49 protein-coding genes (1 of these 49 running past the window's edge) are annotated in these 51,935 nt (G+C 54.7%); 16 read left to right on the forward strand and 33 right to left on the reverse strand.

The features are described 5' to 3' along the window. Positions 1-191: the 5' end (the start) of a hypothetical protein gene (locus G403_RS0105285; protein ID WP_027853073.1), read on the reverse strand. It extends 985 nt beyond the left edge of the window; 191 of the gene's 1,176 nt are visible here — the first part of the coding sequence; it begins with the start codon at positions 189-191; its stop codon lies beyond the left edge, outside the window. 166 nt (positions 192-357) lie between these two features. Here G403_RS0105285 and G403_RS0105295 point away from each other — a divergent pair, with 166 nt between their 5' ends. From G403_RS0105295 to G403_RS22270, 6 genes are all read left to right on the forward strand, one after another. Further along, the gene (locus tag G403_RS0105295; protein ID WP_027853074.1) at positions 358-681 is read left to right on the forward strand and encodes a helix-turn-helix domain-containing protein; all 324 of its coding nucleotides are present in this window, start codon (positions 358-360) and stop codon (positions 679-681) included. Then, positions 663-1,589, forward strand: coding sequence for an ImmA/IrrE family metallo-endopeptidase (locus tag G403_RS0105300; protein ID WP_211232647.1), 927 nt, complete (start codon positions 663-665; stop codon positions 1,587-1,589). The genes G403_RS0105295 and G403_RS0105300 overlap by 19 nt, the downstream gene beginning before the upstream one ends. A 121-nt stretch (positions 1,590-1,710) precedes the next feature. Beyond that, on the forward strand, positions 1,711-1,935 hold the full coding sequence (locus G403_RS22265; protein ID WP_245578206.1) for a hypothetical protein: 225 nt from the start codon (positions 1,711-1,713) through the stop codon (positions 1,933-1,935). Then, positions 1,935-2,435 (forward strand): DUF2924 domain-containing protein, encoded by a 501-nt coding sequence (locus tag G403_RS0105310; protein ID WP_027853076.1) that lies wholly within the window; start codon positions 1,935-1,937, stop codon positions 2,433-2,435. The genes G403_RS22265 and G403_RS0105310 overlap by 1 nt, the downstream gene beginning before the upstream one ends. Next, the gene (locus tag G403_RS0105315; protein ID WP_027853077.1) at positions 2,432-3,781 is read left to right on the forward strand and encodes a recombinase family protein; all 1,350 of its coding nucleotides are present in this window, start codon (positions 2,432-2,434) and stop codon (positions 3,779-3,781) included. Before G403_RS0105310 ends, G403_RS0105315 begins: the two co-directional genes overlap by 4 nt. After that, positions 3,778-4,281: a hypothetical protein gene (locus G403_RS22270; RefSeq protein ID WP_051298569.1), complete on the forward strand. Its 504-nt coding sequence runs from the start codon at positions 3,778-3,780 to the stop codon at positions 4,279-4,281. The genes G403_RS0105315 and G403_RS22270 overlap by 4 nt, the downstream gene beginning before the upstream one ends. Here the strand turns inward: G403_RS22270 and G403_RS24850 are convergent. Then, a complete protein-coding gene (locus tag G403_RS24850) occupies positions 4,224-4,430 on the reverse strand; it encodes a helix-turn-helix transcriptional regulator (RefSeq protein ID WP_084403941.1) in 207 nt (68 codons plus the stop codon). The genes G403_RS22270 and G403_RS24850 overlap by 58 nt on opposite strands. Before the next feature lie 374 nt (positions 4,431-4,804). Between G403_RS24850 and G403_RS0105325 the strand changes: the two genes are divergently transcribed. After that, positions 4,805-6,025, forward strand: coding sequence for a tyrosine-type recombinase/integrase (locus G403_RS0105325; RefSeq protein ID WP_036232641.1), 1,221 nt, complete (start codon positions 4,805-4,807; stop codon positions 6,023-6,025). Between the two features lie 41 nt (positions 6,026-6,066). Here the strand turns inward: G403_RS0105325 and G403_RS22275 are convergent, their stop codons facing one another. From G403_RS22275 to G403_RS0105420, 19 genes are all read right to left on the reverse strand, one after another. Beyond that, entirely contained in the window at positions 6,067-7,752 is a 1,686-nt protein-coding gene (locus G403_RS22275) for a class I SAM-dependent methyltransferase (RefSeq protein ID WP_051298571.1), read from the reverse strand. A 514-nt stretch (positions 7,753-8,266) separates the two neighbouring features. After that, positions 8,267-8,629: a hypothetical protein gene (locus tag G403_RS0105335; protein ID WP_027853079.1), complete on the reverse strand. Its 363-nt coding sequence runs from the start codon at positions 8,627-8,629 to the stop codon at positions 8,267-8,269. A 38-nt stretch (positions 8,630-8,667) separates the two neighbouring features. Next, positions 8,668-9,198 carry a hypothetical protein gene (locus tag G403_RS0105340; protein WP_027853080.1) on the reverse strand — a complete coding sequence of 177 codons (531 nt, stop codon included), beginning with the start codon at positions 9,196-9,198 and terminating at the stop codon, positions 8,668-8,670. A gap of 32 nt (positions 9,199-9,230) precedes the next feature. Next, the gene (gene brxL / locus G403_RS0105345; RefSeq protein WP_027853081.1) at positions 9,231-11,279 is read right to left on the reverse strand and encodes a protease Lon-related BREX system protein BrxL; all 2,049 of its coding nucleotides are present in this window, start codon (positions 11,277-11,279) and stop codon (positions 9,231-9,233) included. A 17-nt stretch (positions 11,280-11,296) separates the two neighbouring features. After that, positions 11,297-13,618, reverse strand: coding sequence for a BREX-1 system phosphatase PglZ type B (pglZ, locus tag G403_RS0105350; RefSeq protein WP_027853082.1), 2,322 nt, complete (start codon positions 13,616-13,618; stop codon positions 11,297-11,299). Next, positions 13,615-14,211 carry an HNH endonuclease family protein gene (locus G403_RS0105355; RefSeq protein WP_027853083.1) on the reverse strand — a complete coding sequence of 199 codons (597 nt, stop codon included), beginning with the start codon at positions 14,209-14,211 and terminating at the stop codon, positions 13,615-13,617. The genes pglZ and G403_RS0105355 overlap by 4 nt, the downstream gene beginning before the upstream one ends. Then, positions 14,211-15,488: an AAA family ATPase gene (locus G403_RS0105360; protein WP_027853084.1), complete on the reverse strand. Its 1,278-nt coding sequence runs from the start codon at positions 15,486-15,488 to the stop codon at positions 14,211-14,213. The genes G403_RS0105355 and G403_RS0105360 overlap by 1 nt, the downstream gene beginning before the upstream one ends. 2 nt (positions 15,489-15,490) lie before the next feature. Beyond that, positions 15,491-16,168: a DUF4276 family protein gene (locus G403_RS0105365; protein ID WP_027853085.1), complete on the reverse strand. Its 678-nt coding sequence runs from the start codon at positions 16,166-16,168 to the stop codon at positions 15,491-15,493. Beyond that, positions 16,165-17,268, reverse strand: coding sequence for an AAA family ATPase (locus tag G403_RS0105370; protein ID WP_027853086.1), 1,104 nt, complete (start codon positions 17,266-17,268; stop codon positions 16,165-16,167). Before G403_RS0105370 ends, G403_RS0105365 begins: the two co-directional genes overlap by 4 nt. 18 nt (positions 17,269-17,286) lie before the next feature. Beyond that, entirely contained in the window at positions 17,287-19,119 is a 1,833-nt protein-coding gene (locus G403_RS0105375) for a DUF262 domain-containing protein (protein ID WP_027853087.1), read from the reverse strand. A gap of 2 nt (positions 19,120-19,121) precedes the next feature. Beyond that, complete coding sequence (locus tag G403_RS0105380) at positions 19,122-22,628, reverse strand: Eco57I restriction-modification methylase domain-containing protein (protein ID WP_211232648.1); 3,507 nt, start codon at positions 22,626-22,628, stop codon at positions 19,122-19,124. A gap of 13 nt (positions 22,629-22,641) precedes the next feature. After that, positions 22,642-26,106 (reverse strand): BREX system P-loop protein BrxC, encoded by a 3,465-nt coding sequence (gene brxC, locus G403_RS0105385; RefSeq protein WP_027853089.1) that lies wholly within the window; start codon positions 26,104-26,106, stop codon positions 22,642-22,644. Between the two features lie 105 nt (positions 26,107-26,211). Continuing rightward, positions 26,212-26,757, reverse strand: coding sequence for a BREX protein BrxB domain-containing protein (locus G403_RS0105390; protein ID WP_027853090.1), 546 nt, complete (start codon positions 26,755-26,757; stop codon positions 26,212-26,214). Between the two features lie 6 nt (positions 26,758-26,763). Continuing rightward, positions 26,764-27,543, reverse strand: coding sequence for a hypothetical protein (locus G403_RS0105395; RefSeq protein WP_027853091.1), 780 nt, complete (start codon positions 27,541-27,543; stop codon positions 26,764-26,766). Continuing rightward, the gene (locus G403_RS22280; RefSeq protein ID WP_051298573.1) at positions 27,540-28,436 is read right to left on the reverse strand and encodes a helix-turn-helix transcriptional regulator; all 897 of its coding nucleotides are present in this window, start codon (positions 28,434-28,436) and stop codon (positions 27,540-27,542) included. The genes G403_RS0105395 and G403_RS22280 overlap by 4 nt, the downstream gene beginning before the upstream one ends. Positions 28,437-28,549: 113 nt before the next feature. Next, positions 28,550-29,443: a TIR domain-containing protein gene (locus G403_RS0105405; protein WP_027853092.1), complete on the reverse strand. Its 894-nt coding sequence runs from the start codon at positions 29,441-29,443 to the stop codon at positions 28,550-28,552. Beyond that, on the reverse strand, positions 29,443-29,805 hold the full coding sequence (locus G403_RS0105410; RefSeq protein WP_245578207.1) for a hypothetical protein: 363 nt from the start codon (positions 29,803-29,805) through the stop codon (positions 29,443-29,445). The genes G403_RS0105405 and G403_RS0105410 overlap by 1 nt, the downstream gene beginning before the upstream one ends. 34 nt (positions 29,806-29,839) lie before the next feature. Beyond that, positions 29,840-30,310 carry an SHOCT domain-containing protein gene (locus G403_RS0105415; protein WP_027853094.1) on the reverse strand — a complete coding sequence of 157 codons (471 nt, stop codon included), beginning with the start codon at positions 30,308-30,310 and terminating at the stop codon, positions 29,840-29,842. 68 nt (positions 30,311-30,378) lie between these two features. Further along, positions 30,379-31,383, reverse strand: a complete 1,005-nt coding sequence (locus G403_RS0105420) for a helix-turn-helix transcriptional regulator (protein WP_027853095.1) — start codon at positions 31,381-31,383, stop codon at positions 30,379-30,381. Between the two features lie 480 nt (positions 31,384-31,863). Between G403_RS0105420 and G403_RS0105425 the strand changes: the two genes are divergently transcribed. From G403_RS0105425 to radC, 5 genes are all read left to right on the forward strand, one after another. Beyond that, on the forward strand, positions 31,864-32,196 hold the full coding sequence (locus G403_RS0105425) for a hypothetical protein (RefSeq protein ID WP_027853096.1): 333 nt from the start codon (positions 31,864-31,866) through the stop codon (positions 32,194-32,196). Between the two features lie 164 nt (positions 32,197-32,360). Further along, on the forward strand, positions 32,361-33,440 hold the full coding sequence (locus tag G403_RS0105430) for a YqaJ viral recombinase family nuclease (RefSeq protein WP_084403942.1): 1,080 nt from the start codon (positions 32,361-32,363) through the stop codon (positions 33,438-33,440). Positions 33,441-33,531: 91 nt separating this feature from the next. After that, positions 33,532-34,500, forward strand: a complete 969-nt coding sequence (locus tag G403_RS22285; RefSeq protein WP_051298574.1) for a recombination directionality factor — start codon at positions 33,532-33,534, stop codon at positions 34,498-34,500. Positions 34,501-34,601: 101 nt separating this feature from the next. Further along, on the forward strand, positions 34,602-35,414 hold the full coding sequence (locus tag G403_RS22290; protein ID WP_051298576.1) for a DUF932 domain-containing protein: 813 nt from the start codon (positions 34,602-34,604) through the stop codon (positions 35,412-35,414). A gap of 11 nt (positions 35,415-35,425) precedes the next feature. Beyond that, complete coding sequence (radC, locus tag G403_RS0105445; RefSeq protein ID WP_027853098.1) at positions 35,426-35,923, forward strand: RadC family protein; 498 nt, start codon at positions 35,426-35,428, stop codon at positions 35,921-35,923. A 96-nt stretch (positions 35,924-36,019) separates the two neighbouring features. On the opposite strand, the gene G403_RS0105450 is transcribed toward radC, so the two are convergent. Both G403_RS0105450 and G403_RS25625 read right to left on the reverse strand, forming a co-directional pair. After that, positions 36,020-37,495, reverse strand: coding sequence for an ATP-dependent DNA helicase (locus G403_RS0105450; protein ID WP_027853099.1), 1,476 nt, complete (start codon positions 37,493-37,495; stop codon positions 36,020-36,022). Between the two features lie 275 nt (positions 37,496-37,770). Beyond that, positions 37,771-38,142: a helix-turn-helix domain-containing protein gene (locus tag G403_RS25625; RefSeq protein WP_036232646.1), complete on the reverse strand. Its 372-nt coding sequence runs from the start codon at positions 38,140-38,142 to the stop codon at positions 37,771-37,773. A gap of 133 nt (positions 38,143-38,275) precedes the next feature. On the opposite strand from G403_RS25625, the gene G403_RS0105460 reads away from it, so the two are divergent. Beyond that, the gene (locus tag G403_RS0105460) at positions 38,276-38,518 is read left to right on the forward strand and encodes a GAT domain-containing protein (protein ID WP_027853100.1); all 243 of its coding nucleotides are present in this window, start codon (positions 38,276-38,278) and stop codon (positions 38,516-38,518) included. 16 nt (positions 38,519-38,534) lie between these two features. On the opposite strand, the gene G403_RS0105465 is transcribed toward G403_RS0105460, so the two are convergent. The 3 genes from G403_RS0105465 to G403_RS0105475 all read right to left on the reverse strand — a co-directional run bounded on the left by G403_RS0105465 (position 38,535) and on the right by G403_RS0105475 (position 41,118). Further along, a complete protein-coding gene (locus tag G403_RS0105465) occupies positions 38,535-39,197 on the reverse strand; it encodes an inovirus Gp2 family protein (RefSeq protein ID WP_036232648.1) in 663 nt (220 codons plus the stop codon). Between the two features lie 328 nt (positions 39,198-39,525). Next, entirely contained in the window at positions 39,526-39,726 is a 201-nt protein-coding gene (locus G403_RS0105470) for a helix-turn-helix transcriptional regulator (protein WP_027853102.1), read from the reverse strand. 54 nt (positions 39,727-39,780) lie between these two features. Further along, on the reverse strand, positions 39,781-41,118 hold the full coding sequence (locus G403_RS0105475) for a hypothetical protein (protein ID WP_156899645.1): 1,338 nt from the start codon (positions 41,116-41,118) through the stop codon (positions 39,781-39,783). 351 nt (positions 41,119-41,469) lie between these two features. Between G403_RS0105475 and G403_RS0105480 the strand changes: the two genes are divergently transcribed. Both G403_RS0105480 and G403_RS22300 read left to right on the forward strand, forming a co-directional pair. Continuing rightward, the gene (locus G403_RS0105480; RefSeq protein WP_027853104.1) at positions 41,470-42,189 is read left to right on the forward strand and encodes a hypothetical protein; all 720 of its coding nucleotides are present in this window, start codon (positions 41,470-41,472) and stop codon (positions 42,187-42,189) included. 44 nt (positions 42,190-42,233) lie between these two features. Next, the gene (locus G403_RS22300) at positions 42,234-42,785 is read left to right on the forward strand and encodes a transposase (RefSeq protein WP_084403944.1); all 552 of its coding nucleotides are present in this window, start codon (positions 42,234-42,236) and stop codon (positions 42,783-42,785) included. Positions 42,786-43,229: 444 nt separating this feature from the next. Here the strand turns inward: G403_RS22300 and G403_RS24860 are convergent, their stop codons facing one another. From G403_RS24860 to G403_RS24370, 3 genes are all read right to left on the reverse strand, one after another. Continuing rightward, positions 43,230-43,556: a type II toxin-antitoxin system RelE/ParE family toxin gene (locus tag G403_RS24860; RefSeq protein WP_084403945.1), complete on the reverse strand. Its 327-nt coding sequence runs from the start codon at positions 43,554-43,556 to the stop codon at positions 43,230-43,232. Next, the gene (locus G403_RS0105500; RefSeq protein WP_211232649.1) at positions 43,553-43,777 is read right to left on the reverse strand and encodes a type II toxin-antitoxin system ParD family antitoxin; all 225 of its coding nucleotides are present in this window, start codon (positions 43,775-43,777) and stop codon (positions 43,553-43,555) included. The genes G403_RS24860 and G403_RS0105500 overlap by 4 nt, the downstream gene beginning before the upstream one ends. Before the next feature lie 132 nt (positions 43,778-43,909). After that, on the reverse strand, positions 43,910-45,718 hold the full coding sequence (locus G403_RS24370; protein ID WP_051298578.1) for a DUF4214 domain-containing protein: 1,809 nt from the start codon (positions 45,716-45,718) through the stop codon (positions 43,910-43,912). Between the two features lie 167 nt (positions 45,719-45,885). Between G403_RS24370 and G403_RS0105510 the strand changes: the two genes are divergently transcribed. After that, a complete protein-coding gene (locus G403_RS0105510; RefSeq protein WP_027853107.1) occupies positions 45,886-47,073 on the forward strand; it encodes a M24 family metallopeptidase in 1,188 nt (395 codons plus the stop codon). 26 nt (positions 47,074-47,099) lie between these two features. Here the strand turns inward: G403_RS0105510 and G403_RS0105515 are convergent, their stop codons facing one another. The 4 genes from G403_RS0105515 to G403_RS0105530 all read right to left on the reverse strand — a co-directional run bounded on the left by G403_RS0105515 (position 47,100) and on the right by G403_RS0105530 (position 51,696). Continuing rightward, positions 47,100-47,339 (reverse strand): hypothetical protein, encoded by a 240-nt coding sequence (locus tag G403_RS0105515; protein WP_027853108.1) that lies wholly within the window; start codon positions 47,337-47,339, stop codon positions 47,100-47,102. A gap of 65 nt (positions 47,340-47,404) precedes the next feature. After that, positions 47,405-48,394 (reverse strand): GGDEF domain-containing protein, encoded by a 990-nt coding sequence (locus G403_RS24375; RefSeq protein WP_051298581.1) that lies wholly within the window; start codon positions 48,392-48,394, stop codon positions 47,405-47,407. Between the two features lie 70 nt (positions 48,395-48,464). Further along, entirely contained in the window at positions 48,465-50,441 is a 1,977-nt protein-coding gene (locus G403_RS0105525) for a hypothetical protein (RefSeq protein WP_036232651.1), read from the reverse strand. Between the two features lie 28 nt (positions 50,442-50,469). Next, positions 50,470-51,696, reverse strand: a complete 1,227-nt coding sequence (locus G403_RS0105530; RefSeq protein ID WP_027853110.1) for an ATP-grasp domain-containing protein — start codon at positions 51,694-51,696, stop codon at positions 50,470-50,472. Positions 51,697-51,935: the final 239 nt, after the last annotated feature.

Consider the following 51,935-nt stretch of genomic DNA (forward strand, 5'->3'; position numbering starts at 1 on the left):
CGTTCGGCATCGATCGTGAGCCGGGCCTTTTGATTCGGGTCGAGGTGATCCAGCAACTGGATGACGTTGCTGACCACCGTCGGATGGTCCTGCGACCAGTCGACCCCGTTCACGGGGATCTGCTTGCGGCTAAAGTACTCCCGCAGGCCGGCGGCTGAGGTGTGGCGGATGAAGTTTCGAACGATCGGCATGGGTATCAACCCTCATCGGTTAGTAGTAAACGGCGAACTCATGGTAGACAGATACCAAAAGTTCATGGTAGCGAACTTCCAAGATAATGCCGTTTATAATCATTTTCAAGTACCTCCTGTATGTCTATAATGAACTTTTAGGATCCAACCGAGAGGAGATACCACCGTGGCCAATCTGCTGGGAGCCAAGATCAAAGAGCTCCGCAAGAAAAAAGGCCTTACTTTAGAACAACTTGCGGAGAAAATAGGGTCAGGGAAGAGCTACATCTGGGAACTGGAGAACCGGGGGGTCAAGCGCCCGTCGGCCGAGAAGCTGACACTCATCGCCAAAGCGCTGGACGTCACTGCCGAGTACCTGATCAACAACGAGCAGACCGAACCGAGCCAGGACATGGAGCGCGAGGTGTTCTTCAGAAAGTTCAACAGCCTGGACAAAGAGGACCAGGACAAGATCAAAGACATCGTCGACATGTGGAGCAAGAAGTCGTGACGGAGAGGAAGCGGCCCCTCAAGGAGGCCAACCGCATCACCAAGTTTCTGGACCTTGGGCTGGCCGTGGAGGACCGCTTCCCCGTGGATGTCCGCAAAGTCGCCCTGGAGCTTACGCCTTCGTTCAATCCGGACCCCATTACGATGGTCCGGGAAATGGATCTTAAGTCGGTCGAGGGAGCACTGATCCCCAATGAGACCAAATCGGAGTGGGGAATCCTGTACAACCGCAATGTCGAACACGTCGGCCGCGTCAACTTCACGCTGGCCCACGAACTCGGCCACTATATGATCCACCGCCAGGATTCGGGTGCGGACGGCATCCGCTGTGGCGAGGAAGACATGCTCGACCGGGATTCGGGCATGGCGCAGATCGAACAGGAAGCGAACGCCTTCGCCGCCAATCTGATGATGCCGAACCACGATTTCCGTCAGCAGGCCGATGGTCAGCCGTTCAGTTTCGATCTGATGAGCCATTGCGCCGACCGGTACGGCGTCTCTCTGACGGCCGCCATCCTCAAGTGGCTGGACTTCACCAAGCGACGGGCCATCGCCATCCTGTCGGAGGAAGGCTGCATGCACTGGTCGAAATCCAGCCCGAGTGCTTTCCGTTCCGGCCGGTATTACGCGACCCGCCAGTCCTTCAACGAAGTGCCTGCCGCATCCATGGCGGCACAGGAGAACTTTTCCTTCGCGGCACGTAACGGCGTTCGCCACGGCCCGGGTGTCTGGTTCGACGAGGAGGTCACCGAATACAGCATCTACTCCACCGAGCAGGAAAAGACACTGACCGTCCTGGTGCTGGACGATATCGGCGGCTACGACTTGCCAGACCCGGAAACCGAACAAGACGAACTGCTCACGGACACCTACACCAACTTCATCCGCAACGGCCAGAATCCCTACTGACCCGTGGCCGGCACTGGCCAGCCACGCCTTTCCGCAACGGCCCGAAACGCCCTGATGGCCGTACCACCGCTCGGCTCCGACAATGTTTCAACACTGTTTTGCTGAATCGGAGCGGTTACCAATGCAGAAATCTCACCCTTTATCTCCCGAACGGATGTCATCCGAGCAACGCCTCGACGAGGTGGCAAAAATCCTGGCCAACGGTCTGTTCCGGCTCCGCGACGCCGATAAATACCCACCCCCGGCCTCGGACTCAGATAGCGATGTTTCACTTGCTATCACTGCCTACCGAAGCGTTCATGGTCACCCCGAAACCGCAGAGAAAACACTGCCCAAGGAGGCCTGATGAACGACTTCTCGCTACCCAAGACCTCACCCTCGGTGCTGGCCCAGGTCGCGCGGCTGCCCGACATGTCGATGGAAGAGATCCGGGCGCTATGGCGCCAGCTGTTTAAGCAGGAGGCGCCCACCCACATCCGCAGTTTTCTGGAGCGGCGGCTCGCCTACCGCCTCCAGGAAGTGGAGTTCAAGCGGACCCCGGCCCACAAGAACCTCGTGGAACAGAATCAACGGCGGATCCAGGCCATCGTCAAGACCGGCCAGAAGCCGCTGCGCGATCGCTACCCAAAGCCGGTCCCCGGCACGGTCCTGACGCGAATCTACCAGGAGAAGGAATACCGAGTCACGGTGACCCACGACAACCAGTTCGAGTTCGAGGGCCGCATCTACCGCAGCCTGTCGGTCATCGCCCGGGAGATCACCGGCACCCGCTGGTCGGGGCCACTGTTTTTCGGCCTGCGCAAGGCAACGGACAAGAAAAACGATAAGCGTGGAGGCAAACGATGACGGACCAGGTGAAGAAGCGCCTGCGCTGCGCGGTCTATACCCGCAAATCGACTGAGGAAGGGCTGGAGCAGGATTACAACTCCATCGACGCCCAACGGGATGCCGGCCATGCCTATATCGCGAGCCAGCGCGCCGAGGGCTGGATCCCGGTGGAGGACGACTACGACGACCCCGCCTTCTCCGGCGGCAACATGGAGCGCCCGGCCCTGAAGCGCCTGATGGCCGATATCGAGAAGGGAAAGATTGATGTGGTGGTCGTCTACAAGATCGACCGGCTCACCCGCAGCCTGACGGACTTCTCCAAGATGATCGAGGTGTTCGAACGCCACGGCGTCTCCTTCGTCTCGGTCACCCAGCAGTTCAATACCACCAACTCCATGGGGCGGCTGATGCTGAACATCCTGCTCTCCTTTGCCCAGTTCGAGCGCGAGGTGACCGGCGAGCGGATCCGCGACAAGATCACGGCGAGCAAGAAGAAAGGGCTTTGGATGGGCGGCATTCCGCCCCTGGGATACGACGTGAAGGACCGCTGCCTGGTGGTGAACCCCGCCGAAGCCAAGCTCATCCGCCATATCTTCAAACGGTTCACCGAGGTCGGCTCCACCACCCTGATGGTGAAGGAACTGCGCCTGGAGGGGGTGACCAGCAAGTCATGGACCACCCAGGACGGACGCTTCCGGCCCGGCAAGCCCATCGACAAGGGCATGATCTACAAGCTGCTGCACAACCGCACCTACCTTGGGGAGCTGCGGCACAAGGACAAGTGGTATCGCGGCAAGCACGAAGCCATCATCGACCAGGCGTTGTGGGATGACGTCCACTCGATCCTGGCCACCAACAGTCGCACCCGCGGCAACATGACCCGGGCCAAGGTCCCCTTCCTGCTCAAGGGCATCGTGTTTGGCGAGGACGGCCGTGCACTGACGGCCTCAAGCTCGGTGAAGAAAAAGAGCGGCAGGCGCTACCGCTACTACCTCAGCACCCGCGACACCAAGGAGTTCGCCGGCGCCTCGGGGCTTCCGCGCATTCCGGCCGCTGAACTGGAAGCCGCCGTGGTGGGACAGATCCGGTCACTGCTGCAATCGCCCCCGGTGATGCAGAAGACCGCAGCGGTCACGAACCAGCTCGGCGACCCAGTTGACGAAGCCCAAGTGACGGTGGCGATGACCCGGCTCGACAAGGTCTGGGATCAGCTGTTTCCGGACGAGCAGAGCCGGATCATCCGCTTGCTGGTCGAGAAGGTTATCGTCACCCCCAACAGCATCGACGTGCGCCTGCGGAACAACGGCATTGAAAGGTTGGCGCTGGAGATCACCGATTCTGCCCGGGAGGAGATAATCGCATGAGCAACGGTCGTGGCATCCAGATAGAACTCACCCAGACCGGCGACCCCAAGGTCCTCGAGGCCAGCGACGGGCGCCTGAGCATCTCGGTGCCCATCAAGCTGAAACGGCGCAGTGGCCGCAGGCTCATCACCTTGCCGGATGGCGAGGTGCAGGAACCCCGCCCCTGGGACACGGAGCCCACGCCGCTGCAACTGGCCCTGGCGCGGGGCCACCGCTGGCTGGCCATGCTCGAGGACGGCGAGGTCCGGTCGCTCCGTGAGATCGCCGAGAAAGAAGGAGTGGACAACAGCTATGTGAGCCGGATGGTCAACCTGACCATCCTGGCCCCGGACATCGTGGCGGCCATCCTGGACGACCAGGTACCGCCACACCTGTCCCTGTTCGACCTGGCCGTGGACCCGCCCAGGCTGTGGGAGGACCAGCGCCAGCGCACCGGAATCAACTACGACCGATCCGTCACCGGCGTTGACGTGGACTCCCGCAAACACTGCTCCTCGTAGGCTTCTATATCCTGCAACCGGTACAATACGCGGCCCTGGATCTTCATGAATCTGGGTCCGATCCCCTCGCTGCGCCAGCGCTCCAGGGTCGCCTCACTGACACTCCAACGGTCCGCCACCTGGCGTTGATTCATGTGTTTGACTTCCATCGTTCACCTCTTGGTCTGGGTTAGTGGAAGCCCATGAACGCTCTAACCGGCCTGCTATGCAAGGCGGTTCGGAACACTGAGGGGCGCTATCTCGCTGATTGTATTGGTGGCTTTTAACGGACTTCGACGGTAGCGATACTGGGAATCGAACCCGGGTCCCACCCCACCACCACTTTCCCATCCCATCAAGTCCCAAACAATCCCACAGCACTAGTAAACACGGGCCTTCGGGCCTATAGTGTTTCTCATACAGTCCCACACATACCCAACAAATCCGGGGTACATCGGGGGTACTCCTGGGGGGACTTCGGATAGTCATAAAGGCGATACCCCCAAACCGATACCCCCAACCCTAATTGACCAGGGGATACGCCATGCCACTGACTGACCGACAAGTTAAGGCTGCCAAGCCACAGGAAAAGAAATACAAGCTTGCAGACGGGAAAGGCCTGTATCTTGAGGTAAGGGCCAACGGCTCGAAGTACTGGCGTATGAAGTACCGTTTTCAAGGCAAGGAGAAACTGGCAGCCTTCGGGGTTTATCCAGACGTAAGCCTTGCGGCCGCTCGAGAACAGCGCGATGCGGCGCGGACACAGCTCACTCAAGGCATCGATCCAAACGCGACGAAACGAGCTAAGAAACAGGCTGGTCGTGAAGCTGCCGAAAACAGCTTTGAGCTAATCGCTCGCGAATGGTTCTCCATACAGATGACCGATATGTCTGAAGGGCACCAGAAGCGGACCATACGCGCCCTTGAGAAACACCTCTTCGGATCCATCGGCAAACGCCCCATATCTGAAATCACTGCATTGGATCTCCTGCCGGTTCTTCGCAAGATCGAAGACAAAGGACACGTAGAAACAGCCCACCGGGTCAAGCAGGTTGCCGGACAGGTCTTCCGCTATGGCATTGTTACTGGCCGCTGTGACCGTAACCCATGCACCGACCTCAAAGATGCATTGCGACCAGCGAAGAAAAGCCACTTCGCAGCTATTACGAACCCCAAAGAGCTCGGCCGCTTGCTTGTCTCAATTGATGAATACCCAGGTACCCCAGCCGTCATCGCGGCGCTTAAGTGCTCTGCCCTCTGGTTTTGCCGCCCTGGCGAGCTTAGACAAGTCCGCTGGGATCAGATCAACTGGGAAGAAAAACGCATTGAGATCACGGCTGAGAAAACCCACCAGCCACACATCATCCCCCTCGCCCGACAAAGTCTTGAAATTCTCGAGAGTCTCAAACCCATTACCGGGCGCAGCCAGTATGTATTTCCAAGCGCAAGAGGCGCCAGCCGTCCAATGTCAGATGGTGCCGTTCGCATCGCTTTGAGAGGAATGGGATACGATAGGGAAACACACACTGCACATGGTTTTAGAGCCACCGCACGTACGCTTCTGGATGAGGTGTTGGATTACCGGATTGAGTGGATAGAGCAGCAGCTTGCTCACGAGGTTAAAGATGCCAACGGCAGAAGCTATAACCGGACCCGGCACTTGGAGCAGCGCCGAAAGATGATGCAGCACTGGGCTGATTATCTGGATCAACTTAAGGCCGCTGCCAACTCTAGCAATGTTATTAACGGCAATTTCGGCGGGTAAACCAAACCGAAAGAGAGGTATCTCACCTTTGTTACAAATGCTTACGCGTCTTGATAGACCCAAGGTCGAGCCCCTCGCGTGTAGATCAGGCGTTCTGCTTGAGTTTTGATATGGGCAAACAGATCCACTTCCCAACTCTTAGAGCGATAACCCCCCAATGCTTCAGATAACTCATTGCTGAACGTGCGAGGCTCGCCTTCTGCCAGGAGCTGCCAGCTCGAAATCAACGCATCACGCCGCTCAACCAAAAAAGACGGGGATGGAACTCTATCTCGTTTAGCATTGTTAACCGCTTTGTGAGCAGGTAATAAATTCCAAAGATCATTGTTATGCAAAAGGGCGTATGGAAGCGCGTGATCCACGTCGAGCTGCGCTTTCGTTAAAGGACGATCACTCCAAACACAATTAATGACCTCTTTCTGCAGAAATACCTCCCGTGCAATCCGCTGCTCCCGTTCTGGCTCTGCTCTGGTCAGTAATAGATTCAAGGTTACCCCTGCGTTGACCGCCGGATGATATTTCCTCGAAAACTGAGCCGTAAGCTCGGCCCACCTCAATAACAGAGAGTCACGAACCCAGTATCCGGTCAATGCAAACTCACGCCATAGATCACCATCCAAGGCGACACTTCGGGTTGAGCTGTCGTAATCAAACATCTGCCCTTGGTCCGAAAACTTAATAGGGCCTACTTTGATCGTCGACCCAATGCTTTTCAATGTTTTACCGAGTACCGCTTCTATTTGAGCAGGTAGCCTCTGACGCTTCCAGTCGATCATAAAAAGCGTAAATACGGAGGCTGTATCGCCATAATACTCAGAACAGAGCCGATGCAGCTCTGTCAGTAGTTTCCGAAAAGCAAGAGGTTTTCCACCACGACCTTCTGAATTGTTTTGAGGGATAAAAACGGGGGATGTAATCAGCGGCCAATAGTATATTAGCCACAACCGTGCTATCGCCTCGATCGGCACATAAGCTTTACGATCTATACCCCAAGTAACAACTTTGTCTCCCTGTTCCGCCAGATCACAAAAAGCTCTGAGCAGCGCCAACTTGTACGTCGCCGTTTTACGATCGTTACGAAGTACTGACTCGATCCGATCCAGCGTTCGCACCAAACCGGTCGAGCGTTGAAATAGCAGAGATGCCCATTGAATCCCACCGCGCCCGAGAGAGTCCGAGTTATCAAAGCGGCTCACGTACTCCAACCCCAGACGCGCACCCAGTAGTATCAAGTGATCTGGAGCGATGGAGTGGAATAGCCGTCCATCCCCATCTCGGTTGTCACTGCCAATATCTGGCCTCTGCGTTGGTATGGAAACCAACAGCCGCCCCCCTGGGCGTAATAAATCACGCAGATTTATCAGCGCTTCCACATGGTCCATTTCAGGGAGGTGCATAAAGACAGCCGAGCAGAGAATCCCGTCATACTGATCAGGCAGAACAATCTGAGGCAACTGCCCTGAGAACAAACGTGATTGAAGGTGCGGATGATGATCGATCGCAAGCTTTCGTAAGGACTCGCTTGGCTCAACGCCATAGGCATCGTAACCTTGAGTAAGAAGTTCACGTAGATCTCGCCCGGAACCGGCTCCTACATCGAGCACCTTTGCACCGGCAGGAAAGCTCACCGAAAAATAGCGCTGTACTTCACTGACCACAGACTCATAGCGTTGAAATACACTTGCTGCTTGGTTTTCATAGAATTTGAGCGTTTCCTGATCGGCCATTCGGTTTCTGCTCTTAATAGGTTTCTATTTCACGCACTTAATTTTTGAATAGATATATCTAGCCATCCAATCTTTTATAATTGTTCGTTTCGACGCATTAATAGCAATTCTTTGCCCCAGAAAAAACTTTTTGGCGTTTATATACCCAGTCCAATAAAATAAAAGTCCAATCTATTAAACTCATAAAAATATAATAAATACTCGCTTTAACCAGACAGGACCCACATAGAAAAACGATAATTTTTCACTCACATAAATTTACAGCGTTCACTTAATTTGAAGGAGCAAAAATATCGATACAGTTCATAAGAAATCATCTAATATCATTGCAAAAATATAGATTATAAATTACAAAACAAGCATTTATACTCGCACCATATGTTTGGAATACCGATTATCTAGGAACCTTCTTCAGCTATACGTCGCTGCCATAACTTTTTGGTTCGACGGTATTCCCCCGAAAAATATGTCGTGATCCGTAGGCATTTCGACTCACTGAGTACCGTCTGTGCAGTCATGAGTCCCTGTATATTTTCAAAGCTTTCAGAACACTTAACGACTTTGTCAGATCATTGAGCGACGATGACGCCTTATTGGCCTCCGCCGTATAAGTTTCCGCGTTCTTTTTAATGTCGACCAATGCATCTCTGAGCTCTATGAGCTCATCCAAGAACTGTTCGTTCATTTCAGCGGTAAGGAAGGTATGCCCACAGGAAAGACATTCGCGCCCCCTTCGGAACCAGTGAACATCTTGATGATCAGTCCGGTACCAACGCTGACCAGATTCTTCACCAAGATCTCTCAATCCGATCGCACGACAGGTTTCGATTTCCCCGCAACTAGGGCAGTACATTTGTGTTCCACCGTTTCTACCCATACCCTCTCCTTGAAAAGACAGAATGACACAACGTGTCGCTACCTCTTTCTGTTACCGCTGGCACCTCCACCTTGGACCGAAAAATCAAGGAGATCCTGTCGACCATGGATATAATCAAGTAACCTCCCCCTGCAGTAACGGCAGTAATTGCGAACCCCACCATCAATCAAAAAATACTGCCAAGTCTCATAGTGGGTGGCATTACAGCCACCTTCACATTTCACGGGACCCAACAATTTTCGCGGCCTTCGTGTCAGATCGACCGACTTGAATTGAGTTGGCAACTGTTGACGCTTTCTCTTCTTTCTTTTGCGCTTCAGAGGTGGAGCTGTATGTTCACCGTCGTCTCGGGCTTCTTTTTTGCGTAGACTCCGTTCACTTCGAATCTTCTCGCTCTCGACAGTATCGTTCAGGAATTGGTTTATCTGATCGACAATAGAATCGACCGCTTCCTCGGCATCAATACCACGCCTACGTAACCAAACCCGCAGCGACTCCAAGCTAGTCAGGTGCGGGGTGACTTCGTCACGCAGCTCTTGAAGTATCGTTTTTTCTTTGTCACTCGCCATTTCCCTATGCCACCTGTTCTCATATTGCAGCTCTACTCTGCCAGGGCTTTTAATAGCGCATCTCTCGCATCTTGATAAAACTGAATATCGACCTTTGTTGCCATGTCATCTGACAAATCATAAAGCTGACGGCGGGCAGCTACTGGCATCAGTAGAGCGCTAGCTCCTTTTTCCACAGCCAACTCAGCGATATTTACAGCGCTATTTACAGGTTCGATTGAACCACCCAGGTTAATCTCACCAATAACGATCAGGCCCCCCTTTACAGACTTCTTTAGCATACTACTGCACATAGCAACCAAAGCAGCCACACCAAGCTTCGAGCCCTTCTTGGCTGCATCAAACGCCCTAAGCTGAACACTGAACTCATGGGAGCGCGGGTCACGATCGCCAATTAGCTGAGCAGCCCTGGCGTATAGATTCTGCTCTGCATAACGCATCGATTCTTTGAAGGCGGGCGGAGCGGGGTTATTGAGTATTTTGACTCCGGAGCCCGGTCCTTCATTCACTTCTATTCGGTAAAGACCAGCGTTGTCATCAATATCTGAACCACCTTCGCTGATGGTCCATATCTGACCCGGTTCCAATGGATCGTCACCGATCTCGTTATCCGCCCGGAGCTCCGGCGTCGCGACAAACTTCTCGACTCCGTCATCACCGATAAAGTAGCTAAAGTGGGTATTACGAAACTCGGCAGCCCCCACTCGCTTCTGCTGTTCTTTCACACGGCGACGAACTTCTAACGACAAACGCGTAGCCCACTCCAGATCATCATCTGATATATCCATTTCAGAATCTGGATACATAAGCTTGAGCAGCCCGGAGACAGTCTTGTTCACGGCGTTGGTATCACGACCGCTCAATGCTCCCCCCAAATGGACACGGTTCTGCATAGCAGCAACTCGGCTCTGAAAACGCAGGCGGCTCATGCACTCCGAAAAGAAGTCGCTGACTAGGCCAAAGTGATCGGTGGTCAGTTCCTTACTCATCTTGGGTACGTCCCAGCCTGGCAGATAACAATGGATACGATCCATCCAGGCGGTATCATCACGCATCTCCTGGGGGAGAGGGCCGAACAGATGCCCCACGCGCTGTTGGTGCTCCACATCCACATCGAAGTTACCCACAAAAACCATGGAGCCATCAGCGCGGATACTCTCCTTACCGCGACTGAACTCACCGGACTCCATGTAGCCTTTCATGATGTTGATCCCCTCTTTTGTATCAAAGGAGATACCACTGACTTCATCGAAACAGACAACATCGTACTGACAGACAAGACCTCGCTGCCCAGAGGCATTGTTGACGAACATCTTGGCAATCGTGGCCTTCCCCCCTGATATCAGGTGGGCATAGGGGGAAACCTGCTGAAAAAGGTGACTTTTACCAGTACCACGAGGACCCAGTTCTACCAGGTTATAGTTGCGCTCGACGAAGGGCACCATACGCAACAGAATGGAATCCTTAGCCCGATCAGATAAAGCTTGGGGCTCCAAACCAATTGAGCGAACTAGAAAGTCACGCCACTCTTCGCTACTGAATCGTCCACGTGCTTCGGACATCACATCCAGCACATTTCTCTTGGACATTTGGATCGGACGTAAATCAGCAATCCCGAATGCATTACCCTTTTCTTCTGCAATGACCGGGTCATATTCGAGCGTCACTTCGGCATAGAAGCCTCCCGTCAGGAGGCGTTCGTTGTCATCAACAATCTTGTCTGCAATGCGCACACGATTAAGGTTAAGGCTGGGCAAGGATGCAAGGTAACCGCCCTCTTTCTCAACAAAACGGACGCTGACAATATCGATCAGCTTGGCGCGTCCATCCTTGTACGCTCGAGCCTTGAACAACTCTTCTTCGCCAGCGCGTACCGTGCGGGATGCCAGCTGGCGCTGAACGATCTCCAGTCCCTCATCGATTTCGTCAGGATCGGTGGATGCGCAGTACCTTCCCAACATAAACTCGACCACATAGGTTGGTACCGGAAACTGGCGTGCGAAGGTCCGTACCAGATCCTTGCGTACGATATAGCCTTCAAAAACATCAGCGGCCTTGTTATCCAGCATATCCAGTTCCACGTATTTCTCTCCTAACCTTATTCGTCACCAACCAGAGTCGGCTTTTTCGCTAGCACATTGCCACTTTCATCCAACAGCACCAGTACCGCTGTCATGCCTTCAAAGTCATCATCCACCATCAGGCTGCACTTACCGCCCTTGAGGGGTTTGCGCTTGCAGATTTCAGAGTCCGCCTCCGCTGCATGCGTTCTCAGCACCGCCACCACGCCATCAGCATCCGTTTCTGCCTGGACCTTGCAGGTTAACCCCAACCAACGCAGATCAGACAGGGTCGCATTCACACTCGGCCCAGACTGAGCTTGCTGCTGGTTACTACTGATTTCGATAATGGGAGTTAAGCACTCCTGCAAACTCAAACCGCCATGGTCATAATGCTGGCCCGCCTTGAAGCTGCTGATGCCCGGTGCCATGGCAATGCTGACATTCTTGTTCCAGTACCAACCCAGCTGCAGATACCCTGTATCCAACGCATCCTTGATCACTGCACAACGGCCCCAGCGGGTATCGGTCAGGTGTTTGGTAAGATCCACCTTGGACATGGCGCCCGGTGTGAGTATCCAGCCATGATCGGTCACAATCCTGATCTTGCGCCAACCAGTGGCCAGGAGCTCATCCACACGCTCGACTACTTCTTCCAGGAGGGTATCAATGCGAGCTGCCAGCTTCAGGCCCTTGACGTGGCCCTCCTTGTCGATATCGCCACTCTGTACCCAGGCATTGCCGGATGGATCACCGGATTCACCCTCTTCCAAATACATCCAGCCTTTTTCCTTCAAATACTTCTTCAGGTAATAGGCCGAAAAATCCTTATCTTCATCCAACAAGCTGGGTTCAAAATCCCGGTCGGACACCCGTCCTGTCAGCTTGTCATGGACAGGGGTCACAGCGGCCTTGGCGGTAGCTGTGACCGATGGTAAGGCCGCCCAATTGAACGACAGCTTTACATCGGCTTTAGATGCCAGCATCTGCTGTAGTCGCTGAGCGATGTCATAGCGCAGGCCATCCACAAAGAAGACCACTTCACCACCCACGGAATAATCAGCAGTTGCCTCGTTTACCTGATCACTCCCTGGGTACCCTTTTGATTTCACAAGGGCCTGGAAATTGCGGGTGATTTCATCCAGCCAGGGGGTGTAGATCAGCGCCAGCAGTTGTTGCACCAGCGCCTGCTGACCATTAGACAGTGGATAAGCCAAGGCTCTGAGCGCCAGATCATCCACCCGCCAATACTGCTGGCGATAAAGCTCTGCCATCTCTTCAGCATCAATTCCGGAAAACACCTGCTGGGTGTGCTCGGCAACTTGGCTAAGAAACTCCATCACGCACGCCAGAGGCGCGCGTCCCAACTGTGACCAGATCCAGGTACGACGTTCGGCATGACGCCGCTCAAGTTGCAGCAACTGTTGGCGTGCTTGAACAGGGTCCAGTGACAACAGCTGGTTCAAATCCTGCTCAAGACGCTGTTCATCATCGGCATTAATCACCGGGTAGCTAGCACCATCAGCAGCCAGATCGGGCTGCACCTTCAACAGCAGGTCTGGCAAATTGGGGTAGTGATGACAGGACTCAACATAACGCTGCCAAACGCTCTCCCAGACACCCTGGCGCTGACACAACAACTCCGCCGCCGTCAGATCGCCGTCACGTTCCGGGCTGAAGTGATATTCAGTCTCGCAGATGCCCACCAGGGCCTGCCAACGGGGCGCATCCCAGCGTTCACGGCATACTTTACTGTCATTCATCCAGCTAAGCAGGTCACGCACCGGATCACTGGACACCAGCTTATTGAAGTCCGGCGCTTCCAGGCGGCGGTTGGCCAGCTCGTCTCGTTCGCTTTCCAGTATTTCGGTGAGCACCCGCAACATTGACTGTTGTGACTTTTCATCCTTAGCCACATCCAGACCGGCACCGCCATTGGCCGATATCAGGAATGCATTGACCGTCCAGTCACGGCCGGTGTTGTTGTAGATCCACCAACAGCCGCGATACTGCAGCTCTGCCAAGGGCTTGAGCACATCGGGGCAATCGGCAATGGCACGCAAGTCGCGGCGCTCTACACCCGGCAAATACAGAATCGGGGTACGATCCTGTGGCAGCTGCACCTCTGGCAACACGCCTTCGATCACACACTTGATCCAGATGGCCGGTCCGCGCTTCTGCTCAGGGGCATAGCCGCCCAGCACCACCAACTCCGGCATGGCGGCTTGCAGCAGCGGCAAGGCGGATTCCCACTGACGTTGTTTATCCGTCCAGAGAATAACGCTCGGTGCCATCTGGATATTGGAGTTATAGGCGGCGCTGGCACGGACTTCCTCGGCCAGAAGGTCAATCAGTTTCATAGCAGTCCCTGGCGGTTCGCTTCGTACCAAACGAAGGGTGATAGCTCTTTCAGACTTTCTTCATCTTTTCTGCGAAGGTAACGGGTAAAAGCCCTACTTCTCATTTTTCGGTGCTGTTCACTATCGAGATTCAAACGCGAGATTGTCGTCGCAGCGACCTCTGCCACGGCATTATCCAGTTCCGGATTAGGCTTTATAGCACCACTTGCCAGGTTCAAAACAAATGTATCTGGCTGTATCTCAAAAGGATCAAGTAGATCGGTGAATGCGTTCTTGGAGCGATTTGGCCCCAAACAGGACAAACGATAGTTGGACCACTCGTAAGCATCACCCGCGAGGGCCGACTTGGGTATGAAATGGTCCGTGGATGATGCGCCTGATACCCACTCGAAATAGATAGCCAGGTAGGCACAGACGCCTGAGTAGGCTTCCCACAGCTGCTCGTTGGTCTTTTGCCAGTACGCCGGAAGTTTACTCGGTTCGGGTGGAGCGCTCTGTAAATCGATCCCTTTTTTATCCAACCAGGCAAGCCCAGGCTGACGTACCTCCTCGTCAAAGCTCTCTGGCTCTGGCTGTAATTTAACTGGAATCATCACATCAGTCCTTTGGACTTACAGATGTAGCGCCAGTTGAACAAGAAATCATCAGCCGGATTCAATGCCCTAACAAGCCTGGTATTCATCTCCTGAAATTCGGTTTTGGGGATCGTATCTTTTTCAAGTAGCTCGGATGCTTCCTTAATCAGTCGCTCATTAGCAAGCGAGCCGGAACTTTCCAAATCAAAGGCTTCACTGGTAAGCCAGTTTGAAGCATCTCCCATCGGCTCAAAGTCACGCTGTCGCAGTTTCACCTCTCCCTGCTCAAGGTCCAGATCAAACCAGGCATCCTGTGCAGGATCGAAAACCGGCTCGACGGATGCCATGATCAACGGCGAATGGGTAGCGGTAATCAACTGCACATCGGGACGTCGAGTAAGTTGCTCCATGACAGACAACAGCGCCGGAATGATGCTGCGCTGCCAGCTTGGGTGCAGGTGCGACTCCACTTCATCGATCAGAAATACCACCTGATGCGTGGGATCTTCCTGCAACAAATCGGCAGCCTTACGGTGCTCTTCCCAGGCCCAAACCAGGAAATAAGCCAGCGCGATAATACGGCGGATACCGGATGACGCATGGATCACCGGAACGTCCTGACCATAGGGCATACGGATCGTCGGAATATCACGGGCTTCATCCAGGCTGATGCGTGTCAGGTCACCCGGCTGCAACTCCTCTTTATCAGAGGGCGACAGCACTTTCAGCACCTTGACCAGATGCTCGAACGCAGCCCCTTTCTCTTTTTGCCAGGTTGCCCAATCCTGAACCAGTCCATTACATAAAACGGTGCCATCCTCAGCTTTAAGACCATGCCATACCTCATCGGGGGCAAAGACATAGGCCGGTCGCCGCTCCTGCACATCCATGCCGTTACGGGTCTGCCAATAGTTGCGCGACGGGTCCCATACGGCAAAGCTGCCATCGGTCATGGCATAGAGCACCAACCCTGGGTTCGCCGGACGACCGGCATTGCCTGTCCAGGCTTCTTCCCGTCGCTGATACGTGCTTTCGTAGCTAACCTCTTTAACCTTGCCCGAGAACGAGAAGCTGATAGACGAATCACCCTTGCGCTGGGGCTGAACCTTTTTCCCCACTGTCATCTTGGGGTTGATTTCAGACGGCCACTTGCGGGTCATCGACCACCAGGCAATATCCAGCAGGAAGCTTTTTCCCAGGCCGTTATCCCCTGTGATCAGGTTAAGGCGCTGGCCCAACTCCAATGTCATGGATGGGGCCGGGCCGACATTCGTTAATTTCAGTTCTTTAAACACCGTTAACCTCCGGCACTCGGGATAGCTTCCAGCTCTTTCAACCACCCATCGAACAGAACGCATTTTTCCCGCATCGCGTTCAGCCCCACCTCCATTGCAGCCAGACTACCCATCAAGGGTTTTTCATAGCCGAAGATCAGCTGTTCAATACGTTTGCTGGGTGCTGTATGTGGGCTGTTATTGATGTGTTCAGGACTGGGAAAGTCTTCACTAATGGCGGTGAGCTGCTGGCTAATCTGGGGCATGTCTACGCCTCTTGCCAACGCATCAGTATCACTGAACAGCAGCGCTTCAAACTCATACATCTGCACATACGGGATAAAACGGCGCATGGCATCCTGACCTAATAGCCGGGTCAGCTCTTCTGTCATCCTGAGTTTCAATACAGCGGATTTCTCCGTTACATCTGCATTGTCGTCCACATCGTTTTTTCCTGGAAAGCTCTGCGGAAGGCCATAGAAATCAAAGAATGTGGTGCAGTAGGCACTCCTCTCCTGAAGCAAGCGGTTTTCCACATCGGACTTGAGACGCTCAAACTTGAAGTTGCCGCCCTTATGGCCGGGCTTGCCTACCAGAGCAGGAACCAACCAAATGCCTTTGCTCATAAAGGTAGGTTGTAGCAGCTCATTTACGAACATTTCCTCGGTTTGCCCCTCACAAATCACGTGAACCCGAATCATCGTGAGGGCCTCCCGCCAAGTACGTTCTTCTCCCACAGCTCGCCAACCGTGTAATCTTCAAGCCAACGCTCAAAATCAGATTCATCCAGACGCTTAAATACCGAAGCACCCTGTTCACGCTCCACCACGACCAAATCGTCTATTTCAAACTCGTTCAGTAGCGGTACTGACTGCGTCGAAATGATGACCTGTGTGCGTTTGGCCGCCGACCGAACCAATGCGCCCAGAAGTGTGATTGCATAAGGATGAAGACCCAGTTCTGGTTCATCGATAATGATGGTGGACGGAGGACGTGGCTGCATAAGTGCAGTAACCAGACAGATAAAGCGAATAGAGCCGTCCGACAACTGACTAGGCCAGAGTGCATAGTCACTGTCCTGCTGTTTCCAAAGCAAACGAACCTGTTGCTCATCAGTGGGCAAAGTAATGGGTTTCAGAACAAAGTCATCGAAAAAAGGGACCGCAAGGCGCACCGTTTTCCGGATTTGACTGTAAACGTCCGGCTCTTCACTTTGGAGTCGGTAAAGAAATGCCGCCAGATTAGAGGCATCCATACGAAGGAAATCGTTATCATGCACGGCACAAAGGCGTTTAACACCGGCTGTGTCACTGGTGTCGTGGAAGTGATAGACCTTCCAGCCGGAGATGGCGTCGTAGCAGAATTGTGCAACTGATGCCCCCACGCCAGATTTTGAGCGTTCTTTCAGCTTTGCCTCTGAGTGCCCCGTTCCAATGATCTTGTCTGTAGGTCCGAAATGCCCCCCTTTGAAGTAGATTCGCTCCTTAGTAAAAGTAAAGCCGTCATCAGCATTGGGCTCCAAGACCAGCTCATATTCATTATCACCAAAACGTACTAACGTACTTAAGCTAGATGTTTCCTTAACCCCGTAACTCAGAATCCGATCCGCTCCACCCTGCTTGCTGGCCCATACCTGTAGACGCCCCTCCACCAATTCAGACAGCATCCGAAAATAGGATACAAAGTTACTTTTACCCGCACCGTTGGCACCTATCAGAACGTTAAGCCCAGACAAGTACAGCCTGTCCATATTCCGAATAGACTTGAAGCCGCTGATGGACAGGGTTCGGATCGCACTCATTTCTCTATCGCCACTTTATCAAGATATCTTTAAGTTTAGAGGATACGTCTTCAGTACTTCATCAACCAGCACCCCAGTTCTGGCCTCCAGTTTCTCCACAGTCCAGCTGTCTTCTTCTGCCAAAGTTCGATTCAGATAAAGGCCATTGTTATAGCCAACCTTGCGCCCTTGTTTATCAGTTCGGTCGCGCTTCTCTTCAAAGCTCTTATTGCCCAAAGAGCTGTTGTAACCCGAGATGGTGAGGTTGCCCAGGCAATGTGCATAAGTCTGGCGGTGCTGCTCCGCTTTTGCAGCATCACCATCGGCAATCATCGTCACCCAGCTTTCGGGAATGTTTTCACCCTGGGGGAAAATGTGCTCAATGGTCCAAACATACTGTTTGCCCTGAATAGCCCATAGATCCACTTGGGTTTCACGGGTCATCTGAGCTTCTTCAAGGGCACAAAGAACAAAGCGGCATACCGCCTTGTTTTCTTCATAAATCGGCCCTTGCAGGCTCTTGGCAAACTGCTCATCGGAGGCACTTTTGCCCGTCAGCACCTGGCGAATATGGCTGACCACTGCATCTCCTTTCAGAGTGCGGATATCCTCTGCCACATCCATGAAAATGCGTGTCAGATCTCGGGTTGGCGGCAGGTCAGTGGTATTACGACGCACAAAAAAGGCAATCAGGAACTCGACCACCTCTTCAAGGTGGTTTTCGGTCAACTCAAGCGAAGCTCGCTTGCTCTTTTCATCAAGACTCCGGGTATCGCCCTGCTGCAGATCAAACAGTACCATCAGTAACAGGTAGGCTGGAGCCCCCTGAATACGCTCCAGTGATAACAGCAAACGTGATAGTTTGCTGCGCTCGGGTACTTCTTTCACACCGATGATCTGTGCGTAAAGCGCAGACATGCGGATCATATCGTTCAAGAAGCCTTTGGCATCGTGACTGATCAGCTTCTCGTAGATCTGCATCAGGTTGGATTTAGTCGCTACCGGCACTGAAACGACGCTTTTGAGATCCGGCTTGAAAGCATTGTAATACTGACGGAAGAAGCGCTCCTGCACCGCATAATCATCGCCCAGCGCATCCATCACCTTCTTCCAACGGTTGTAATGGGTGTCGATACTGCCCGGGTCTTTGGACTCCAAGGTCGCCAGCAGCTTGTTTTTGATCAGATCAATCGCCGTCAGCGGCACGCCACGGTTGTTGAGGGACTCAAACAGCGTATAGGCATCGGAATGACCTGCCACCTCAATTTTCACCAGGGTGGCGGTATTCACCTTTTCCAGTAACGCCAGAAGCCCTTCTACCGCATCAGCATGCTCTTCAAGGTACTGCTCAATACGCGCCAGGAAGTGACGATAGGCGCGTAAAACACGACGATTACCCGCATTAGGTACCGGCTCGATATCCTCTAGAATGCCAGCCTGCTCCAGGACGGTATAAAAATCCTGCTGATTGTTATTCTGTACCTGTGGCACAAGGCGTGGATGCCTGGGTTGTTTTTTCAGTACCAGCTTGTGCTTCAGATTGTAGAGTTCAATCTGCTGCTCCATGGTCAGATCAGGCAATACACGCATGCTCTGATAAATGGCCGCCAACAACAGAGAGAGCGTGGTCATGCGTTGCTGACCATCAACCAGCTCCAGCTCCTGCAGCGCCAGCACATCCTGTGCCTGGTTGATGCAGATAATGGAGCCCAAAAAGTAATTAGGCTCGTTATCCAACAAGTCTTCAAACAGTGCATCCCACTGAGCGCGTCCCCAGGTGTATTCACGCTGATAACGCGGAATGGCATAAACCACCCCGCTCTCGATATCGAGCAGGGTGGATACCGGGTAGTTATTAACCGACTTGATCATTCTTAACTGTCCTTGTCACTGGCGGCACGCTTTTCAGCCAGGCTCAGATGATGCTCGTTGATGCGGTCGCCTTCTTTGCCGTCGTACTCCAGGCCCAGGTGGTACCAGGGGGCGGAGGGCACATCTTTGCCGCGGTCTTTGGTCCATTTGATACTGGTAGGTTTGGCACGCAGGATGCCCGCGCCTTTTTTGCCCAGGTCTTTGGCCAGCAGGAAGGGGCGGATATTGAGGCGCACGCCGTCGTTGAGGTCGGGGGTCCAGCCGATGGATTGTTCCGCCAGCGGTTTCCAGCGCACGAAGATATCGTAGGGCTTTTCGCCTTCGAGGATCTTTTCCAGCTCGGTTTTCAGGGTTTCCGCTGCGGCCAAGCGGATATCGGCACCGTCTTCGCCGTTGGCCACACCCGCTTGCTGGGTGCGGATCCAGTCGCCCAGGTAGGTGTAGACCAGGCGCTCCAGCCCGGCCTTGTCCAGCTGGTGGTAGTTGACCAGGGCGCTGAAGCCGTCTTTCAGGCCATCCCACACATGCCAGATAAAGGGGCGGTTCTGGAACAGCTTGCAGTGCTGCTCGAAAAACTTGTCACGCAACCAGAGGCTGAGGGATTTGCTGCCGACGGTGTCCAGCAGGCGGTTTTTCAGCGGCGTGGTCCACGCCGTGTCATAGGCGTCCTGCAACAGGGCTTCCAGACGCTGGTCGGCGGCCTGTTCACCGCGCACTGGTGGCAAGCAGACGATACCGTCATCATCTACATGGTCTGCCAAGTCCTGACAGCGCAGCACCCAGGCGCGTTGTTCTTCCGCCAGTTCCATATCCTTGTCGAGTTCAGCGGGCCAGCGGTAACCCAGCAGACGCGCCACCGCTACCTGCAACACGGTGTTATCAACCCGCAGCTCGCCCTTGGCGGTCCATTTGGTATCTTCGTCCCAGATTACCGAACCACAGGGATGACCGTGGAAGATCCATTGGGTGGGGTCGTTGCTGTAGGGCTGAGGTAATCCGTGTGGCAGAATTGCTTCAGATTTTTCTCTTAAAGCATCCATGTCGACACGAACCTTAGTGAAGGTCCCTGCCGTTACAGACATTTTTTTATCAAGTTTTTTCACTTCCTGCTGAAGCATACCTGACGTTGCAAAGTACCAGAGAGCTGCTAAATCCGACTCAGAATTGGGCTTCAAGATAGCAACATTGTCATCAAAGATTTCCCCTGTAAACGGAGTAAATCTGAAAGTACCTGCTTTCCCTATCGCTATTCCTTTCTTGCCATGTACTCTCTGCCCCCGAAAAGCAAATCCGCTTTCCGTTGACGGATCAAAATTCCCACCCCACAAAATTAGATCCTGCCGACCAGAAAATAGCTCATTATGCTCAGGACTATTCAGCCAGTACTTTTTCCCTGCTGTTATCGCATCAAACTCCCAGAACTTTCGTAGGTAGTTGAAGCCATCACCAGAAACACTTCCCTTACCGAAATCGGCATAGTCCGAAAGAGAGTTGCCGAAACTGGCATCAATCTCAAAAGAAATTCTGAAATCAGGGTTTTCCAGTTGTGTTTCTTGGATCGCAGAAGCAATCCCTTCACTTATCAAAGCACTATCTTTTTCCAAGGAGCCTTGGCTCCCACTTACATCAATTCCAAAGTGCCTTTGCTGGAACTCATTAAAGGTCAATTGCAGACATACGTTGACGACCTCGCCACCTATCTCTTCAAAAGCCCCCGGGCCTAAGCGAGCAATGAAGCCCAATCCCTTAGTACGAATGAATTTCTCTCGCAGGCGGTCATAATACTTGAGAAACAACCAGTACTGCTGAGTAACGACAGCGCAGCAACCGCCTGCACTCAGTAATTCATGACACCTCTCAGTAAATGTGGATTCCAACGCATACTTAGAATCTGGATAGTATTCCTCACAATATTCTTTCAGGGTCGCGCATTGATCACCGGCTTTGAGATATGGGACATTAGTTACAACTAATTGATACTTCCCTACCAGCAATTCCATCGCTTTGGAAACACCCTGCGCGACTATGCCAGCCTCCAAACGACTATTCAGCTCAGAACTACTAGCTACGGAAGCAGTTTGCTCTTGGGCTTTTTCCTGTGAGAGGGCTTCGCCCAACAGTTGTTGCAGTTCGCTCCACTGGGCGATCTGCGCGGCCTTGCTGCGGCGAGGGTTGATCAGGCTGCCTAACACGGGGGCATCTTTAAAGGTCTGGTACATCCAGTCCAGGGCGATAGTCAGGTTCTGCTTGCCCGCCTTGCGGCTCAGTTCCTTCCACTCCTCCTTGGCGGCGGTAATGGAGAGGCCACTACAGGCCAGATGCAGCTCCGGCAGGCTGCGATAGCCACCGGCATCCGGGAAGCGCCAGGCTTCCAGCGCCACGGCAAAGGCGGCCAGCTCGACACAACGCTGATCCAGCTCCAGCCCGTGCAAGTTTTCGCTCAGTACCCGGTCGATCGCCAGTTGCGCGGTGAGCTGTTCCAGTTCCATACGCATGGGTACTAGCATCAAAAATGCCGCCACCAGGAAATGACCAGAACCACAGCAGGGGTCGAGGGTTTTCAGCTCACTCAGTTGCTGCGGCCAGCTATCGAAAGTGCCGGAGGCAGGTTGCCAGGTTCCGGTATTTTCATCCTTAACGAAACGAAGATGGCTGAGCGACACACCGGGGATGGCGGCTTTGTCCCGCAGTTCCTGCTCGCTCTGGGCGTTTGAAAAATCCGCCTCAGACAGGCGCTGGCCCGCCCACCAGGCCCCCAAACTGTTATCCAGCAGAAAGCTGACCATATAGGGTTCGGTAAACAGCTGGGTGACCGGGGCCAGTTCATCGGCACCGATCTTCACCTCGGACTTGTTCACCTCCTCCTTGCGCTTGCTCTGCCAGAACTGGTACACCCAGCCCAGGCTGTCCTGGGCCTGGAAGGTCTCCGGGGCCAAGCCGGTGACCAATTTCTCCAGCGTGCGCTGATGCTCCGGTGCCAGCTCCAGCTCAAACACCGGGGAGTCGATCCGGAAGATCTGCGGCAGCATTTTCGAAGCCAGCACCCCAGCCAGCTCCCAGCCGGTGGTGCAGCGGGCTTCGAGCTCATCACGGGCGATATCCGGCTCCTGCACCAGTTCGTTACACTCGGCCAGGGTCAGTGGCGTGTGCTCGTCGTACATCAGCAGCTGGTTTTGCTCCAGAAAGCGGGCAAACAGCATCCGGTGCCAGTGTTCGTAGGCGACCTCGGCCACCAGCTTGCGGATGCTCTGCTGGCCGCTGGCCTGCTTGATATCCCCCAGCTGTCGGCCATGGGCACGCAGGCGGTTACGCAGATTACGCTGGGCATCGGTCAGGTAATCGGCGGGTTTGGCATCACCCACGCTCAGGCGGGTCAAAGCCTGAGTAGCAGCCTGTTCCGCCACCTCTCGGGCTTTGCCCACGGTGGTTTCCAGCGCTTTGCGCAGGGTGCGATCCAGTGGCTGACGCGCGTTGCTGGTGTTGTTGCTGGTGTTATTGATCATATTCATCAGAACGTCACCCTTAGAAAGTCACTGGGCCATCATTGAGTTTATCGAGTACCTGCTGTCTGACCTGCTCCAACCAGGCCTCCAGATCCGCTTCGGATTCAAAGGTGGTCCGTGGCAGGCTGATCCGTTGCAGCTTGGGCTGCAGCAGCTCCACCGCTTCCACGCGGGCGCTGTCGAACTTGCCGGTCAGGGAGTCGGTGCGTTCGCTCCACAACTCCAGGCTGACGTCGTTGAGGCTGTCGATCACCGCTTCGGCATCGTTGATTGCCGGTTCATCCAGCGTCAGCAGTTTGCGCTTGGCCAGAATCTGGTTCTGTTGCGGCTCATCCAGCTGCTGCCAGTGGCTGTCGGCCTGCAGTTGCGCCAGACACTCGGCATGGCGGTTCAGGTAGGCTTTAACATGGAACTGGATCGCTTCACGCAGCTTGGTCACCAGCTGCTGAATCAGGCCGGTCACCGGGTTGGGCTCGGCCAGCAGGGAGCGCTGGTCGATAATGGCCTCCACTTCGGTCTGAATGGGGCCGTGGAAAGCCAGACCTTTGCTCAGCGCCAGCAGCTCCTGCAGTTGCGTCCATTCCGGGCGGCGGGCCTCAATGCGCTGGGCGGTCTCGGCCCAGGCTTTGATCGCCTGTTTGATGGCGTCCTGCTCATCCAGGGCGTATTTCAGCTGGGTGTTGCCGGACTGACGCGCCAGCTCATCAAACAGCTTGGTATCCGGCTTGGCGGGCAGCGGTGCTTCGCCCCCGGCTTTCTGTGCCAGTTCACGGCCCTTTTCCGCCAGCAGCGGCAGCTTGGCCGCTTCTTCGCCGGGCTGGTTTTCAATACCGGAGGCGGTCAGCAGGCCACGGATCTTGATCAGATCCACCGGGCGGATGGTGATGCTTTCCGGCTTGAAGTTGGTTTGGGTGATCTGCTTGCGCTCCAGTTTGGTCACCGCCACCGGATTGCTGCGGGCATCTTCGGCCAGCAGAATGCCGCTGGCCAGCAGCACAAAGAGGGCACCGTCGATGGCATCCTGCGGCCAGCCATAAGGCGCAGCCAGGAAGTGCTCACGAATCTCGCTACCCTTTTTGGCGACCCCGATAAAGCGTTTAATGGCGGCACAAACCGGGTGTTTTTCCGGCTCGTCACTGTAGCCCACCGCTTCCAGAGCGTTCTGACCGCCTTCTTTACCGGCACGGTCGAACACCTTGCCCCAACCGGCATGGTCGGCCTGGTCAAAGTCACGGTAGAGGCGCACCAGAGAGGCGCGGGCAGCGGTTTCAATGCGCTCGGCAATGCTGTTGCCTTCCACTTCGTTACCACCGGCCTGCAACACCTGGACGCCATCGAAGATTTCGCGCAGCAGGGTTTTCACCTGCTTCTGGGCGTCGCGGTGGCGGGTTTCCATGGCGGTGCGAGCGTCTTTACCGGCATCGGTGTTGGGCATACCGCGCTTGTCGAGGGTGGTTTGCGCCGCGTGTTCGGTGACGATGGCATTGTTCAGCTCGGAGCGGTTACGGGCGGGAACATGAATGAAAATGGTCGGCTCACCGGGGTTACGGCTGCGGGCATCGGCCAGGAAGTGTTTTTCATCAACGCTCCAGCCATCCTGCACCCAGGCGTAAATTTTGTCGGCGGCATCGCGGGGCAGCTCGGGATCGAAACAGGCATGCACGGTGCGCGGCTCTTTGCAGTTACCCTGGGTCAGGCGCACCTGGGCGATCTGCTGGCGCAGTTCCTTGTGCAGCAGGTCAACACGGATATTTTCAATGCGCTGCTGGTTGCCGCGCAGGTCGGCTTCTTCCTGACGCAGGGTGTCGTACCACTGGGCACTTTCCTGGGTCTGCAGGCGGTACTCGGTACCCACGCTGGTTTCCATCGGCATGACCAGACCCTCGTCGGCCAGCGCCTGCAGCAGTTTGGGCACCCGGTTGCGGATCGCTTCCTTACCGCTGTTCAGATCATCGATCAGCAGGTCGGCCAGCATATCGGCGGTGGCGCGCACACCGCAGTCGGCGGTGGGGTCGGTCGGCAGCTTACCGATCAGCAGCACCAGCGCCAGAATACGGGATTTGAACTGCTCATCCTCATCACCGGCAGACAAACGGCCAATAGCCTCGGCGATCTCTTTGGAGATGACACCGGTCTGCTGCAGGTTGACGGTGATCTGGTTGTAGATAAAGTCCGCCGGTACCACATGGCCCAGCGGCTGATCGGCCGTGGCCTGGGCCGCTTCGTGGATCACTTTCAGCTGGTTACGCAGCTGGGAGGCGGTGCCGGTGGTATCGACAATACGCAGCACCTTTTCCCAGAAACGGCGGCGTACCGGCAGCAGCGGATAATCCGCCAGCATCACCTGCTCATCATCCTGATGGTGTTCGATCTTGGTGCCGCGCAGCTGGCGGGAGATCTCCCCCAGGTTGGTTTTGATCACCGCATCCAACTCGGATTGCGCCGAGGGCTTTTTCTGCAGGATCACCTTGCGGATCACCGATTCCACATCGGTATCGGAGAGCTGAATCGGGATCTGGAAACGGCCCAGCAGGCGCTGCAGGTTGGGCATACCGGAGAGAGCACTCTGACCGGTGGCGACAAACAGCAGCTTGTTCTCGAAGATGGAGTGCTTGCAGCAGGTTTCCACCACTTCCTGAACCTGGTGCGCCTTGTCGGTATCGTTACCGACGTACTGTTGTACCTCATCGAGTACCACAAGCGCCAGCGGGAACTGGCCATTCTGCGCCAGGGCATCATAGATGGCATCGACCATCTGCTGGTTGGTGACATCGTTGACCTGCGGGTACTGCATTTTAAGCAACTGGCGCATCTCTTTCACATCACTGGCCAGAGTATCGTCAGCCTGCATCAACGCGCGGGCGATACTGCGGGACACGTACAGATCTTCCAGTTCGTCTTCCCAGACATCGTCGTCGGCTTCGACCTGCGCCTTAACCTGCTCCAGGATGCCCTCTTTCTTCAGCCAGAGGACAAAGCGGGCCTGATGGTACTGCTCCGGCAGACCGGCAGACTTGAAGATGATATTCAGTAGCGCCAGACGCACGTTGTTGTTCGCACCCGCCCCCAGTGTACCGGACGCGGCATGCAGACCGCCGTGGCGGCTGGCAGCGATGCTCAGTTCTTTGAAGTGATCTTTGATCTCTTGCGGCAGGTCGGCAATATCGCGAGCGCTGACACCATCGCCAAACGGTTGGTTGGTCCAAAGCGCACGCAGCATTTTGGCAAGGTGGGATTTACCGGAGCCAAAGAAGCCTGAGATCCAGACGCCCGGCTGCTCATGGCCATCACCCAGATTGCGCAGGTAGGCCGACAGTATCTTGTCGAGACCGGCTTCATATTCGCCGTCACAGACAAAGGTTTGCAGCTCGTAGCGCAGGGTTTTGAGCGCCTGTGCTGATTGGTCGTCCTTTACTTCGGCGACACCGTTGTTTTCCAGCCGGTTTTGCTGGGGGTCCAGTTGGTAGATATCGCGGTTCAGCATCCTGTGCGTGCTCCCTTGTCGTGTAGCCATCTGTTCATACACGCCCGCCGGTGTCGCCGGGTGTGGTTCTGTTCTTTCAGTTGTTTGCAGTGCTGCTGTTTGATATCAGTTGTCAGCGGTAATCGCTGTCGCCTGGTAACCCCAGCCATCGCGGGCATCCAGCAGTCGGTAGCCGTTGTCGATGTACTCACCGGGAAAGAGCACCAGCAAGCGGCCCGGTACGTGAGCGGCCAGCTGTTTGACGAAATCCGACACTGAAGCGAAGCCAAACAGGGTGCCGCAGCCAACCAGAGTCACCAGGGTGTTTTCGTCTGCTTCGGCCTGAATTTGTTCGGCCAGCTTTTCCACCGACTGGCGCACAAAGGTTTTGTACTTGGGCTCCAGGTCTTCCGGGTCTTCAAAATAGTCTTCCCGATATTTCTGTGTCGCCATCCAGTTCGGAAACAGGCGGGTGATATCCAGCTGCAGCCAGGTATGCCCGGCACTTTCGGTGGCCAAACGGAACTCTTCCACCCGTGCCCGCAGTTTGAGTTCATCTTCCTTGTGGTAGACGGCAAACAACACCCTCTGCTCATCGGCGAGTCCCGTCATCCAGGGGATGCTGATATAGCTGGCGTAGCTTTTGATCAGGCGGTTCAGTCGGTTACTCATGCTCTATTACTCATACAGCCAAGCCTCTTCTTCCTTGGTTAGGCAATCGGGAAAGGTGATTTCAACCACTTCGCTGGAGTGCTTGAAGCGCAACAAACCGCTATGACTGGCCGAGCGAGCTAGCTCCAGCAAACGCTCGGTGCGACACCCCAGAACACGGGTCCACTCGGTATTGAACAAGCGGTTGCCGGTTAGCCCCTGCAGGTAACCCAGGAACAGTGCAAACGTGACGTTCACCGGGCGAATGTCTGGCTCAATGCGATGCTTTTTGGTTCGGCCCTGCAAGAAGCCAGCGTTGGTCCAGGTACCGTTGACGTTCTGGGCGATGGATTTAAGTGTGGCGGGGCTATAGCGATCTGGATAGCTATCCGCGAAGAACTGTTCCATCTCTTCACGCGGCAACCACTGCCCGAGCTCAAGCTCCAATATTTTCTTGATTGAGGCTCGTAGCAACGGATCTCGCGCCAGCCCCATCTGACAGGCAAGCAATGCTCTCCCCTGCTCATCAGACTCCCAGAGGCGCCGAAAGACACGGAATAGAGGAATAGCAGTATTCATCCCGTACAGATCAACCAAATGCCGCCATGTTAGCTTGCGGGCTTTCTCAGTCGGCTTATGAAGGATGTTAAAGAGTTCCACATCCTCCTGATACTGTTCAGCGGTTGCCTCCACACCCCGGCCATAGAAAAGCTCGGTTATCTCGGCCAACATCATAGTGCGGCTGGAATGGGCGCCATTTCGGCCGAACTTGAAACCGAATTTTTGTTGAGATTCGGTCGAGGTCATTGCTTATTTATCTCCTGCGAAAAGCCGGGGGCGATAGAAAGATTAGCCTGCTGAGCGACTGCCGTGGGATTCATCAATGCTAGTTGGTACTCGTTGGGCGACAGCTCTGCGCTCAGGCTGCAATCGACCCCCCAACGGCGCAGAAGGTATCCGGCTGTGGCAGCTCTTAGGTTCATCCTCAGGGTATCACCCGATGCCAATCCGTAATCCAGCTCGATCGCACGTTTGTATTTAGCAGCAGGATGCGGCGCCAGCTCCACCGGCACTCTCCGATTCCACTCATCATCTTGTTCGATACTCTCTACCGCTAGCTCAATGGCGGTGTTCGAAACTTCCGCCTGGGTAATGCGTGTCAGCACAAAATCACGGAACTGAGTATGAGTGCGGCAGTAGGCACGCACATGCCAACGCAGGCCGGAATTAACAAGGCTGTGGGGGACAATCTCACGTTCGGATTCCCCGCTGCTCACCGAGACATAACGGATTCTTACCGCCATGGCGGCATAAACGGCGCACGAAAGCACCGAAAGAATATCGAGGTTGGGTTGGTTAAGGATCGGAGCCGCATCAACTAGGATCGGCTGTTCGCAAGACTCCAGCCCAGTCGCCTGGCCCAGGGTAAGCGTCTGCAAAGTGTGCTCACGGTCGTAGGTAAACAACGGCTGAAACCGCTGGGACCTGCGGTAAACCTTGGCTTGATGATCGTAATCCAGGTTATCCGGTGCCAACTCGCGGTAAAGGGTGAAATCACGGGTAGCATTGGACAGCGCAATACCAAACCGCCTCGCTAGATCCTGTCGTGTCACCTGGCCGCGAAAACGGGCCAGAAAGTCGATCTGCCAGAGACGTTCGCGCTGGTTTGTTGAGGCGGTATTGGCGGCCATCATTGGCATTGGCGCTATCCTTAGATTTGTGGCGTCATCGATCAATAGTCATAAAAATGATGATAACAGCCTCTGAACCGGCAGGCTAACTGACTATACGCTCACAATACCCCAAACAGAGATCAGCGCATCACCCTATTCCAATCGATACTGTAACCGGCCGCACTCAACTCCCGAGCAAGAGCTTGCTTCCAAGCGCCAGCTACATCCATCACTTCCCAAACCACTCCGGCAAAATCGCTGGGAATTTCCAGGTCCCCCCGTTTCAGCGCACAAACTCGTTCACGCTTTAACCTGCCAATGAAATACCCAAGTTCCAGCAGCACATTTTGCCGTGGACGGGTCTGCCAATCCCCACCCTTTACTCGCCCCTCATCATCAGGAGTAAGGAGCACCACAGCAAAGCCAACATCGCCATGTTTTTCCACCTTTTCAATGACGGTTCTTCCCTGGTTAGCCTGCTCATGAAGAATAATCGGCTCGAAGTCGATTCTCTCTAGAAAACGGGCCACCATCTCGCGTGCACCCTCATCATGTCCATGTACGATGAATACCTTACGTGACAGGGAGTTGTTCAGTACTACCTCCGTCTCTCCCTTGGCCTGAATGTGTTTTTTATAGTCACGAATGAAGGGGATGATAAGCTGCCCAGTCAGGGAGTGTATTCCCGAAATTATTTTATTACCTGAGTAATAAAAATCATGAGCAAAGTTCACTGCATAGTCCGGATCTGCCCCTAGTTTTTGTATCAGTAACAACGTCAGTCCCAAGCAATCTTCGTTGCTATCAGGCCATTGAAGACGTTTACTACCGACCATACTGCCGCCAGTCTGATTGCTCTCTGCAAGGAATGCTTCCAGATCCACGCCCCTAGTTAGGTCTGAGTTATACATTCGCAAATCGGGGTGATCTAACAGGCTAGCAAGCTGTTTTAGTGGACGTTCATAGGTCTGTAGTTGAGAGCCCTGAAGATCTAGCACCGCATGATTGATTTCTTGAAAGAGGTCTTGTGCCATTACTCACCTCCATCAGATGCTAGTCGGGCCCGACCAGCCTGCTGGATAATTTGCTCACGCAAACCCTCTTTCGTTTGCTCTACCAAGGATTGAACAACCTCGTTAGAAGAGTAGCCCTCGGTTTTCTCATCCACCATTCGATACATATCCTGAATCGCAGCCTCAATACTCACGGGATCATCAGGATCAAAGCTGATCTCTCCCAGAGCGCCCTCCAGCTCTGATAGGGCCAGCTGTACTTCGCTAAGAACTTTATCTAATTCGTCAAATCCGTTGCTACCCACTGTCGCGTCCCCCTCTATTTTGTCAAGCTTGAGATTACGTAGGCTGGCCGTTGCGGCCACAGACAACGACCTACTCACAACCAGCTAATCCATAGCGTCTTCCGCATTGGCATTACAACCCCAACACCTTGCGCTTGGCCGCACTGTATTCGTCATCACTGAGCATGCCCGACTCATGAAGACGTGTCAGCTCAGCCAGTTTGTCGGTCAGCTCGGTAACAGCTGCATCTTTTTGAGCCACACTCATACCACCGCACCCCTTCTCTCTCTTGATGGTTTGCAGACGACCGATTCGGCTATCTGCCGCTTCCAGTGCCGCTTTGTAGTTGCCGTGTTTGGCGATCAGATTGAACGGGAACCAGAGGACGCCATCAACAACATCGGCCCCGCTGATGTCTTCCTTATCTTCGTTCACCCCATCGATCACCACCTGAGCACGAACTATTTCATCGTCAATCTGACGACAGCTCAGTCCTTCGTCTCCAGCCTGGTTAGCACTGAGAACATCGTGATTGGCACTGCCAGCACAACCGGCCAGAAGTGCAGTGGAAACGGTGAGGGATAGCATCATTGCCTTGTTCATGCCTAAGCTCCTTTGCGTTAATTCAGCTCGGAGCACTGTATAAGCACGAAGCGACAGATCACGTCGCGTTAGTCTGAAAGACCCAGTATCTCCCGCGCCTGACGGTGGATCGCTTCTCGCCAGTTTAAAGGCTCAAGTACATCAATGGCGGAACCAAAGCCCTGCAGCCACCACTGAGTTTGCTGGTCGTTTGGTACTTCAGCGGTTAGTAGCATCCACCCATCGCTGCTGGTACTTTCTAGTGTCTGCATCTCACTCACGGGGGTTTCTGAGAGCAGCCAGGCCACATCCGATCGGACTCGGGCCTTGAGCCTCACCCAGCCTTCCGATTCGGGATAGCCAAAAGCGCCCTGAGCCACATACTGATCGACACAGAAATCGGGCTGGGGCCGGAAGGCTTTATCGCTTTGGCGGATCGTCTGAATACGATGCAGGGCAAACTGCCGGATATCCTCGTAGTCGTTCACCGTCGCTAGCAGGTAAGTCACGCTGTGCTTGGCGACCAGGCCCATCGGGTGGAGAGTGAAGGTTTTAATGCTGTTTTTGGTGCGGCTTAGGTACTCGACATCCACCGCATAACCATTCAGTAACCCATCAGTTACCAATGGCCAGACATCGGGTTGTAGTGGCGCTGGAATCAGCGCTTTACCATTCGGGATCGCTTTGACGTATTCGGTCCAATGAGCAAAGCCATTACGCTCCAGCCCATCCAGATATTTACGTGCATTTTGGAACTGGCTGCCCAGTTGGTCCACCGCAATTTGCGGCAATAGACCGGTGAGATATTCTTGAGCCAGTACTAATGTCAATGCGGTGGGCGTATCCATGGCAGGCAGAGAACTTTTGAAATCAGGGTCGAACGCCCAACGAAAAGGTCTTCGCTCACGGTCGCAGATCAACGGAAAATGCGCTGACATTTTCTCCAGGTCGCGCTGAATAGAGCGTATATCTACCTTGAAGCCACGTTCCTCCAGTAACGTCTGCAACGTCGTTGTTGCTCGATAGCCCGGAGAGCGCGGGATAAGCTGCAGCATAGCCAAGTACCGGAATAGCGTATCCTGTCGCGTGCTCATGCCGACCTCCTCTGTCTAGCTCGCGTTTACGGTGATCAATCGTAGCGACAACGCATTCCGGTTGTCAGCCCCAGATTGGTTCGATGAAACTCGGGAGTGCCTCCATTGAGATGACATTCTCGGCGGAAGCTACGCTCTTCCCTCCACGTGTAACAGCCACTCAAAAACACCACAATCAATATCAGTAAAAAAACGGATCTAAGACCAGAAAACGGCGAGCATCTCCGAAGACCTGAAGGCGTGTTGGCCGGTCCTAAAGTCTGTATGTTGCGAAAATTCATGGTGCCCCTCCTTCGGATCAGTTCTACCCAAAGCATGAAGCATTCAGACGACAAGTTATGTCGCCAACTTTCATCCTCCCCGACTGTCACCCCCTCTCGAGAAATTTCTAACTCTAATCAAAATAATTTCAGCCCTGTATTACCCCACTGAAGCAGCCCCTTAGCTGCCTCATTCCCTTATCGATACAGGAGTTTGATCATGTCTATTTACTGTCCTGTCTGTGAGTCCCATCAGGTGATTACCCGTAACGTCGGACGCAAGGTCGGCGGTACAGCCGGAGCTATAGCCGGTACGGCAACCGGAGCGGCCGGTGCCTTAAGCGGCGCCCAGGCCGGTGCCGCTGTTGGATCGGTAGCGGGTCCAGTGGGCGTTGCCATCGGCACACTGGCCGGTGCCCTCTTCGGTGGGCTGGTTGGCGGTACGGCCGGTGGCGTTGCCGGGGCCAAGCTCGGTGAAGAGTTTGATAACGAGGTGCTCGATAACTACGAGTGCACCGACTGTGGCCACTGCTTTCATGCTAGCGCCGACTGATACCAACTCGCTCTAGCTCAACAACATCGCCGACCACAGTGTCAGCGCACTTCTTTCTTTCAATTTCTTTTTCACTCTGACGACAGCAACCCGGATCTGGGATCACTGCGTGGGCCGCCGTTCGGCCTGCGTTGTATACAGCTGTCTGTCATCGGGAGGTTTATATGTCTCAGTCTCTATCCAAAACCCCGGGCTCCCCGGTGGTGCCTCTGCATAAAAACCCAGCATTCAGCGCTTCACAGTCGAGTGCCGGTACCCGGCGTCACGGCCAGGCGCACCGATTGATTGATACCCGTCCGCTGGACCGCTCAGAGTGGTTAAGGGTGCGCCAGTCTGGTATCGGCGCGTCCGATGCTGCAGCTGCGGTAGGCCTCAATCCCTATCAGTCCAAGCTCGCGCTCTGGATGGATAAAACCGGGCGTGACCCTGGGGATGAGCCTGTGTTGGACGGTACGGTGGACAGCCCCGTGTATTGGGGCAATGTACTGGAACCTATCGTTGCCGAGCACTACGCCAAACGCACCGGTTTTAAAGTGCGGCGCGTCAATGCGGTCCTGCAGCATCCGGATCGTCCCTGGATGCTGGCTAACCTGGATCGACAGGTGGTGGGCTCCGATGAGGTTCAGATCCTGGAGTGTAAAACGGCGGGCCTGAACGGCGCCAAACTCTGGCGTGATGGCGTCCCCCATTACGTGCAGTTACAGGTGATGCATCAGCTGGCGGTCACCGGACAACAGGCCGCTGATGTGGCCGTGCTGATCGCTGGTCAAGAACTGCGGATCTATCGCCTGGAGCGGGATGAGGCGCTGATCAAACGACTGATCCACCTTGAGCATCAATTCTGGGCGTTGGTGGAGTCGGATACGCCTCCGGACGCCGATGGCAGTGACTCTGCTGATCGCGCACTGCGCCAGCTCTATCCTCATGACAACCATGAGGTAGTGGACTTCACCGACGATCTACCGCTGGCTCGATCCTTTGCACAGCTGCAACAGCTGCGCACCGAACTGGAGGCCGGTCATAAAGAGGAAGCTCGGCTCAAGCAGCGACTCCAGCAAGCGATGAAGGAAGCCAGCGAAGCGCTGTTTCCTACCGGGCGGATTACCTGGAAGCGCAGTGCCGATCGCCGCAGTGTCGATCTGGAGAGGCTCAAATCCGAGCACCCGGACTGGGTTGAACAGTACCAGCGTGTTCAACCGGGTAGTCGGCGCTTTCTGCTCCATGCTCAGTCGACGGGATCCTGACTCCCCCCTCTCTCGTCACGTCACTTTTTAAACTCATAACAGCGCTGATCCCAACAAGGGGTCGGCGCTTTTTTATGTCTGGAGGTTCACCATGCTGAAAGGCTTTGTTATCACGCCCCCGGTGTTGGGGCGCATCTCCATCGGCAAGGTGGTCGAGCGCGATGGCAAGCGTCTGCCACAGAAGGATGATCAGTTCACGATCACCACCCAGCTCCAGTCCCGGGAGGGCTGGCTACTGCATCCACTGGATAAACAACTGCGGGAGGAGCAATCGGACAAGTTACGACGGATCCCGGTGCAGTTGCCGTTTAACGATCCGGCACTCAATCTCCGGGTGGAGTATGCGCTCTTTGATCGAGAGACAGCCCGTCCCCTTTGCGTGGGCGATGGCGAACAGTGTCGGCGCCGTACTCAGGAGGGCATGGCCACCCTGCCCTGTCCGGGGCCCGATAGCTGCGAGTTGGCTCAGGGCGGGCACTGTAAGCCCTTTGCCCGGCTCAATGTGGTGATTGGGGAGGCCGATCCCATCGGGACCTTTATCTACCGCACCACCGGGTTCAACAGTATCCGGACCCTGGCGGCTCGCCTGGCCTATTTGAGTGCACTATCAAACGGGCTGCTGGCCTGCCTGCCACTGGAGTTACGGTTGCGCGGCAAGTCGACGCGTCAGAGCCATGGCACACCGATCTACTTTGTGGACCTGACGCTGCGTGACGGCCTCTCGCTGGAAGAGGCCTTGAACGCAGCTCAAACCTTGGCAGAGAAACGCCAATCCGCAGGTTTCGATCAGGCCGCCCTGGATGAAGCAGCCCGAGTCGGATTCAGCCAGGGAGCTTTTGAGGAGCAGGAAGAGGATCTGCCGTCGGTGCTGGAGGAGTTTTATCCAACGGCTTCCACGGAGGCCGAGCCGGTACCGGACTTCACCCATCCGTCCGAGGCGCAACAGCCCGACACACTATCCACTCTGCGACCGGCGAAACCGGCACAACCGATCACGCCACGAGCCACTCGCACCACGCGATCAACCTCAGCCGCTACTCGACCCGCTTCACGCCACTGACACCGGCGCTCACGCATTTTCTAACCCGCCCCAATACGCGCATCACTGTCTGAGAGAACGGACAGGGCGTTGTTGTGGGTAACATTCAGGAGTACACAACCATGACGACTTATCTCAACCACGATCAACTCTTCCGTGAAGCCCCTGCTATCTTCGCCCGCACACCGGATAGCGCTGTATCCCAACGCTATGGATTTGTCCCAACGATCCAGGTCATCGATGCCCTGGAAGCGGAAGGCTGGTATCCCGTGCGGGCACAACAGACCCGGACACGCCAACCAGAGCGTCAGTCAGTCGCCCGCCACCTGATTCGTTTCCGGCAGGATCCCCAACGCCAGATACAGGTCGGTGACAGCGTCGCTGAACTGGTCCTGACCAACAGCCACGACCGCTCAGCCGCCTACCAGTTAGACCTGGGTCTTTTCCGGCTGGTCTGTAGCAACGGCATGGTCACCCCGGTGGGTGACCTGGGTGGCATCCGTGTTCGCCATGGCCGTCAGGTGGTGGACCAGATCCTGGAAGGTTCTGTGGCCTTGGTTGACCAGGCACCTCAAGTCGCGAATACCGTGGAGCGTTTTCGAGCCACCCAGCTGGAGCGAGACGAAGCCCTGCTGTTCGCTCAAGGCGCGCTCTATCAGCGTTATGGCCAAGACTGGGAGCAACTGAGTCCCGTGTCCATCGACTCGATCCTGGCCGCGCGTCGCCCCGAAGATCAGCAACGCGATCTCTGGCACGTGTTCAACCGGATACAGGAGAACCTGCTCAAGGGCGGCATCCCTGGACGAGCCGCCAGTGGCCGTCGTGTGCGTACCCGGGCGATCCGATCCGTTCAGGAGGATGTGCGACTCAACCGAGCGCTATGGCAACTGGCTGAACAGTTCGCTACCAATCCACATTCACTCATCGCAGCCTAGGAGGACCACCTATGGCACTGGCACGTTTAATCGCCGGTGAGGAACCGGGTACCTACGTGGTACCCGATGCCGTCACTGAAGCGGAACTGCTCGACCTGGCCAAGAAGCTCGCTCGGCGCCGACTGGCACGCGGTCGACCACTCAGTAACCCCGAGGAAGTACGCCGTGCTCTTCAAACTCTATTGCTGGATTACCAGCATGAGGTGTTCGGCCTCCTGCTGCTCGACAACCGCCACCGGATCCTGCGATTCATGGAGCTGTTCCGGGGCACCATCAACAGCGCCAGCATCTATCCACGGGAGGTGGTTAAAGAGACCCTGCTGGCCAATGCCGCCGCCGTCATTCTGGTTCACAATCACCCCTCCGGTGAGACGGAACCCAGCCAGGCGGATAAATTGATAACCCAGCGTCTCAGCCATGCGCTGAACACGGTGGAGGTGCGGGTGATCGATCACGTCGTGGTCGGCAGCGAGGGGTATACGTCCTTCGCGGAACAAGGGCTGATTTGAGTCAGCAACACGCGCTATCCAGATGGTTCGACGGTAAACAAGGCGGCTCTTCGGGGCCGCCTTTTCACTCGAGCACTACCCTCTCTTTTTTTCTTGTCAGCTCGCGTAAGCCGCGTGCGGCGGGTTCACTAAAATGACCCGCTCCGATGCTCTGGTGATCGCTGTGTAGATCCACCGGTCGAGCTGTTCTGGCGGAAACATCTCTCCGCCCGACAAATCGATGATCACCTGCCCCCACTCGCCACCCTGTGCTTTGTGACAGGTCATCGCGTAGCCGTATTTGACGACCAGGGCATTCAGATAAGGGTCCTCAGCCTGGGCTTCCAGATAAGCCTGACTGCCCGATGTGGCCTTGGGATGTCGCTGCATAAACAGCTGCTGCAAGGCCCACTCTTCCCGCTCACCGAGCTGAGCGGTCGGCGTATCCAACAGGTTTTCGAGGATCAGGCACTCTCGCTCATCCTGAACCCGCCCCTGGTGTATCAACCCCACGCTCGCCTGGCGAAAGCGTAGCTCTATGCTTTCCTTGCCGTAGGGGATATGAAAGACCTCCGGCTGATCACACAGATAGTGCACACTGAGCAGATCCCCATTCTGCAAGCCACTCAACCGGTTGTTGCGCATCACCAACAGCCGATCCCCGGGGTACATCGGACCGTCCCATTGCTGGTAGAGCGTGGCACGCACCGCTTCATTATATTCCTGCACCCGTCGGTTCGTCCGAGCAACCGCCACCGCAGACTGTTCCCCTACGACGCTTTGAGCAATGAGATCCACCGCCTGATGAAAACTCGCGGCCTGAATATCACGGTAGTTAACCTGCAACGGATAGACGTTGGGAACACCGTCCACTATCTGATTACGCAGGGCCGTGGCGATTTCGAGCAATGCGCTATCGCCTTTCTGGCGGACCACCTGCGTGAGGTCGTAACACTGGACCTGTAGACCAAACACCTGATTCAGGTAGTCCGGTGCCATGGCCGGGGAGTAGGCATCACCAACCGGGGGAAGTTGGGCGGGATCACCGATGATGATCAACTTGACTGGACGCCCAGCCGGTCGGGTCGCATCCTGTTCTCGCACGTAGCGGATCAGGTCTGACAGCACCCGACCACTCCCGAAAGCGAGCCCTTGCTGACGCATGGGTTTGTCTCCCACCATGGAGGCTTCATCAATAATCAGCAGATCCACCTCGGGATCATTTTGACGCGCCGGGAAATAACGGTCGATTAGCGGTTCGCCATCATCGACCGCGTGATCCGCACAGCGCATATTCCCGAGATAGTAGAGAAATTTGTGCAGGGTCTGGGTCGGGATCTGATAGCCGCTGGACTGACTAAAACCTGCATTAACCTTGTCCTGCATAATCCTCGACGCACGCCCTGTCGGTGAGAGCATCGTGATCGCAAATTGTTGCTGCAACGCCATCTCCAGAATGTAAGGCACTATCGTCGTTTTGCCGGTCCCGGCACCGCCGCGAAGGACGAAGGCATCACAGTACGGATCCTGCAAAAACTGCTGGATCGCGTTGAGGGCATTCTGTTGGTCAGTATTAGGGGTAAAGCGGATCATTGTATTGAACTCCTGTGCACACACGGACGCACGCCAGCACGGATAAAGGCCTGGCGCTGCAGGGTGTGCGAATGAAAGGGTGTTGTGACTCAGATGAGTCGGTTTAATGGGAAAGGCACGCTCCGCCGTAGTGACTGCACGGGGAAGCAGAGCCCGGGTAGGGCTCTGGATTGGTCAAACACGAAGCATTGGGCTGTGCAGCGTCTAGAGGTTATGCGTGCAGCTTTCCTTCAAACGATGGGACTGCGATGTAAGGATTTACATATCGCGGGTGGTTAGCCGGATAAGGCGCGATCGATCATCTGGCGTAGCAGCGTGCGGGCGGCGCCACTGGGACGGCGTCGACGTTGCTCCCAATCCTGCAGGGTTCGCGGACTGATCCCCATGTGGCGGGCAAAATCGGCCTGGGTCATCTGCTGGGCACGGCGCACTTTGATGGCATCACGCATCAGTTCATCCACGGGATCCCGGTACGGCAACTCCGTTTCCGCGCGGCCCTTTTCCCGGGAATTTGCAGGCAGTGCCGGATACTCGGTGTCACTCTGCCTGCTGTAGGCCACCTCCATCCCTTTCCACTCCTGAAAGCTGGCAGCGGGTATATCGTTCTGTTGAGCAAACTGATCGGCGATCTCTTGTAGTAATGGCATGGTTTGTCTCCCTTCTTGGTCTGCACACGGCAGGGCCGCGCATACCATAGGGCTGCAATGACAGAGATGTTGTCGCTCAAGTCAGGAATCTCCCGGCCGATACACAGTCCATCGCGACCAAGGAGGGCGTTCGATGACTCACACCCACGCGCAAGCTATCGCACTAAGAACCGAGGACGATCTGCAGTCAGAGCTTCACTCAGACTGTCCATTGCTGATTCGCACATTAATGGAGCAACTGAAGGTCTCCGAGCCAATCGCCCGTCGTATCGCAGAACAGGAGCGCCCGACGGAAGATACGCTCAAGCGACTACTGACGTTGTACGATGCCAGTGATACGCCTTACATACCGCCCTCGTTCGACCTCCCATTCTAATCACATCGCCAAGGCTCTAGCGGGTCGATGCCCCGAAGCAGTGGTGTCGGTTCCCAAAGGTTTTGCTCCTGGCTTTACACAGGTAGCTGATCCGGTAAAACAGATCACATTCACCCCGGTAGTCCTCACGTGCATTCAGGCAGTATTCGGCATTCTCAGGCACATGGACCAGCCCGAGCGACTCCCCCTCCGGTAAACTTAATGCAGAGGCCCAGGCCTGACGGATCAGCGTAAGCAGGTTATCCGCCTCAGGCGCATAGCTACCCAACCTGAAATAGGCATCTCGGTTGAACAATAAAACCAGGTGATAGTGAGGGGCCTTAGAGCCGCTCTGTTCTCGAGCCCAGATCATCCGTACCCGGCAGGGATGCACCGTTTTACCCAGGCTATCGCGCCGTGCTGACCTCGCCTGTATCCGGGCATCCAGGGCTTTTTTGAAACGCTCCATCACATGGTTATCGTTTTGTCTTCCTCGCGCGCCTTCAGCTGGATAGCGCAGATCGATGCGCGCCGCAAAGATGCGTTTGTACTCCTTTTTCGTGCGTTCCAGAGTTCGGTACGCTCTGTCCAAGTATTCCTCCAGGCAGGGTTGGGAGGTATTCGCCTGTATCGGCATCCCTCGGTATTCAGGGGTGGTGTAGATCCGTAGATTGGGGTTAGCAGGTAGGCGTTGATTCATGGGGCTCTCCATTATCAAAGCCTCAAGTGCAGTCTGTCGCCCAGGCACACAGATACGCATCCACCTTGAGTACCAGTCGCCTCGTTGAAGGCGTTGATAGTCATGGGTATGGATGAATGTCTATGGTATGAGTGGGATAGGTAGGGTTTATCTTGTAGTGATTTAGATACTACTACTACCGAAAACCAGTGACCGGGAATCACTGCACCGGATTAATCAAAAGCCCGACGCGGGCTGCTATTTTCCGGCAGACTGTCACTCGAGGAAAGTATTACGTTGGGATAGGCATAAAACCATCCGGCGTACCGGTGGCCACGATAGGGGTAGGTCAGGCGTTGCGATCCAGCGCAAGGTCTCGCTGTTCGATGCGCTCCAGAATCCATTGTTCGAGTTCATGCTCGATCCAGGCGACCGAGTTACCTCCCAGGTTGATTGGTGGGGGAAACTGATCTTCGGAGATCAGACGGTAGATGGTGGAGCGGGACAGTCCGGTCATACGTTGGACTTCTGGTCGGCGAAGCAATCTCATGGTTCATCTCCTTAGAGCTTATTGACTCATGAGATGGAGATGAGATGTGCAAAATTACGTAGCTACCACTCGATCCTCATCCTGTAAATTTTCGACCCACTCAGTTTCGAGCTCCCCCCTTAGCCCTCTAACTACTTGCAGAGTACATCCCTGACACTCAATCTTTCGCTTGCAAAGCACCCAAACTTCCCCCTGGGGCTTACGTGTTAAAGTCAAATCTGTGTAGGGCCTTATAAGTAACTGAAAATATGATAATTCACATAATTCTCCGACTTCTTGTTGGAGGGCCTGTAGCACACATATGTGCAGCCACGCCTGATTAGCAGCTTCGTACAAAATTTCTTCCCGAGCATGCCCCCTCCATCTTTCAGGGGAGCTCTCAAGACCAGGCGATTGGACCTTTTCAGTCAGGTTATCGAGAATTGAGTCGGCATGAGCAAATTTTTCGCCATTTCGCAAAAACATCAGAAATGATGCCAAAGACTTTGGCCACTCCTCACTATGCGTTGCAGCTATACCATTGAGTAGCGCTGACGCCAGAATATCCACTTGGGCCCAAAAAAACGCCCAGACGGACCGATTTCCGATACGAGACAGATATTTCCCAAACACATTTCCTCGACGGAGATGAGTACCAAATGCGATATCGCCGAGCCGCCTAGCTGCCATCATCTGTTCTGTTCCTCCGACGCGTCGAAAATGGTCATCGTCAACAATGTGCGTCGTCCACCGTACTTTGAAAAGCTCGTACTGGACGGAGGAAAATTCCACGTGTAACAGATTGACCAGATAAATGGATGTTTGGTGCTTAATGACCGTAGCTTCATTGAACCCACGCGCCACAATTGAGATGAAGCCCAATCTTTCAAGTCGCCTCAACTGGTTCCGTACCCGAAGCTTATCCAGACCCATTAACCGCTCTATCTGAGACATCGCCAGATCCGTGATGAGACCAAATTGATCGGCGTACTCCAACAACATCGCTAGCAGCCAACGATCACGACGCCGCAACCCCGAGACACGCTTTTCCTTACCTGGGTTGGTACCCTGCGCCGGGATGAGTATCTGCCGTTGGTATTCATACAGTACTGGATTGCGCGCCGTTATCGCTTCTCGGCCCAAGAGCTCGAGCAAGCCTCCAATTTCGATTCTTCCCTGCCGCCGACCTGCCCCCTCATATTCATAAACACGTCGAATTAGCCCTGACTCTTGTAGCTGGCCTAGGGCCGAACCCACAACTTCCGATCGCGTTTCGCACAGCCGACTCAACTCCCGTACCGACCGGTAAATGGAATGCGGCGGCTTGCCAAGCCCTGGGAGAGCGAGAAACCGATAACAAAAATAGCGTTCTTCAGAGCTGAGACCCGCTAGACACGACCAGACACTATCCATGCCCGCACTGCTGCCGCAAGCGGCGCCAGCCTCGCTGAGATAGCAAAAAACATCCAATAATCGACGGGGGATTTCACTGGCTTGAGACTCGGGCATAGATAGATCGCATCGAATTGAGAGGCGGTAAGCAGCTTCCAGGATTATGCTCAGATCTGGTTAACATTAGCACATGCCAACCGGCTAGTTCACGCCGAAAACATCGGATATCACATTATTAGATACGTACCATTTGTGAAACATTTCATTTAACGTTACTTTTAACGTTAACAGCACTGCAACATTTTTCGCATATTTAATCATGAAAATTTATACTATTTTTAACGTCCGAGTAATAGCTTGAGAGGGTCCAACGTGGGAGAAATACTTCTGGGGAAATTTAAAACCTGGTGCCAACCGTCCGAGACAACAAAAGCTAACTGGGCTATCGACTATCTGAAGCGACACCCTCTATCTCAAGCACGCGGCCCCGCCGTCGAGTTGGTGCCACATTCAGCAACCTCAGAACCTGCCAGGAGCGAATACGATCATGTTTTAAAATTAATTGATAATGCAGATGATTCTCGATACGAGAACCATGAACGTTTAGGCCGCTTAAAGTCGGGGTGGAGAAACGCCAACTTCAGAAACAAGAAGAACCTTAAACCCACATCATTTCTGTTAGATATCGACACTCATCGAGCCCTAGCAACCCTTGCGAACGCGCGAAACACAACGAAGACTGACGTTGTACGCCAGCTTATTGAGGACGCTGAAGAATTCCGAGCTCAGACTAGAGCGCATCTGAAAAATGAACTGGAGGATGCTTACTCCCAGCGAAGCAAGCAATTAAGAAGGAAGATAGACAGCGATTTGAGCATCGATCCCCCTGCGAAACGAAAAGAGCAAGAGTTACAAGATCAACTCAGTAAGGCAGTCACAGCAGCGAGCGGCTTGTATAGCCTACTTATGGAGAACGCTACAGCTCCGGAACCGCATGATGCCGAAAAGTTAAGCGAGATGATCACAAATGTACTCGAACCACTGCCAAAAGCGTTGGAAAAAAAAATCACAATCATAAAGGGTAGTGCTTAGAAACTTTCGTCACTTCAGCAGCATACCATAAGCGGTGATGACACCTGGCTGATAATTTCGACTTCGACAAAGCACTTGAAACGCTCCGCTCCGGCAAAGACCTGACCGGCAAGGATGGCGTTCTGCCACGTTCGTTGATCAAACAGCCGACGGAAGTGGTGCTGAGTGCAGAGTTTGATCAGCATTTTACCGGCGATACACAACCCAACCGCCGTCGCAAGACCATCAAGGCCGCCACCGGCAGCTTTGAAGTGGATATACCACGTGATCGAGCGGGGACGCTTGAGCCCGAACTCGTGAAGAAGGACCAGACAAAACTCACTGACCAGATCGACTGCAAGATACTTTCAATGTTTGCCCTCGGCATGAGCTACCGGGATATCCGTGCTCATGTTGAGGATATGTACGGCCTAGAGGTTTCGGAAGCCGTTATCAGCGGTGTTACTGACCAACTGATCCCTGAGCAGCAGCGGCCGCTGGAAGCGATCTACCCCATCGTCTGGCTGAACAGCGCCACTAGAAGATTCGGCAAGGCTGCGTCACATTGGCAAAGCTGTATACGCGCGGCCAGGATCAATATCGAACGCCACCAATAACTGCCGAGGCTCAGCCCAGCGCAAGCCCAAGAGATCAGCTACTGGACGTCAACTGTGCGGTTTTTCCAAGTAAAATCAGGAGGTTACCTAACCCGCATCCAAAGGGGGTACAAAAAGGGGTACATTCCAACTAAAAAAAGCATTAAATCCTTAAATATCAAATCTTTATAGATTCTTTTCGGTAGACGCCACCTCCACCAAATATCTTTTAGGCGATTATTTTCGTTTAAAAACAGTGGCTTATATTTTGTAAGCGCAGGCTAATTTACCACCCAGAGTTACCTCACATAGCAGCGCTCGGTAAAAGACTACTCAACTCTCGATTCCGAGAGAAACTCAAGTCGTGGGCTCTCTTGCATCCTTAGACAGAGCTTCGGCTACACCTTCAGATTACAATTATCAAACGTCCTCACTCGGCTTCAGATAGGAAGGGGTTCTACCCCGTTACTCTTCATACTTCCGCACCCAATGAGGGAGATCGCGATGATCATGAAGTACGCGGATAACATCGATATGTTTGGGTTGCTCCATGTAAAATACGAGATGGGGATACCGCTTCAAAGGCCAGCTTTTCAAACCGGGCCAGTTGAGCTCATGGGCATAAAATGTTGAGCCAGACCTGGGATGACGACCGATGTGATTGAGCCCTTTCTCAAGCGCATCGACAAAGCCCATCGCGATCTCTTCTCTGGCTTCAGAAAGGTAATATTCGATGGCGAGATCTACGTCGTTGGATGCCTTCTCGCGTAAATGAGCTGGTTTGACCTTCACTTGCGCTGGCGAATACGGTCGCGCAGACCATCAAAGTAGTTTTGATCAGCCTCAGCCACTACCGGCGACTCCCCCCCCTCGCGCAGCAAACTGCGGAGCTGGGCTCGATCCTGATCCCTTCGAATCAGTTCACGCACATATTCGCTGCTCGAGCCAAAGCCACGCTGGCTGACCTGGTCATCAACGAAGCCTTTAAGGGAGTCTGGCAGGGATATATTCATCGTACTCATAGCGTTCAGAATAGACTCAATGGCAAAAATTGGCAAGATTTACGCTACAGCCCCGTAGCTTACCACCCACAAAGCGTAGATGGGGAAATCTGCCGCACGGCCTAAACCATGCGGCTCTCAGGCTCAAACCGCACTGTAGCTGCCATAGAGGTAATCAACCGCGCCCAGCATCGTCAGTTCCACGTATTCATTGGACTGTGTCATATCGACGAGTACGTCCACTTGGGTGCGCTTTCCGGACTCCAGCTCATCCAACCACCACTGGTAGCCTTCGCCATCTGGCGCTCGCCCAAAGACCCCTTCATACATATGGGTCAGGAACACCTCATTGTTAATGGTGTTGCCATCCAGAGCATCCACATATCCCAGAAACTCTTCAGACCAGAGGAACCCGGCGGCCATGCTTTTCAGGTCTTCTCGGCCCGACTCGATCTCATTCAGCCACCAGGTGTAGCCACCATCATCGGGTTGGCGCTGAAGGGCACCAAAGTAGGTGCGATAGAGCTGGGCTTCCGATGCCGAGATCGTGCTGCTGTTGGGCAGACCTATCTCGGCATCCCAATGAAAGGCGTCGTCGTCGATAATCTGCAGCGTTGAAACCGCAGAGTCGATTGCAACACGTTCGCCATTGAAGCTGAGGTTTTCGACGTTTTCCAGAACGTCACGCCCTTCATCGAGATCTTTGCTATCCAGATCGATGGTAACGTACTGGGCACTGTTCTCCGGGTTTACGAAAACAACGTAGTTGGATGTAGCGCTTTCATAGGTAACCGTGTCGTTACCGTTACCGGTGTCGATACGATCGTCGCCCGCTCCGGCTGCGATGCTGTCGTCGAAGCTGCCATCATTCTCAACGCTGATCCAGTTGCTCTCGGCGCTATCCGCGGCCAGCCAGTCACTCAGGACAGCGTCAACGCTTACACTTTCTTCATAGGCCAACGACTGCTCTGTTTCGAAGATACCGGAGAAGAAGGTGATCTGGTCCACCCACCCCTTGAGGTCAGACAGGCTATCCGGGTTGTTTTTCTCGAAGGTGCCATCCAACCTTACAGTCTGATTTTGACCGGATATGGATTCAATAAAGTAAACGGCATTCTCGGTGAACTGAGTCAGGACGCCCTCAAGCTTATCCGCACCCGATTCGGCTGTCAGAATCAATGCTTTATCAGCGGCGTAGGTGTAGCTTGCCCCGGCAAAGGTCGCGGCCTGCTCAGTGGAGATGGACTGCAAGCCCAGTTCACCACCGACAGGGTTCTCGGGCATTTGCGCGCCAACGCCCGTAAGACCGGCGCCGCTCAGGGTGAAGTCATCGGCCCGGGTTATATCAACGGTGTACCCAAGATCCTCCAGCGCGCCGATGGTCAGTACGCTCAGTGGCATGGGCGGCGAATTTTCTGCATAGCCGGTCATCAGCTCGGTATCAAAGATACTCTCTTCCCAATGGGAGTAAGCTGTACCTGAGCCACCATCGTTCTCCAGCGGTATATATGACTGGGTCTGGCCGGTCAGTGACTCGTAGTACGCCAAGGCTGACTCACCGGTATATTGTGTGCCGCTGCTCAGCCCCCGGCTGGAGAAGAACCAGCTCGAAAAACCGAGTACATGGCCCATCTCATGCAGAATCACATCCTCCAACGTTCCCTGGGACTGCATGTAGGCCATATCGGCAGAGTCAAACTGCATGATGCCGTGGATCGGAAGCAGCGTTCCGTCAGTGCGCAAATAGTCAGCACCCGCTCGGCCAAGGATGCCTGACTCGCCATCGATGGCGACGACCGACGCATTAATCAACAGATCATCCACGGGGCCGAAAGGAGTGCTCGCCACATCCAGCAGGTCGCCGGTAATGACCTCTTCCCAACGCGCAGCGGCCTGTTCAAATATCGGGAGGTAGGCCGTATCACCGGCAAAGTCGACCACTACAGGGATCACAGCTCGGTTTAAGTGTAGCGGCTAATCTCCCACTGCTACGCCTGTTTGCCGTGATACAGATCACATTGCCGGTTTAAAAGCCGAGCCCTTTCATCATGGGCGTTAAGTTCCTACGCTACCACAACGTCTACACTGGGAGGAATCTATCCGCAACGGGGGCTTTGCTCATGGATCACAAGGACTACTACAGGACACTGGCTGCCGCACATCGGGGCAGTGAACTGCCTTTTCCCAAGGAAGAGTTTGACGCTCGCCTGAGACAGGCTCGCAAGGAGATGCAGCAGCAGGGGTTGGACGCACTGCTGCTCACCTCTCCCGCCGATATTTTCTATTTGTGCGGCTATCACACGTTCGAAGTATCGGTACATGCGGCGTTGGTGGTCACCGATAACCATACCCTGTTGCAGGTCGCGTCCATTGAAACGGGGCCCGCCGTTGTGACCGCTCAGGTCGATGAAGTGGTCGGTTATCGATGGGAACAGCTCGATGAAGTGCTAACCCCGCTGTCAGACTCGTTGTCGAACTGCCGGGCGATCGCCTTCGACGGTTCTTCCCCCGGCCTGCGCTATGGCATTATCCACCCGCTTCAGTTGCGCCTTGGCAGTGAGCATTTTCACGATTCAGCCTTCGATTTAATGGCGGGGCTTCGACTGGTCAAGAGCGCCAGGGAGTTAGACTGCCTTGCACAGAGTGCCAGGATATCGGCACTGGGCTTAGAGGCCGCTATTGATGCTATAGAACCCGGTATTACCGACAGTGAAATCGCTGCCGAGGGTGCCAAAGCGATGCATGCGGCCGGCAGCGAATTTTTCAGTCTCGCGCCCATCGTCACAGCCGGGCCACGCAGCGGTATCATCCATGTCAATCACAAGCGTAATCCAGTTCGTAAAGGCGAATCAGTCTTTCTGGAGTTCGGGGCGGTCTGGCAACGCTATACGGCGCCGATCATGCGTACGGTGTCGCTGGGCCCACCGGAACGTGAGATTCAGAGTGCTGCAGAGCTCTGCAATCAGCTGGAACGCATACTATGCGAGGCGATGAAACCCGGTGTTCGCTTCGAAGAGGCCGCCGCACAGGCTCAGCAAGCGTTCGACAGCCGGGGAGCGGATCTATTCCACTCGGGGGTCTTCGGATATTCGGTAGGCGCGCAGTTCCCACCCAGCTGGGTGGAAGGCACCGGCTTCATTGCCAAAGGGCAAACGCGGGAGCTGGCCGAGAACATGGTCTTTCATCTACCACTGTGCCTGCGTCTGCCCGGCCGTTGGGGCGTCGGTTTGAGCAACACCGTCAAGGTCACCCGCTCCGGCGCTATTCCCATCACTGATCATGACGGGCGCTTGGTCGTGCGTGGATGACGCACGGCCTGAGCGGTCAGCGATTATCAGTCCAACTGTTTCTTGGTGACACTCTCTCTGGAGCGGGAGAACCAGCCGGCTCCGGCACACACCAGCGCCAGAAGTGCGGAGCCACCAGAGATCATCTGCATCACCTCGCGGTCGTGACGAAGCTGCTCAGCCATCTCGGGAGCCGCTTTAATGTCAGCTTCACCCGGCATTTTGGAAAAGCTCCAGAGTGTCAGCATGAGAAAACACAGCGCCATTGCGTAGGCAAACTCTTTCATAAGAACCTCTTTTAACGGCGGGCAATAAAAGTGTCGGTGATCTTTAAGGGGTCAAATACGGGCGCTCAGAAGAGCTCCACTTCATCATGAACAACCGGACCAAATTCCGACTCACTCAGATACTCTACACGATTGCGGCCATTGGATTTCGCCTTGTAGAGCGCTTGATCCGCCACTTCAATCAACGCGTGAGCGGGTTTGTTGTGATCAACCTGCGTAAAACCGATACTGACAGTCGCATCCCCGGAGGGGAACTGATACCCCTCGACGGCGGCCCGGAACCGCTCAAGCGCCTTATCGACACCGGCTTTGTCGGTTTGATTGATAATAACGAGAAACTCCTCACCCCCATAACGAAATAAGAAGTCCGAGTAACGAAAGGACTTTTCCATCAGGTTGGCAAAGTGGATCAGGACTTCATCACCGTAAAGGTGGCCGAAGTTATCATTAATCGACTTGAAGTGATCAATGTCGAGCAGGGCTATCCAGGATTGGCTGCTTGAATCAATATCATCCCGTTGGCGATAAAACTCCAGCACCTGATCCAGAATCAGGTCCAATGTCTGCCGGTTATGCATATGGGTGAGCGGGTCGCGCTCTTTGGTATCGAGCAGGCGCACCAACTGCTCGTAAACCCTGGCCAGTCCACGGAAAACCGCCAACTCATAACCCTCGGGCTGGCCGGATATGAGCAGCAGACGCTTGGGCGTCATATCCTGACTCAGGTAGATGGCGCTGTAGGGGTGCCCTTCATGCACGAAGGTCTTCATGCCATGGGGGTTATCGCGAATAATCCGCTCAACGACAGCGGCTTTCTCGTCGACATAATCGGCATCCAGGCTTAGCGGGAAACGCCGGACCAGAAAGTCTCGGTTGTTCTGCACCTGGTCATTCTGTTTACCGGTATCTCCGAGGACTTCATAGGAGCGAACTTCACTGACAGCCTCCAGCATGAGTAGCTGAGAGATCATCTTCTGCGTCAGATCAAAGTAGGTACGTGCCTGAAGCAGCCCGGCTGCCAGCTCAAAGCCTCGTTCGAGATCGGTAAAAGTCATGCCTCACCCTGTTGATAGTCAGGGATATTCTACCCCATCTCGACTGAATGGTCGCACTGAAAACAGGGGATTAACGATCAGCGGCCCAGCTTTCCAGCGCCATCCGGCGGGTTGCCTCCAGCTCTTCCGTGGGTACGACTGCTTCTGTACGCACCATCGGTCCCCCGGGATCATCATGAAACACGTAGAGCCGTGAGAGCAGCTGCGGAAACGGAAGAGAGGCCTCTCCGAAGCGCTCGCCATGCCCCTGGGTGGAAACAATCACACCGTTACCCCAGTTCTGACCGCTGTCGTTGTTGGGATTAAAGAAGTAAACCCGCATCACACCCTCCTGATCGAGGGCAATCCGGATCAGGGTAATGGCGTGCCAACCCACAAAACGGGCGCCGCTGTCGGTGATCGCAACACCGGCGGGCTGGGGGTGAATCAACGGCTGATTACCGTTATAAAGCGGGTGATAGCTGGCGTAGAACTGGCCGATGAACGTCTCATAATCCTTGACTTTACCGGTGGCCACATCGACCGCAATCTTGAATTCCCGACCAACCCACCAACCATGAAACTCGGGATTGATCCAGCGATGGGGATCCTCTCCCCGCTCGGCGCAGAGCCGTCCCATCTCTTTGTAGATCAGGTCCAGTGCCGGTACCAGAATCAGCGACACCGGATCGGTATCCAGTGGCGGCAGCTCCAGCCCCGTCATCAGCTCGATTGAATTGAGGGTTTGACCTTCGAAATGCATCTGGATGCTGTCAAAGCGCGCCGCCTGCGCGATCAGGTGCAGCAGATAATCCGGATCATTGTAAGACCACATGGAGATCGCCCGCACCGACTGACAGGTGGGGTTATTGCCCTGCCCCACACCCAGCGGCTGACCCAGTAACGAGATAACACCGGCCAGCAGATGGACCCGGGCCGGCAGCTGATCACCAAAAACCTGGCCAATTATACCTTCCGTCCGCTCTGACAGCTGCAACCCGATCTGCCGCCACAGCCCGGGCGCAATCGGTTGGGAGTAGAGGATGCCGCGCTCAAGCAACAGTGCGAGCCCATAAACGCACTGTGCGGTTTGGGGATGAATCGCGTCCAGAATCAGCCGATGCACCAGATCCTGAAAACTCCTCAGGGCATCCAGCCCGGTGCTGCTGAGCCCCAGTGCATCCGGGATCAGCTGGGTATGTCCCTGGGTAATCAGCCAGCGCAGGTAGATCACATGATAATCGGACACCAGTCCCACATCATGCATGGCACGGGCGAAGCCGTAGGCTTCCTGCTGCAGGCCCTGATGATCCATGGTTTCAAGACGCGCCACGTACGCATCGATACCCGGGTCGTCCAGACAGCCCTGTGTGGGCCCGAACAACGCGCTGATCAGGCGCTCGGCGCCGAGACGGTTTTCGCCGCTATCGGAGATCCCCTGATTCAGGGCGATTGCGATCTGGGTCACCATCGCCTTAACGTGGGCTACCTGAATCGGCCGCTGGGCCAGAATGCGCCAGATCTCATCGACCAGATTACCCAGTATCTGGTCAAAACCGATCTGTTCAAGAATAAAGCGAAAGTGCTCGCCAACCGCCTCGCCCAACGCGCCCAGCCGCACCCGCAGCGCTTCATCTCCGCCGCCGATCAGCTGGTTCAGGTTCAGCGCCAGCACCTGGGTTAAAAAGTGGCGCGCCTGCTCAGCCGTTGTACCCTGGTGATGGTGCGCATCATTCACCACGGCCAACAGACGGAGCTGAGACAGGCAATCGAGCACAATGGTGGTTTTATCACCCACCTCCAGGGTATGGCGCACCAGGTTGGGCAACAGCATCGATGGATGATCCCAGTCAGTCCCCAGGAACAGCCCCGCGTCGTCCATTTTCGGAGCCAGCTGGTACAGACGCTCAATACCACCGGGCTTCGACATCATCCGCGCGGCCAACTCCAGTAACGGCCCCTGATGGGTCGCCTTAGCGAAGGGGCGCGACTGCGCCAGCCGGGTTAGCGCGTGTTCCAGTTTTTCGTCGAGCAGTCGAAACTGCTCGTCATGCGGGGCGGAATCCATAGTCACCGTTCGCGTGCCTTTTCTGTCCTCAGAGGTAATAATCCAGCTCTTCCTGTGCCTTGAGCAGATCCCTCATCTTATAGGGATCGTCGCCAAAGAAGTAGACCAGCCCCCAGTGCGTACCGAATGCACTGCGCTTGGGCACCTTGTTCTGCAGCGGTGATTGCAGTTCATGGAACTCGAAATAGGGATGGTTTTCGGTCGCTTCCGGTATTTTCAACTCGCTGATAACGCGTCGACGAGGATACACCCCGAAACAGCCGGCATGGCCTTTGGCACCGACAACCTCCTCGGGGAAGAATCCCTCGATCTCCTCATCCGTGGTCTTGGGATCGAACATCATCACCATCGCCTGATAGGCGTTGAAGCCGTAAGCGCGCTCAATCAGCTCAAAGGCATTGAAGCCGGGCGGTCGGTAGGCAACCTCACCGAAGTACATCTTGCCGTCGCTGGTTACGAAGTACTCGGGGTGGATAAAGCCGAAATCGATATCGAAGGTTTCGATCAGTTTCTCAATCTCCTCAACCACGCGCGGACGCCATTTCTCCAGATCAGGAGTAGCCGGCACGAATACCGAGTAACCGAGGGTTACATATTCAGAGATATTCAGAAAATGGATCTTACGATCCTTGATGAAGGCTTCGACCGCAAACTCCCAGCCATCAAGATGGCTCTCCATCAGCGCCGGAAACTCCTCGTCGGGAATGTTATCCACATCGTCCGGAGTGCGAATCATCCGATGCCCAAGGCAGCCGGCTTTATCGAAGGCTTTCAGATGGATCGGGTCGTTGGGATCGCCATCGAGCTTGAGCAATGCCTGGTTAACGCGACGCAGAAAGTGGATCACATCCCCCTTATCATGCGCCTCCTCAAAAATGCCGACACGAATACCGCCAAGCTGGGCACGACGCTTCATCAACGCCTTGTCGCGGAACAGCAATGACTGACCCATCAGACGCGGGTTTTTCATCAGTACCGAGTTAATGGCACCGGCCCACTCGACCGTTTCCTCAAAGAGAGGGATAGCCACATCGACCCCCTCCTCTTCCAGACGGTGGGCTATCTCCATGGAGCGCTCGTTAAGACGTTCGAAGTTCCAGCTGATGAAGGGAATTCCATGTTCCCTGGCGTAGTCCTCCGCCCAGTCCGGAGCCACGATGATGTACCGCCGGTCGAAGTTATCAATCGCGTTGATCGCATTGAGGCTCCAGCCGAGGATTGCGACGTAGCCTTTATTCGGGTCTTTGTCGGTCATCTTGTGCTCCTGTTTTGTCTAGGGTTGAGTCCTTCAGTCTAGCAAAGGGGCTTTTTACCCTAACAAAGCGATGGGTGAGGGTGCCAGCGAAGGACCATCTTCGACAGATCCGTCTTCCCCCTCTACGCTCATACCAAGAGCGACTGTAGTGGTCAACTAATCCCGGACACGGTTTTAAGTTTTTCTTCCGCCGCCAGTGGACTGATGCCGCCATTGGCACGATGTGGCCGCTGGCGGTT

This window comes from Marinobacterium litorale DSM 23545 (assembly GCF_000428985.1).
Lineage (GTDB): Bacteria > Pseudomonadota > Gammaproteobacteria > Pseudomonadales > Balneatricaceae > Marinobacterium_D > Marinobacterium_D litorale.

Bases quoted from the DNA above. Each gene is read 5' to 3' on its own strand.
- G403_RS22265 (WP_245578206.1), top strand. From the start codon at position 1,711: ATGCAGAAATCTCACCCTTTATCTCCCGAACGGATGTCATCCGAGCAA.
- G403_RS0105310 (WP_027853076.1), top strand. From the start codon at position 1,935: ATGAACGACTTCTCGCTACCCAAGACCTCACCCTCGGTGCTGGCCCAG.
- G403_RS0105315 (WP_027853077.1), top strand. From the start codon at position 2,432: ATGACGGACCAGGTGAAGAAGCGCCTGCGCTGCGCGGTCTATACCCGC.
- G403_RS22270 (WP_051298569.1), top strand. From the start codon at position 3,778: ATGAGCAACGGTCGTGGCATCCAGATAGAACTCACCCAGACCGGCGAC.
- G403_RS24850 (WP_084403941.1), bottom strand. From the start codon at position 4,430: ATGGAAGTCAAACACATGAATCAACGCCAGGTGGCGGACCGTTGGAGT.
- G403_RS0105325 (WP_036232641.1), top strand. From the start codon at position 4,805: ATGCCACTGACTGACCGACAAGTTAAGGCTGCCAAGCCACAGGAAAAG.
- G403_RS22275 (WP_051298571.1), bottom strand. From the start codon at position 7,752: ATGGCCGATCAGGAAACGCTCAAATTCTATGAAAACCAAGCAGCAAGT.
- G403_RS0105335 (WP_027853079.1), bottom strand. From the start codon at position 8,629: ATGGGTAGAAACGGTGGAACACAAATGTACTGCCCTAGTTGCGGGGAA.
- G403_RS0105340 (WP_027853080.1), bottom strand. From the start codon at position 9,198: ATGGCGAGTGACAAAGAAAAAACGATACTTCAAGAGCTGCGTGACGAA.
- pglZ (WP_027853082.1), bottom strand. From the start codon at position 13,618: ATGAAACTGATTGACCTTCTGGCCGAGGAAGTCCGTGCCAGCGCCGCC.
- G403_RS0105355 (WP_027853083.1), bottom strand. From the start codon at position 14,211: ATGATTCCAGTTAAATTACAGCCAGAGCCAGAGAGCTTTGACGAGGAG.
- G403_RS0105365 (WP_027853085.1), bottom strand. From the start codon at position 16,168: ATGATTCGGGTTCACGTGATTTGTGAGGGGCAAACCGAGGAAATGTTC.
- G403_RS0105370 (WP_027853086.1), bottom strand. From the start codon at position 17,268: ATGAGTGCGATCCGAACCCTGTCCATCAGCGGCTTCAAGTCTATTCGG.
- G403_RS0105375 (WP_027853087.1), bottom strand. From the start codon at position 19,119: ATGATCAAGTCGGTTAATAACTACCCGGTATCCACCCTGCTCGATATC.
- G403_RS0105380 (WP_211232648.1), bottom strand. From the start codon at position 22,628: ATGAATATGATCAATAACACCAGCAACAACACCAGCAACGCGCGTCAG.
- brxC (WP_027853089.1), bottom strand. From the start codon at position 26,106: ATGCTGAACCGCGATATCTACCAACTGGACCCCCAGCAAAACCGGCTG.
- G403_RS0105390 (WP_027853090.1), bottom strand. From the start codon at position 26,757: ATGAGTAACCGACTGAACCGCCTGATCAAAAGCTACGCCAGCTATATC.
- G403_RS0105395 (WP_027853091.1), bottom strand. From the start codon at position 27,543: ATGACCTCGACCGAATCTCAACAAAAATTCGGTTTCAAGTTCGGCCGA.
- G403_RS22280 (WP_051298573.1), bottom strand. From the start codon at position 28,436: ATGCCAATGATGGCCGCCAATACCGCCTCAACAAACCAGCGCGAACGT.
- G403_RS0105405 (WP_027853092.1), bottom strand. From the start codon at position 29,443: ATGGCACAAGACCTCTTTCAAGAAATCAATCATGCGGTGCTAGATCTT.
- G403_RS0105415 (WP_027853094.1), bottom strand. From the start codon at position 30,310: ATGAACAAGGCAATGATGCTATCCCTCACCGTTTCCACTGCACTTCTG.
- G403_RS0105420 (WP_027853095.1), bottom strand. From the start codon at position 31,383: ATGAGCACGCGACAGGATACGCTATTCCGGTACTTGGCTATGCTGCAG.
- G403_RS0105425 (WP_027853096.1), top strand. From the start codon at position 31,864: ATGTCTATTTACTGTCCTGTCTGTGAGTCCCATCAGGTGATTACCCGT.
- G403_RS0105430 (WP_084403942.1), top strand. From the start codon at position 32,361: ATGTCTCAGTCTCTATCCAAAACCCCGGGCTCCCCGGTGGTGCCTCTG.
- G403_RS22285 (WP_051298574.1), top strand. From the start codon at position 33,532: ATGCTGAAAGGCTTTGTTATCACGCCCCCGGTGTTGGGGCGCATCTCC.
- G403_RS22290 (WP_051298576.1), top strand. From the start codon at position 34,602: ATGACGACTTATCTCAACCACGATCAACTCTTCCGTGAAGCCCCTGCT.
- radC (WP_027853098.1), top strand. From the start codon at position 35,426: ATGGCACTGGCACGTTTAATCGCCGGTGAGGAACCGGGTACCTACGTG.
- G403_RS0105450 (WP_027853099.1), bottom strand. From the start codon at position 37,495: ATGATCCGCTTTACCCCTAATACTGACCAACAGAATGCCCTCAACGCG.
- G403_RS25625 (WP_036232646.1), bottom strand. From the start codon at position 38,142: ATGCCATTACTACAAGAGATCGCCGATCAGTTTGCTCAACAGAACGAT.
- G403_RS0105460 (WP_027853100.1), top strand. From the start codon at position 38,276: ATGACTCACACCCACGCGCAAGCTATCGCACTAAGAACCGAGGACGAT.
- G403_RS0105465 (WP_036232648.1), bottom strand. From the start codon at position 39,197: ATGAATCAACGCCTACCTGCTAACCCCAATCTACGGATCTACACCACC.
- G403_RS0105470 (WP_027853102.1), bottom strand. From the start codon at position 39,726: ATGAGATTGCTTCGCCGACCAGAAGTCCAACGTATGACCGGACTGTCC.
- G403_RS0105475 (WP_156899645.1), bottom strand. From the start codon at position 41,118: ATGGATAGTGTCTGGTCGTGTCTAGCGGGTCTCAGCTCTGAAGAACGC.
- G403_RS0105500 (WP_211232649.1), bottom strand. From the start codon at position 43,777: ATGAATATATCCCTGCCAGACTCCCTTAAAGGCTTCGTTGATGACCAG.
- G403_RS0105510 (WP_027853107.1), top strand. From the start codon at position 45,886: ATGGATCACAAGGACTACTACAGGACACTGGCTGCCGCACATCGGGGC.
- G403_RS0105515 (WP_027853108.1), bottom strand. From the start codon at position 47,339: ATGAAAGAGTTTGCCTACGCAATGGCGCTGTGTTTTCTCATGCTGACA.
- G403_RS24375 (WP_051298581.1), bottom strand. From the start codon at position 48,394: ATGACTTTTACCGATCTCGAACGAGGCTTTGAGCTGGCAGCCGGGCTG.
- G403_RS0105525 (WP_036232651.1), bottom strand. From the start codon at position 50,441: ATGGATTCCGCCCCGCATGACGAGCAGTTTCGACTGCTCGACGAAAAA.
- G403_RS0105530 (WP_027853110.1), bottom strand. From the start codon at position 51,696: ATGACCGACAAAGACCCGAATAAAGGCTACGTCGCAATCCTCGGCTGG.